Genomic DNA, 55,189 nt, shown 5'->3' on the forward strand with positions numbered 1-55,189 from the left:
CTCAACCCATCGCGGGTGCCCGGGCCCGCCCCCCCCGCGGGCGCCCCTCCGCCCCCGCCCGTCCTCACGCCCGGTCCGGATGCCGCGCCGGGCGTCCGGTGGCTCAGTCGTGCGTCATCGGGCGGACGGTGAGGATCTGTTCGGCGTGGCCGACGGGTCCGTCGACGTCGTGGAGGACGCTGCTGGTGCGCCCTTGTCCCGTCGGGCCGAAGGTGACGGTGGTGTCCAGGCCGGCCCAGGGGCCTCGCGGCCTGCGGTGCAGATGGATCGTCAGGTCGAGGTTCGGGAACATCCATTCCTCGGGGTCCTGCTGCACGGCTATGCCGTTCGCGGTGTCCACGAGCCCGATGTACGAGGCCAGGGCGCTGCTCGGTTCGCCCGCGACCAGGGCGAGGGGCGAGGAGATCCAGGCCGCCGCGCGGCCCCTGCGGGACGGGGGCAGCCGACGGACGTCGATGGAGGAGATGTAGCCGCCGTTCCACCTCTCGCCCATCGCCCATGGGGTGAGTTCCTCCGGGGCGGGGAGCCGATCGTGGGGGCTGTCGGCCACGGACGAGGTGTCCAGGGACGCCAGCAGCCAGGCGCGGGCGCGGACGACCGGGCGACCGCCGATGACCACGGTCGCTTCGAGGAGTTCGATGGTCCGGCCGGGGCGGACGGTCTCCACGGTGATCTCGCACTCGTCGAGGGCGATGCGGCCGAGGATGTCGTAGCCGATCCTCGCGAGCGCCGGGTTCCCGGGGCGGTCCGTGAGGTGCTGCTCGATCTCGTGCACGACGAGCCCCGCGAGCGGGCTGAAGTGCTGTTCGTCGGTGTTCCACGCCCCGCCCGCGTGGGCCGTGGGCTTGTAGCGGCCCGCGCCCGTCCGCTCGTAGTAGCTCTCGGGTCCGGCATCGCTGGTGCTCACGGAATCCGTCTCCTCGGGCAGGGCGGGGGTTCGCGGGGATAGGTGCATCAGTCACGCATCGTAGGAAGCCTCGAAGTGATCAGTCACCGTGATCTGCCGCACACCGGGCCGCGGGGTGCCGCCGGTGCCGCCCGGTCCGGGGCGCTGCCCCCGGCGCCCCGGCGTGGTCCGGTCTCCGGGGCGCCGGTGCCTCGCCGGACAGCCTCGCGCCCCGCCGGGCCCCGCCATTCGGCCGTGTCCCGCCGTTCGGCCTCAGCCCCGGTACGCCTCCAGCAGGCGCAGCCACACCTCGCTGATCGTCGGGTAGGCCGGGACGGCGTGCCACAGCCGGGCGAGGGGGACCTCGCCCGCGACCGCGATCGTCGCCGAATGCAGCAGTTCGCCGATGCCCGGTCCGACGAAGGTGACGCCGAGCAGGATCTCCCGGTCGAGGTCCACGACCATGCGGGCGCGACCCCGGTAGCCCTCCGCGTACAGACTCGATCCCGCCACCGCGGCGAGGTCGTGGTCGACGGCGCGGACCCGGTGGCCGGCCCGTTCGGCCTCGGCGAGGGTGAGACCGACCGAGGCGGCCTCCGGGTCGGTGAAGACGACCTGGGGAACGGCCGCACGGTCGGCGGTGGCGGCATGGGCGCCCCAGGGATCCGTCTCCAACGGCGGGGCGCCGGTGGTGCGGGCGGCGATCGCGGCGCCCGCGACGCGTGCCTGGTACTTGCCCTGATGGGTGAGGAGCGCCCGGTGGTTGACGTCGCCGACGGCGTAGAGCCAGGTGGTGCCGTCGACGCGGCAGCTGTCGTCGACGGTGAGCCAGGAGCCGGGTTCCAGGCCCACCGTCTCCAGGCCGAGGTCGTCGGTGCGCGGGGCCCGGCCGGTGGCGAAGAGGATCTCGTCGGCCTCGACGCTCGTGCCGTCGTCCAGTTCCACGGTGACCGGGCCGTCCGGCTCCGCACGCCGTGCGGAGGTCGCCGAGACTCCGGTGCGGATGTCGGCGCCCGCCTCCATCAGCGCGCGGGCGACCAGTTCGCCCGCGAAGGGTTCCATCCGCGGCAGGAGTCCGGTGCCGCGGACCAGCATCGTCACCCGGGCGCCGAGGGCCTGCCAGACGGTGGCCATCTCCGTCCCGACCACGCCGCCCCCGACGATCACGAGGCGGCCGGGCACCTTCCTGGCGCTCGTCGCCTCCCTGCTGGTCCAGGGACGGGCTCCGTCGATGCCGGGCAGGTCGGGGACGACGGCCCGGCTGCCGGTGCAGACGGCGACGGCGTGCCGGGCGGTGAGCCGGTGTTCCGTGCCGTCGGGGGCGGTGACGGTCACCGTCCTCTCGCCGGTCAGCCGGCCCCGTCCCCGGTGGAGGTCCGCGCCGATGCCCTCCAGCCAGGCGACCTGTCCGTCGTCCTTCCAGTGCGAGGCGTACGCGTCGCGGTGGGCGAGTACCGCCGCCGTGTCGAGCGGCCCCCGCACCGAGTCGGCGAGGCCCGGGACGCGGCGGGCGTCGGCACGGGCGACGACCGGACGCAGCAGGGCCTTGCTGGGCATGCAGGCCCAGTAGGAGCATTCGCCGCCGACGAGTTCCGACTCGACGACCGCCGTGCTCAGTCCGGCGGCACGGGTCCGGTCGGCGACGTTCTCGCCGACCGGGCCGGCTCCGATCACCACGACGTCGTACTCGGTGTTCAGGGAGGGATCAGTCATGGGGACAGTCTGGTGGCGGGTGTATCCGGCGGCCACACGGGCAGGCGGAATAGCGCATGCACGGGCACCGTTGTGCCGGACAGGTCCGAACGGGCACAGGAAGAGGTAGTGGAGTATGAGCACCATCGAGCTCACCAAGGAAAACTTCGACCAGGTCGTCAGTGAGAACGACTTCGTCCTGATCGACTTCTGGGCTTCCTGGTGCGGGCCGTGCCGACAGTTCGCGCCGGTCTACGACGCGGCGTCGGAGCGCCACGACGACCTGGTCTTCGCCAAGGTCGACACCGAGGCGCAGCAGGAGCTGGCGGCGGCCTTCGAGATCACCTCCATTCCCACGCTGATGATCGTCCGGGAGAACGTGGCGGTGTTCGCACAGCCCGGGGCGCTGCCCCCGGCGGCGCTGGAGGACGTGATCGGGCAGGCCCGGAAGCTGGACATGGACGAGGTCCGCAAGTCCATCGAGGAGCAGCAGAAGGGGAAGTAGCGGATTCCGCGCACCCCGGGTGAGGGGTCCGGCCGGTCGGCGGTTCGCGAGGGGCCGGACCCTTGCCGTGTCCGGGCCCCCGGCCCACGGCCCCGGGTGCTGTCCGCGTCCGGATCCGGTGGTCCGGGCGTCGGCCGGTTCGGGCTTCAGGCGTCGGCGGCCGTTTCGGCGTTCTTCTCCTCGACTCGCGCCGAGAGTCCGTAGGCCAGTTCGGCGCCGTCGACGAGCAGGGCCTCGACCGCGTGCGTGGCGGGGTCGATGTCCGCCACGATGCCTTCGCCCGAATACCGTGGGTAGCCCGACGCGCCCGTCTCCCCGGTCGCCGAGACGACCGCCGAGCGGATCGGACCGCCCGGCTCGGCGGCGTCGTCGGTCTCCTCGGCGAATCCGGGAACGAGCAGGATCTCGTAGCTCTGCGGATGACTCATGGTCAAGACGCTAGGCACGTGGTGCGCGGCCCGCATGTCGCGGCGGCCCCGCGCGCCGCGGACCGGCCGTCCCGGTGGTTCAGCTGGACTCGCGGGGAACCGCCCCGGCGCGCAGCAGGTCGTGGTGTTCGGGGGTTCCGCCGGGCTGCCGTACGAGCCGGTCGACGAGGTCCGCCAGCGGCTGTGCCGTGGCCAGTTCCAGGCGTACGGTGCTGAGGCGGGGCCGCAGCAGTCTGCCCAGCATCAGGTCGTCGGCGCCGACCACGGCGGCCTCGCCCGGCACGTCGATGCCCGTGTCCTGCAGGGCGCGCATCAGGAGCATCGCGTACTCGTCGTTGTAGGCGAACACGGCGTCCAGGTCCAGTGCGCGCCAGCGGGCCGCCAGCCGGGCGGCCGATTCCTCGTCGTACCGCAGCGGCAGCGGTTCGATCCGGGCGCCGCCGCCCCGTGCGGCCTGCCGGGCTCCGGTCAGCCGGGGTTCGGAGAACGGGGCGAGGGCCGCCTCCTCCGGCATGACCACGCCGATGCGCCGCCGGCCGCGCTCCAGCAGGTGTCCGACCGCGCAGTTGCCGACCCGCCGCTGGTCCATGACCAGCGCGTGGGCGCCCGGTACCGGCTGCGGGCCGAGGGTGATCACGGCTCTGGCCCCGGACCGTCCGAGCACGGATATGCCCTGCGGGGTGAGGGCGATCGTGCTGGGGGCTATGACGGCGACGGGACGGAGTTCGGCCCAGGCGCGGGGCACGTCCTCGGGGGCGAGTCCGGTGCTGCCGTACTGGACCACGGTGTAGTCGAGGCGGCGCAGTCCGGATTCCAGTTCGTGGAAGAAGCGGTGCTGGAGTCGGCCGGCCGGGAAGTTCACGGTGGGCAGCAGCACCATGCGGGTGTGTCCGGCGCGCAGGCTCCGGGCGGCGGCGTGCGGCACGTAGCCCAACTCGGTGGCTGCTTCCCTGACCCGGCGGCGGGTGGATTCGCTGATCCGTACGGTCGCGTTGTTGTTCAGCACGTACGAAACGGTGGCCCGGGAGACACCGGCGAGCCGTGCGACGTCGGCACTGGTGGGAACGGGGCGGGGGGTGGGTTGGTTCGGTAACTGGCTCATGGCGTCGGGCAGTCTTCCAGACCCGCGCGGCAGGCGTACGGTCGGGCCGTCGGCGCCGGCCGGCCCGCCGGGGCGGGAAGGCCGCGCACCGGGGCCGTCGTACGGCGCGCGACCCGGCCCACCGGCCCCGTTCCCCACGACGGGCCGCGCAGGTCCTACGGTGTGGGGATGACCATCCAGCACCGTGAGGACAGCATCGCCGGCCCGGACGACTTCCCCGGCCGCGCCGGCCCGGCCGCCACCCGTGAGGCCGACCCGCTCGACGTGGGCCCGGTCCGCACCTCGTACGCACCCGACCGGGACGGCGACCCCGATCCGGGGGAAATCGTCTGGACCTGGGTTCCGTTCGAGGAGGGCGACGGACGCGGCAAGGACCGCCCGGTCCTGGTGGTGGCCCGTGAGGAGACGGGCACCCTGCTCGCCGTGCAACTGTCCAGCAAGCAGCACGACCGGGACCGCGAGTGGGTGGCGCTGGGGGCCGGGCCGTGGGACGGCTCGGGCCGCCCCTCGTGGGTCGACCTGGACCGGGTCCTGCGGGTGCACGAGGACGGGATGCGGCGGGAGGCGTGCGCGCTGGACCGCAACAGGTTCGACCTGGTCGCCGATCGGCTGCGGGAGCGCTACGGCTGGAGCTGATCGCGAAACGTCCGGTCGAAGGCGGACCGGACGGCGGATTCGGGATTCCGGTCGAGGATGCCGAAGACGATCTGCTCGAAGTGCCCGGCGAATCTGCCGCCGTCCAGGAGCAGCGCCCGGAACGCCCCGGCCACCTCCGCCGGGTCGTTGCGGAACACGCCGCAGCCCCAGGCGCCCAGCACCAGCCTGCGGTATCCGCGCACCGCCGCCACCTCCAGCACCCGTTCGGCCCTGGAGGCGAGCACGGCGGGGATGCGGTGGGCCTCCTCGGGGGCCCGGCTGCGGACGACTCCGGCGTTGGGCGCCGGGGAGGTGAGGAAACCGACGGTGTACGGGGTGTCGAGCAGCGTGCCCCGGTCGTCGCGGAACACCGGCACGCCGGGCGAGTGGATCACCCGGTCGGTGTAAAGAGCGCTGCGTTCGGCGCGGTGGAAGGCGTAGTAGTCGGGGGCGCGCAGCAGGGTGGCGTACAGGGCGGAGCCGCGGCACAGGGCCTCCTCCTGGGCCTGCGCGCCGTTGAGGTAGCCGCCGCCGGGGTTGCGGGCGGAGGCGTAGTTCAGGACGGCGACCTTGCCGGGGCCCTCGGTGGTCATCCGGTGGGCCGCCCGCAGGCTGCTCTCGTCGGTCACCTCGACGACGGATGTGCGGTCGGAGTCGAGCGCCGCCACCGGCACCGGCTCCGGGCCGTACAGCCTGGTTCCCGAGAGCGCGGCGCCCAGGGCACGTTCGATGCTCACTTCCCGCCCGTCCCCGGTGCGGTAGCGGCCGGCCCGGACAATGGCCTCGGTCTCACGCGCGATACCGCGCAGACGGGCGCTCATCGGTACTCCCCCATGTGGTGCATACGGGGCATGCTCACCGCCGTGGCGGTACGGACGCAACCGGTTTTCCGGCGCCCGGGGGTGCCCTTGTGCGATCCATCCGCAGGGGTTTGGGTGGTACGGAGGCACCCGGAAAGGAGGCCCCGGCATGTCGTCCGACACGCCCGGAGAGCACGGTCCGCCCTGCCATTCCCCGCCCCTCGGCGAGGTCGAGGCGGAGGATTTACTGCGCTGCATCTGTTTCAAGACGGGACCGCCCCGCAGGGTCGGTGTCGAACTCGAATGGCTCATTCACGACCGTGATCGACCCCGCGTCCCCGTCTCCCCCGACCGTCTCGACGCGGCGGCCGCCGCGCTGCGGGCCCTGCCCCTGAGCGCGGCGCTCACCTTCGAACCCGGCGGCCAGCTGGAACTCAGTTCGCTCCCCGCCGATTCCCTGATGGCGTGCGTCGACGCCACCGCCGCCGATCTCACCGCGGTACGGGAGGCCCTGGACCGGGCGGGTCTCGCCCCGGTGGGTCTGGGCGTCGACCCGTGGCACCCCCCGCGCCGGCTGCTGCGCGAACCCCGTTACGACGCCATGGAGGCGGCTTTCGACCGGACGGGACCGGCGGGCCGCGCCATGATGTGCACCAGCGCGTCCGTCCAGGTCTGTCTGGACGCCGGGACGGAGGAGGCCGGGCCGCTCGGTCACGAACGGCGCTGGCGGCTCTCCCATCTGCTGGGCGCGGTCCTGGTGGCGGTGTTCGCGAATTCGTCCTACCGGCTCGGCCGTCCGACGCCGTGGCGGTCCGCCCGGCAGTCGCTCTGGACCGCTCTCGACCCCTGGCGCCCCCTGGCACCGCCCGACCGGCTGCCGCCGCGCGACGCCTGGGCCGCGCACGTCCTGGACACGCCGGTGATGTGCATCCGGGACGACACGGGCCCCTGGGCCGTGCCTGACGGGCTGACGTTCCGTGACTGGATCCGCACCGGCGCGCCGAGACCACCGGTGCGCGCCGATCTCGACTACCACCTCAGCACGCTCTTCCCGCCGGTGCGCCCGCGCGGACACCTGGAGTTCCGGATGATCGACGCCCAGCGCGGTGCGGACGGGTGGCTGGTGCCGCTCGCCGTCACCACTGCCCTGTTCGACGACCCGGAGGCCGCGGAGGCGGTGTACCGCGTCGTGGAACCGCTGGCCGGGACGGCCGGTGCGCAGCCCGCGCCGCGCAATCCGCTCTGGGTGGGCGCCGCCCGCGGCGGTCTGGCCGATCCCGCGCTGCGGGCGGCGGCCACCGCCTGTTTCGGGATCGCGCTGGAGGCGCTGCCCCGGCTGGGGGCCACGAAGGACGTGCTGGAGGCGGTGGCCGGGTTCCACGACCGGTTCACCGCACGGGGCCGGTGTCCGGCCGACGATCTTCCCGAACTGCTCGCACCGGGCTCGCCCGACGGTCCGGGCCACTGCTTCGAGGGACTGCGCTCATGACCGAATCCACCGCACCCGACGGGTCTGCTCCGCACGGAGCGGACACCGAATCGCTCCGGCGGCGCGCCCTGGCCGCGCTGCTCACCGCGCGGGAACGCACCGCGCTGCTCACCGACAGCGTGGACGACCGCGAACTGACCGCCCAGCACTCGCCGTTGATGTCCCCGCTGGTCTGGGACCTCGCCCACATCGGCAACCAGGAGGAGTTGTGGCTGCTGCGCGGGGTGGCCGGGCGGGAGGCGATGCGTCCGGAGATCGACGGGCTGTACGACGCCTTCGAGCACCCCCGGGCGACGCGTCCGTCGCTGCCGTTGCTGGCCCCCGCCGAGGCCCGTTCGTACGCCGCCGAGGTGCGCGGCCGGGCGCTGGACGTGCTCGACGGCACCGAGCTGGACGGCGCCCGTCCGCTGGTGCGGTCCGGCTTCGCCTTCGGCATGATCGCCCAGCACGAACAGCAGCACGACGAAACGATGCTGATCACCCATCAGCTCCGGTCGGGGCCCGCCGTGCTGACCGCCCCGGTCCCGCCCGCGCCCACCGACGCCGCGGATCTGCCGACGGAGGTCCTGGTCCCGGGCGGCCCGTTCACCATGGGCACCTCCACCGAGCCGTGGGCGCTGGACAACGAACGGCCGGCGCACGTGCGGGAGGTGCCGGACTTCTTCGTCGACACGACGCCGGTCACCTGCGGCGCGTACCGGGAGTTCGTCGAGGACGGCGGCTACACCGAACGGCGCTGGTGGGCGCCCGAGGGGTGGGCGATGGTCCGTGAGCACGAGCTGGCGGCCCCGCTGTTCTGGCACCGGGACGCCGGGCAGTGGCTGCGCCGCCGTTTCGGTGTCACCGAGGTGGTGCCCGGGGACGAGCCGGTGCTCCACGTCAGCTGGTACGAGGCGGATGCGTTCGCCCGCTGGGCGGGGCGCCGGCTGCCCTCGGAGGCGGAGTGGGAGAAGGCGGCGCGCCACGACCCGGTGTCGGGGCGTTCGCGGCGCTATCCCTGGGGAGACGAGGACCCGACACCCGAGCGGGCGAACCTGGGGCAGCGCCATCTGCGGCCCGCTGCCGCGGGGGCGTACGCCGCGGGCCGGTCGCCGCTCGGTGTGGGGCAGTTGATCGGTGACGTGTGGGAGTGGACATCGAGCGACTTCCTGCCCCACCCCGGGTTCGTGGCGTTCCCGTACCGCGAGTACTCCGAGGTGTTCTTCGGCCCGGTCCACAAGGTGCTGCGCGGCGGTTCGTTCGCCGTGGACCCGGTGGCGTGCCGGGGGACGTTCCGCAACTGGGACCTGCCGGTGCGGCGTCAGATCTTCTCCGGTTTCCGTACCGCGAGGGATGCGTGATGTGCCGTCACATCGCTTACCTGGGGCCGTCGGTGGCCCTGGGGGAACTGCTGACCCGGCCGCCCCATTCACTCGTGCGCCAGTCCTGGGCGCCGCGTCGGCAGCGGTACGGGACCGTCAACGCCGACGGTTTCGGCGTCGGTTGGTACGCGGAGGGCGATCCGGTGCCCGGCCGCTACCGGCGGCCGGGCCCGGTCTGGGGCGACCGCACGTTCGCCGATCTGGCCAGGGTGGTGCGCAGCACGGCGCTGCTCGCCGCCGTCCGTGACGCCACCGAGGCGGGCGACGACGGCGAGGCCGCGGCCGCCCCGTTCGCGGCGGGGCGGCTGTTGTTCAGCCACAACGGCGCGGTGCGGGGCTGGCCCCGCTCGATGGCCCCGCTCGCCGCCGCGCTGCCGTCGGCCGAACTGCTCACCCTCACCGCCCGCTGCGACTCGGCCCTGGTCTGGGCCCTCGTGCGGCACCGTCTGACCGACGGCGACGGCCTGCCGCAGGCCGTCGCCGACACGGTGCTCGACGTGGCCGCCGCGGCGCCGGAGTCCCGGCTGAACCTGCTGCTCACCGACGGCACCACGATCGTGGCGACGGCCTGGGGCGACACCCTGTCGTACCTCTGCGGGCCCGGCCCGCGCACGGTCGTGGCCTCGGAGCCGTACGACGACGATCCGCGCTGGCGCACCGTCGCCGACCGCACGCTGCTGACGGCGACCCGCACCGACGTCCTGCTGACCCCGCTCAAGGAGCCCCTTGCGTGAGTCCCTTCCTGTTGACCCGTACCCTGCCGGTGGACGCGACGGACGCGGCGCTGCGCGCCGATGTCCTGCACGGTCTGACCCGGTGTCCGAAGACCCTGCCGCCCAAGTGGTTCTACGACGCGCGCGGCAGCGAACTGTTCGAGGAGATCACCCGGCTCCCGGAGTACTACCCGACCCGTGCCGAACGCGAGATCCTGATCGGCCGCTCCGGGGAGATCGCCGGGGCGTCCGGGGCGCGGACCCTGATCGAGTTGGGGTCGGGGTCGTCGGAGAAGACCCGGCACCTGCTGGACGCGCTGCCCGGACTGCACAGTTACGTACCGGTCGACGTGAGCGAGAGCGCGCTGCGCGGCGCCGCCGGGGCCCTGCTCGTGGAGCGGCCGGAGCTGTCCGTGCACGCCCTGGTCGCCGATTTCACCGGGGGCCTCGCACTGCCGGGCACTCCGGGGCCGCGGCTGGTCGCGTTCCTGGGCGGCACGATCGGCAATCTGCTTCCCGAGGAACGCGCGGTGTTCCTGAGGTCGGTGCGATCGCTGCTCTCCCCCGGCGACGTGCTGCTGCTCGGCACTGACCTGGTGAAGGACGAGGAGGTGCTGGTGGCCGCGTACGACGACGCGGCGGGGGTGACGGCGGAGTTCAACCGGAACGTGCTGCGGGTCGTGAACCGCGAACTGGGCGCGGACTTCGATCCGGCCGGTTTCGACCATGTGGCGCGCTGGGATCCGGAGCAGGAGTGGATCGAGATGCGGCTGCGGGCCCGGGAGGCGCACAGTGTGAAGATTCCGGAACTGAATCTGGTCGTGTCCTTCGAGGCCGGTGAGGAGCTGCGCACGGAGGTGTCGGCCAAGTTCCGCCGGGAGGGTGTCCGGGCGGAACTCGCCGCGGCCGGTCTGCGCCTGGATCAGTGGTGGACGGATTCGGGTGACCGGTTCGCGCTCTCGTCGGCGACTGCGGTCTGAGCGAGACGGGTCAGGGTGCGGCGGTCGGCCGGGCCGCCCGCCGGGATCGGCGGCAGGACGCGGATCTCGGCGGTCAGACCGGCCGCCGTCACCACCCGCCACAGTGAGGCGACGAGCGGATCGTCGCCGACGAACGCGGCCGCGCCGGTGTGTTCCGGTGGGGCGGCGCCCGGGTGGCCGACCGGGTGTCCGTCCGCGGGGGGCCCGGTCCGGCCGGGCGGCCCGGGGCTCCCGGCCGGTGTGGCGCGGTAGGAGATGCGTACCGGGCGGACCGTGGCGCCCGCGTCGATCGCCGCCTGGAAGACGGCGGGCCCGAACCGGCCGCCCGGCCCGTGCCCGCACCGGGTGGTGCCCTCCGGGAAGACGACCACGCGTGCCCCGCGGCGCAGGGCCGCCGCGATGTCGCGCACGGTCGTGGGCAGGGCGCGCAACCGGTCCCGTTCCACGAAGAGCGTGCCGCCGAGGGCGGCGAGCGGGCCGAGCAGCGGCCAGTCGCGTATCTCGCGCTTGGCCAGCACCCGGCCGGGGAACACCGCCGCGACGAGCGGGATGTCCAGCCAGGAGATGTGGTTGGCGACGACGAGCGTGCCCGGTGGGGCAGGTGCCGTACCGGAGGCGGTGTCGGTGGGGCGTGGCGGGCCGGACGTCGGGGCGGTGGGGTGGGGTGGGACGGTGACCCGTACGCGTACCCCGAAGGCGCGTACGACGGCGTACGCCCAGTGCCGGATCAGCCACTGCCGCCGTGCCGGGCCGAGCACCATCACGAAGGGCGCGGCGAGTGCCCCGGCCAGGACGACGGCGCCCCCGGTGAGCAGCAGGCCCGCGGCGGCCGGACGGCCGCGCGTGCGGCCGTGGTGGGCGGCGCAGCCGTGCGGGGTGCAGGGCGCGGTGGGCAGCCAGGGATTCATCGCAGCGGGGCGAGGGCGAGGAAGTGGCGCAGGTAGCGCGGGTCGGTGCGGCGCAGCGACAGCAGCACGTACAGGTCGGCGACGTTGAATTCGGGGTCGTGGGCGGGTGCCCCGCACACCTGGGCGCCGAGGCGCAGATAGCCGCGGAGCAGCGGGGGAAGCGTGGCGAGCCCGGTGCGTACGGGGCTCTCCGTCCCGGTGGGCCGCCAGAGGCGGTGGGGGGTGACCCAGCGGTCCTCGGGTGCCAGGTACCTGGTCCGCACGGTCTCCCAGGCCCCGGCCGCCGTCGCGCCGCCGTCGGCGAGGGGGATGGAGCAGCAGCCCGCCAGCCAGTTGTGGCCGGTGCGTTGCATGTAGCGGGCGAGTCCGGCCCAGACCAGTGCGATGACGGCGCCGTCGCGGTGGGCCGGGTGGACGCAGGACCGGCCGACCTCCACCAGGTCGTCGCGGATCGGGGCGAGCCGGCCGAGGTCGAACTCGCCCTCCGCGTAGAGACGTCCGGCCGCACGTGCCCGGTCGGGCGGCAGCAGGCGATAGGTGGCGACGACCTCGCCGGTGGCTTCCTCCCGTACCAGCAGGTGATCGCAGTGGGCGTCGAACGCGTCGCCGTCCAGGCCGGGTTCGGGCCCTTCCAGCCTGGCGCCGAGCTCACCGGCGAAGACCAGGTGGCGCAGCCGCTGGGCGGCCCGGACCTCCTCCTGATCGGTCGCGAGGGACACCCGGTAACGGGGCCGGGCAGCGATGGGGACGGGAACGACGGTGGGGACGACGGGCTGCGCGGGAACGGTGGGGGTGGTGGGAAGCGGGGTGACGGGCAGCGCGTTCATGACGGTCTCCGGGTACGGATCGGCAAGGGCGGCCGCCGGGCTTCGCACTGCGGCGAAGGCCCGGCCCCCTACTTCTTCCGTGACCGGCTGGATTCGACGTGACCGCCATGGAGCGCCGGGATGTGCGACGTCTGAATCCCGGGGGTGTCCGGAAGCGGTCCGTGACGCCGCGCGGCGGCTCGCGGGATCAGCCGCCCGCGAGCCTGGAGGTGATCTTCTCCGAGGCGGCCCTGGCCTCCTGCTTCGGGTCGCCGCCCTCCAGCACGGCCGTCATGTACGGCTTGATCGGGTTGTCGGACTCGACATCCGCCCACTGCGGCGAGTTGGGGGTGGCGCGCCCCCTCGTGGCGCCCTCGGCCATGGCCGCGGTGCCTTCCTGGCCCACGATGACATGGGCGAGCTCGGGCTTGTTGGGCACGTAGCTCATGGTCCTGGCGAGCTCTTCCTGCCACTTGCGGCCCGCCAGCGCCTTGACCACCTCGATGCCCGCGGCCCGCTGGTCGGCGTTGGCCGGCACGATCAGGTCGGACCCGCCGATGAAGACCGAACCGGGCTCTTTCGCGGTCTTGCCCGGGATCGGGAAGTAGCCCAGTTTTCCCTTGAGTTCGGGGTTCTTCTTCTCGATCTGGGCGACGGTTCCGGGGACCGAAATGATCTGTGCGACATTGCCCTTGGCGAACACGTCGGCCTGCGGGGGCTTCTCCTCGTCCGCGTTCTTCGGTCCGTCGCCGAGTGCCTGGAGTTCCTTGTAGAAGCTCATCCCCCGCAGCGCTTCGGGGCTGTCCAGGCTGCCCGCCCAGGTCCCGCCCCGTTCGTCGGCGAGTTCGCCGCCCTCGTCCCAGATGAATCCGGCGAGAACGTACCAGTTCTGACCCGCGAGGTAGATTCCCTGATTTCCCTCGCGGTTGAGCCGTTCGCTGTCCTTGATCCACTCGTCCCTGGTCTTCGGCGGGTTCTTTATTCCGGCCTGCTCGAAGAGCTCCTTGTTGTAGATCACCACTCGATTGGCCGCGTACCAGGGAATCCCGTACTGGACGCCGTACATGTTGCCCGGTTCGGCGAGGCCGGGAAGCCAGTCCTCGCCGCCGAGGTCCCGCATGGACTCCAGGGTGAGGTTGCGCAGACCGCCGCTTTCCGCGTACTGGGCGACCTGGGTGTTTCCGACCTCGATGACGTCCGGGGCGTCCTTGCTCTTGAGGGCCGCGGTGACCTTCGGGACGATTCCGCTCCAGCTCTGGAACTTGAACTCCAGCTCGACGGAGGGGTGATCCTTCTGGTACGCCTCCGTGAAGCGCTTCAGGAAATCGGTGGAAACACTGTCCTTCATCAGCCAGATCGTGACCTTCTTGCTGCCGGACGCCTCCGTTCCCGAGAGGATTCCGCATCCGCCCAGCGCAAAGACAGAAACGAGCGCGACGGCTCCGACGAGTACGCGGTTCTTCACCAGGTTCACCTTCTGCGAAACGGCACGACAAAATTCGGGACCCGGTGTGGGGGACTGCGGGCTGCGCTCGCACGGGCGTGGCTGGATTTTGGTATGGACCAATACTTTGGTCAAGCTCCGTTCGCGAACATTACGTCCCCCGATCCCTCGCGCACCCGGCCCTCATGGGGCACCGTGGTAAGGATGAAAGGGGACATAAGATGTCGAACAACGTCTATCGGGTCACCGAAATCGTGGGAACCTCGCACGAGGGCGTCGACGACGCCATCCGCAGGGGCGTCGCAAGAGCTTCTGAAACGTTGCACAATCTCGACTGGTTCGAGATCACACAGGTACGCGGCGAGATCAGGGACGGCCGGATCGAGCACTACCAGGTGGGCCTGAAGGTCGGTTTCCGGCTCGACGAGACGAGCTGACCCCGCCGACACGCCTTCCGCCCCCTCACCCGCCGCGCACACCGGCCCGGCCGACGCCCCGTCACGCCGCTCGCCCCGGCCGCACCGACGCTCCGTCACGCCGGTCCGGCGCGGCCGGGTGCGGCCGGGCCGGTTCCGCCGCCGGGTTCAGGTGCGTCCCTCGCGCTCCTGTGCGTCCTTGAGCGAGGGCGACACCGTCGCCCACCGGGCCCGCACCACGGCGAAGCCGGCCCGCTCCGCCGCGTCGCAGACCAGTTCGTCGTCGTCGACCAGCATCCGCACCTCACGCTCCCGGCCCAGCCTCCGGAGCGTTTCCAGTTTGGTGTGCCGGGCCGGCCTGCGGTCGTCGTCGCGGCGCATGTACAGCCGCCCCTCGGGCAGCCCGTGCTCGGCCAGCCACGCCACCGTGTCCCGGCGGCACCGCTCGGGCCGGCCGGTGAGATACCTGACCTCGCACTCCTCGGCACTGCTCAGCGCCAGCCGCACGCCCTCGGCCAGCGGCGGGTCGTCGACCGCCGCGGAGAAGAAGCCGTTCCAGTCGCGCCGACGCCCCTCCAGGTAGTGCTGCCGGTGGCCGCTGTCCGCGAGCGTGCCGTCCAAGTCGAATACGGCCAGGGGCCGGTGGTCGCTTCTCACCTCCCCAGGAAATCAGACGAGCGCGACCGCCAGGAGCACCAGGACGACCACCCCGGCCACCGCCGCGGCGACCCGCAGCGACCGGCGCCGGGACCAGACCGGGAGCACCTGCGGGCCGTCGCGCCCGGGGAAGACGTAGAAGACGTGGTCGGGGTCGTCCGGGATCTCCACGACCGTCAGCGGCAGCCGGCCGATGTCGACGCGTCGGGCGACCTCCCGCCGGGCCGGCGCGAGGACCGCTTCGACGGCCGCCGCGTGGGCGGGGTCCAGGCCGGCGGGGAGCGGGGCGTCGGCCGAGGTCAGGGTGGCCCTCTCCCAGGCGCCGGCACGTCCGGTCCGCTGCCGCACGCGCAGTGGCGGTGCCGGGTCCGGGAGCTTCAGCTCATTCCACTCGGGGGCCTGCCGGACCGATCCCGCCGTCCACAGCGTGACCAGCCCCGTCCCCTCGCAGGGGGCGTGCTCCGTCGACCGCTCGCCCGCGCAGACCGGGCAGTCCCTGAAGCCGGTGTCGTCGCACTGCGGGCACGTACTGGTGCCCCGCCCCCGGCATTCGGGGCAGGCGGTGCGGGACTTGCCGCATTTCAGACAGGTGGTCCGCCCCCGGCCGTTCTTCTCCCGTACGGGGCCGGTCACGTTCTTCTCCCGCGCCGGGCCGACCGTCGTGCGGTCCTTGCGGCGTCCGCCCGTGCCGTCGCACCAGGTGCAGGGCTCCACTCCCTCGCAGGCCGGGCACATCGGGCCGGTCTCGCAGGGCAGTTTCCCCCTGGCCCGGCAGCGCGCGCACGGTCGGCGCCCCTCGTCGCAGCCGCAGGCCACCGTTCTCCCCGAGCCGCGGAGCACGAGTTCCACCGTCCGCGTGCGGGCCGGGTCCTTCGGCGGCTCGACCGGGTGGTCGTGCAGATCGCCCTCGTACGTGGGCCGCTTCGACAGGTCGTACCTGCCGGGCCTGGTCTCCGGCCGGGAGGTGCGGGTCTCCAGGGAACGGACGATGCGCAGATCGAGCATCGGGAGCCGGACGACGTCGGCACCGGTCCGGCGCAACTGCCGGCCCCCGCCGGGTGTGCCCAGGTGCCGGGCGACCGCTTCGAGGACGTCGTCCTCGGACAGTGAGTCGGCCATGACGGCGCTTCCACCTCCCCGGTAGGCACGCCCGTGCGCAGGACGCAGCGTACGGGCGGTGTCGCCGGGGGCTCAAGAGGGCCGTACGGTGGACCCGCACACCGTTCCGGGGCATCCGTACACATCACGCGCACCCGCGGAGGGAGCGACCTCGCCCTCGCGTTCCGCTCCCAGGGTAAAAAGTTGTGCAGGATGCGCATGGAAAGAGAAGCGTTTGCAAAGCTATATTCAGGTTTGTGGCATCCAACGTTAACGGTGTGAAGCGAATACTCCTGCGCTCGGGGAAGAGTCCTTACGACGTCGTCCCCGTCGAGCGCGCCCTCCATGAGGATGTATTCGCCACCAACTCGGGCAATCTGATCTTCAGCGACGCTGCTCACAAGATCCTGGAGACGCCACGTTCGGAGGTGGTGTCCAACGGCATCGCCACCAGAATCGCCGATGCCGCCCGGATCAACGACGAGTACGACGTCTTCGTCGTCCCGCTCGCCAACGCCTTCCGGCCGTCCTTCGAGCGCCAACTGGAGCGACTGACCCGGCTCATATCGAAGCTGAAGATACCCGTCGTCGTCCCCGGCGTCGGCGCCCAGACCGGCGTCGACTACTCCGCGGACCGGCTGAAGCCGATGCAGCCCACGGTCTACGCGTTCGTCTCCGCCGTACTCGAACACAGCGCCTCCATCGGCGTGCGCGGGGAGTTCACCGAGCGGTATCTGCGGGACATGGGCTTCAGGGACGTGGACGTCATCGGCTGCCCCTCGATGTTCCTGCGCGGCGCCAGCCTCACCGTCCGGGAGGGCGGCGAACCGCTCGGTCCCGGGTCGCGCATCGCCGTCAACGGCTCGCACGACGCGGTGCGCAGACACAAGCTCGGGCAGATCATCGACCGCACCCACGGGCGCTACCCCCACCTCCGGTTCATCGGCCAGAACCTCTCCGACGCGCGGCAGCTGCACTGGCGCGACCTGTCCCACCCGAACGCCGAGCTCACCACCATCCCCACCCACCCCGACCACCCCATGTACGGGGAGGACAAGGTCCGGGTGTACATCGACCCGACCACCTGGATGGAGGATCTGCGGGGCTTCGACTTCTCCTTCGGCTCCCGGATCCACGGCAACATCGCGGCGCTGCTGGCCGGCACACCGGCCACCGTGCTCTGCGGCGACTCCCGGACGCTGGAGCTGTGCCGCTACTTCGAGATCCCGCACCGGATGCTCTCCAAGGTCCCGGCCGACCTCGACCCCGCCGAGCTCCACGCCGAGGCGGACTTCGGCCCGCTGACGCGCAATCACCGGGAGCGGTTCGACCGGTTCGTGAACTTCCTCGACAAGAACGGCCTGGAGAACACCTTCACCCACGGCGACGGCGGCGCGGCCTTCGAGGCGAAGATGAGCAAGCTGGCCTTCCCGCCGGGCGTCCGGCCCTGGACCGGCACGGACGCCGCCGCGACGGCGACGCGGATGAACTGGCTCCAGTCCCAGCTGACGGAGCTCAGCACCGAGAACACCCAGCTCCGGCGGAAGCTCTCGAAGATCTCCCTGGTGCCCTCCCAGCGCTCCACGTACCAGCGCGCCCGCAGCGCCGTGGGAAGGCCCCTCAAGCGCGCACTGCGCCCCTCCCGCTGAGGATCCCGCGACGAGGCCGGTCCGGCAGGACCGGCCTCCGGCCGTACCGGGCCCCGCGGCACCCGGCTCCCCGCCGCGGGTGCCCGGCGCCACGAGCCGGGCGGTATTTTCCGGACACGGCCCAAGGGTTGTCCCGCAATACCCGGCGGGACAACCCTTGGCCCGGCCGGCCATGAAGCTGCACCGGCAGAAGAAACTCTCCCACCGCGCGTTCGACGCGATCCTGAGCGGTGACGCCCGGAGCGTGCAGACTCTGCTGCGCAGCGGAGCGCACCCCGAGAGAAGGAACGGCGACGGCGCCACGCCGCTGTACCTGGCCGCGGCGCAGCGAGGCCGAGGTGGCCCGGCTGCTCATGGAGGCCGGCGCTCTCCCTGACACGGAGAGCGCCGGCACCGGCCCCGCTCGGACATCGAGCACGCCTTGCACTGGTCCGACTGGCACCGCAGACAGCATCAGGCCCGCACCGGCCACTGCAAACGACGAGGCCACGCACCACCAGAAACCGACCCATCGTCACGCAAAAGACCATTGCGGTACTAGAATCTGGGTGTTTGTCCCGGGCTGCCGGGCCCGCATCCGATCCCCACGGAGAGCCGCGCGCATGTCCACTCCCCACGATCCGTACGTCCGGGTGCGCGGCGCCCGTGAGCACAACCTCCAGGACGTCTCGGTCGACATCCCGCGCGACACCCTCACCGTGTTCACCGGGGTCTCGGGGTCCGGCAAGTCCTCCCTCGCGTTCGGGACGATCTACGCCGAGGCCCAGCGCCGCTACTTCGAGTCCGTCGCCCCGTACGCCCGCCGGCTGATCCATCAGGTCGGCGCGCCCGCCGTCGGGGAGGTCACCGGGCTGCCGCCCGCCGTCTCGCTGGAGCAGCGGCGTTCGGCGCCCGGCGCCCGTTCGTCCGTGGGAACGGTCACGACGCTCTCCAACTCCCTGCGCATGCTGTTCTCCCGGGCCGGGAGCTACCCGGCCGGTGCCGAACGGCTCGACTCCGACGCCTTCTCGCCGAACACGGCGGCCGGGGCGTGCCCGGAGTGCCACGGCCTCGGCCGGGTCCACCGAACCACCCAGGAACTCCTCGTCCCCGACCCCTCGCTGTCGATCCGGGAAGGCGCGATCGCCGCCTGGCCCGGGGCGTGGCAGGGCAAGAACCTGCGCGACGTGCTGGACGCGCTGGGCCACGACATCGACCGCCCGTGGCGCGAACTCGACGCCCGGGAACGGGAGTGGATCCTGTTCACCGACGAGCAGCCGGTGGTGACGGTGCATCCGGTGCGGGAGGCCGGGCGCATCCAACGCCCGTACCAGGGCACGTACATGAGCGCCCGCCGCTATGTGATGCACACGTTCGCGGACTCCAGGAGCCGCACCCTGCGGGCCAGGGCCGAGCGGTTCCTGACCAGTGCCCGCTGTCCGGTGTGCGAAGGGGGCCGGCTGCGTCCGGAGGCGCTGGCCGTCACCTTCGCCGGCCGCTCGATCGCGGAACTGGCCGGGCTGCCCCTCACCTCGCTCGCCGGGCTGCTGCGCGCGGCGGGCGGCGACGACACGGCGCGGGTGCTGACGGCGGATCTGCTCGCCCGGATCGAGACGGTCACCGAGCTCGGCCTCGGCTATCTCAGCCTCGACCGCACGGCCCCGACCCTGTCGTCCGGCGAGCTGCAACGGCTGCGCCTCGCCACGCAGTTGCGTTCCGGACTGTTCGGCGTCGTCTACGTGCTGGACGAGCCGTCGGCCGGGCTGCACCCGGCGGACACCCGGTCGCTGCTCGGGGTGCTCGGCCGGCTGAAGGAGGCGGGGAACTCGGTCTTCGTCGTGGAGCACCAGATGGACGTGGTGCGCCGGGCGGACTGGCTGGTCGACGTGGGGCCGCTGGCCGGTGAGCACGGGGGCCGGGTGCTGCACAGCGGTCCCCCGGCCGGGCTGGCGAACGTGCCCGAGTCGGCCACCCGGCGCTTCCTCTTCGGCGAGGGGCCCGCCCCGGCGCGGGAGGTGCGCGAGCCCACCGGCTGGCTGCGGCTGAACGGGGTCGACCGGCACAACGTGCGGGGCGTGGACGCCGCGTTCCCGCTGGGGGTGTTCACCGCCGTCACGGGCGTCTCGGGGTCGGGGAAGTCGACCCTGGTCGGCCAGGTCCTGGCCGGCGCCCTCGCCGACCGGCAGGCACCCGGGGCCGCGGACGCCCCCGTGGAGCACCCCGTGGCCGGGTGCGTGTCGGCGCGGGGGCTGGAGGCGGTGGACCGCCTCGTCCAGGTCGACCAGAGGCCGATCGGCCGCACCCCGCGGTCCAACCTGGCCACGTACACCGGGCTCTTCGACGTGGTGCGGAAGCTGTTCGCCGGGACGGACACGGCCCGCGAGCGCGGGTACCGGGCCGGGCGGTTCTCCTTCAACGTGGCGGGCGGGCGGTGCGAGACCTGCCAGGGCGAGGGGTTCGTCTCCGTGGAGCTGCTCTTCCTGCCCAGTACGTACGCTCCCTGTCCGGACTGTCACGGCGCGCGGTACAACCCGCAGACCCTGGAGGTCACCCTGCGCGGCCTCGACATCGCGCAGGTGCTGGACCTGACGGTGGAGTCGGCGGCCGGTTTCTTCGCCGGGACGCCCGCCGCCGAACGCAGCCTGCGGACGCTGCTCGACGTCGGGCTCGGCTATCTGCGGCTCGGGCAGCCCGCGACGGAGCTGTCCGGCGGCGAGGCCCAGCGGATCAAGCTCGCCACCGAGCTCCAGCGCACCCGCCGGGGCCACACCCTGTACCTGCTGGACGAGCCGACGACCGGGCTGCATCCCGCCGATGTCGAGGTGCTGACCCGGCAGTTGCACGGTCTCGTCGACGCGGGCGACACGGTCGTGGTCGTGGAGCACGACATGGCGGTGGTGGCGGGCGCCGACTGGGTGATCGACCTCGGCCCCGGCGGCGGCGACCGGGGCGGCCGGATCGTGGCCGCGGGAACGCCCACTGAGGTGGCGCGGGCGGCGGAGAGCCGTACGGCCGCGTACCTCGGCGCACACCTCGGCCCGGCCTGACGATCCGCCCCGGCCATCTGCCCGCCCCCGACTCGCCTTCTTACACGCCGAGTTGCCGCATCGGGCAAGCAATGGGGAATGAAACGGCAAAGAACATTGACCACGGCCTGGTCCAGACCAATCATGGGCATGCCTCGCGGCCGCTGTTCGCCGTGCGGCATGTGACCCCGGCCGGGATTCACAGGAACGGGCCGCGCCCCTCCACCGGGCGCGGCAGAGCCGTGCGATCCGCCCTGTTGTCTCACCCCGCTGGGAGCACCCCCATGAGACGTCCAAGAACACTCGGCGCAGTCCTGAGTGTCCTGGCGACGACCGTCGCGTCCGCCGGCCTGGTCCTCGGATCGGGCACCGGCGCGCAGGCCGCCGCGACCGCCGCCACTCCCCTGCCGGCCCATGTCTTCGCCCCGTACTTCGAGTCGTGGAACGGCGACAGCCCGGCCGCGCTCTCGCAGGAGTCCGGCGCCAAGTACCTGACCATGGCCTTCCTCCAGACGGAGGCCCGCGGTTCCTGCACCCCCTACTGGAACGGCGATTCGAGCACGCCCGTCGCCCAGTCCGTGTTCGGCGCCGACTTCACGACCATCCGCTCCCGCGGCGGCGACGTGATCCCGTCGTTCGGCGGCTACACGGCCGACAACGGCGGCACCGAGATCGCCGACAGCTGCACGAGCGTCGACTCCATCGCGGCGGCGTACGAGAAGGTCGTCACGACCTACGACGTGTCCCGCCTCGACATGGACATCGAGGACAACTCGCTGGAGAACAGCGCCGGAATCGACCGCCGCAACAAGGCGATCAAGAAGGTGCAGGACTGGGCCGCCGCCAACGGCCGGCCGCTGCAGATCTCCTACACCCTGCCCACCACCACGAGCGGCCTCGCCGACAGCGGTCTGGCGGTGCTGGAGAACGCCGTGTCCAACGGCACGAAGGTCGACGTCGTGAACCTGATGACGTTCGACTACTACGACGGCGCCCCGCACAACATGGCGCAGGACACCAAGACGGCGATCAGCGGCCTCAAGGACCAGCTCGCCGAGCTGTACCCGTCGAAGACCGACGCACAGCTGTGGGGCATGGCCGGCATCATCGAGATGCCGGGCATCGACGACTACGGTCCCGCCGAGACGTTCACCACGGCCGACGCCCCGGTGGTCCACGACTGGGCCGTTTCCAAGGGCCTCAGCACCCTGTCGTTCTGGGCGCTCCAGCGCGACAACGGCGGCTGCCCCGGCACCGGCGGCAACGACACCTGTTCCGGCATCGCCCAGGACACGTGGTACTTCAGCCACACCTTCGCGCCCTTCACCGGCGGCTCCGGTCCGGTGACGGACGACTACTCGGTGGCCGTCGCGCCCCCTTCGGCCACGGTCGCGCCGGGCGGTTCCACCACGGCGGGCGTGAACACCGCGGTGACCTCCGGCAGTGCGAAGACCGTGGCGCTGACGGTGAGCGGGGCGCCCGCCGGTGTGACGGCGACGCTCGATCCCACCTCGGTCACCGCCGGGGGCGCGTCGAAGCTGACGGTGTCCGCGTCGGACTCCGCCGCGCCGGGAACGTACCGGCTCACGGTGACGGGCGCCTCGGGGGCGCTCAGCCACTCGGCGCTCCTCACCCTGACGGTGTCGGGGCCGGGCGGCGGCACCGGCTCCCTGGTGAACGGGGACTTCGAGTCGGGTGCGCCGGGCCCCTGGAGCTGTCAGCCGGGCGGCTCGGTGGTGTCCACGCCGGTGCACGGCGGTTCGCACGCGCTGGCCCTCGCGGCCACCGCCTCGCAGACGGGCGAGTGCGCACAGGATCTGGTCCTGGCCCCGAACACCACGTACACGCTGAGCGGTTGGCTGCGGGGCGGCTACGGCTACCTCGGGGTGCGGGGCGGCGCCTCGGCCGACACCTGGGGTTCGTCGGGCGATTACACGAAGCGGTCGGTGACCTTCACCACCGGCTCGACCGGCGCGGTGACCGTCTATCTGCACGGCTGGTACGGGCAGGGCACGGTCTACGCCGACGACCTCTCCGTGACGTCCTGATCCTTCCGGACGAGACGTCCCGGCCCCGGGGGTGGGCGGCCCCCGGGACCGGGAACCCGTGCTCCGCGCCGGTCAGCGGCGCACCTTGCGGGTCGCCCGCAGCCACTCCTTGTTCATGGCCGAGATCGAGGGCAGCGGGATGCCCTTCGGGCAGGCCGTGGCGCACTCCCCGGTGAGGGTGCAGCCGCCGAAGCCCTCGCTGTCCATCTGGCCGACCATGTCGAGGACCCGGGTCTCGCGCTCCGGGGCGCCCTGCGGCAGCACGTTGAGATGGTTGATCTTCGCCGAGGTGAAGAGCATCGCCGAGCCGTTGGGGCAGGCGGCGACGCAGGCACCGCAGCCGATGCACTCGGCGTGCTCGAAGGCGAAGTCGGCGTCCGGCTTGGGCACCGGGGTGGCGTGCGCCTCGGGGGCGGTGCCGGTCGGGGCGGAGATGTAGCCGCCCGCCTGGATGATCCGGTCGAAGGCCGAGCGGTCCACGACCAGGTCCTTGACGACCGGGAAGGCGGAGGCGCGCCACGGTTCGACGTCGATCGTGTCTCCGTCCTCGAAGGAGCGCATGTGGAGCTGGCAGGTGGTGGTGCGCTCGGGTCCGTGGGCGTCGCCGTTGATGACGAGGCTGCAGGCTCCGCAGATGCCCTCGCGGCAGTCGTGGTCGAAGGCGACCGGGTCGTCGCCGGCGAGGATGAGTTCCTCGTTGAGGGTGTCGAGCATTTCCAGGAACGACATGTCCTGCGAGATGCCGTCCACCTCGTAGGTGGACATGGCGCCGGGGGCGTCGGCGTTCTTCTGGCGCCAGACGCGCAGGGTGAGCCTCATGCGTAGCTCCGCTGGGTGGGGTGGACGTACTCGAAGACGAGGTCTTCCCTGTGCAGGACGGGGGCCTCGCCGGTGCCGGAGAACTCCCAGGCGGCGGCGTAGGAGAACTCCTCGTCCCGGCGGGCGGCCTCGCCGTCCGGGGTCTGCGACTCCTCGCGGAAGTGGCCTCCGCAGGACTCGGCGCGGTGCAGTGCGTCGAGACACATGAGTTCGGCCAGTTCCAGGTAGTCGACGATGCGGTTGGCCTTCTCCAGGGACTGGTTGAACTCGTCGCCGGTGCCGGGGACCTTGATGCGACGCCAGAACTCCTCGCGGATCCGCGGGATGCGGTCGAGCGCCTTGCGCAGCCCCTCCTCGGTGCGGGCCATTCCGCAGTACTCCCACATGAGTTCGCCGATCTCCCGGTGGAAGGAGTCGGGGGTGCGGTCGCCGTCGACGGAGAGCAGCAGGTTGAGCCGGTCCTCGGTGTCGGCGACGGCCTCCTCCACGGCGGGGTGCGAGGCGTCGATCTCGTCGTGGTGCGGATTGCGGGCCAGGTAGTCGTTGATGGTGGAGGGCAGGACGAAGTAGCCGTCGGCGAGGCCCTGCATCAGCGCGGAGGCACCGAGCCGGTTGGCGCCGTGGTCGGAGAAGTTGGCCTCGCCGATCGCGAAGAGGCCGGGGACGGTGGTCTGGAGGTCGTAGTCGACCCAGAGGCCGCCCATCGTGTAGTGCACGGCGGGGTAGATCCGCATCGGGGTCTCGTACGGGTTCTCCGCGGTGATCCGCGCGTACATGTCGAAGAGGTTGCCGTACTTCTCCTCGACCCCGCTCCGGCCCATCCGCCGGATGGCCTCGGCGAAGTCCAGGTAGACGCCCTGCCCGCCGGGGCCGACGCCGCGGCCCTCGTCGCAGACGTTCTTCGCGGCGCGGGAGGCGATGTCCCGGGGCACGAGGTTGCCGAAGGAGGGGTAGAGGCGCTCCAGGTAGTAGTCGCGCTCGTCCTCGGGGATGTCGTTCGCGGGGCGGTCGTCGCCCTTGGCCTTCGGGACCCAGATCCGGCCGTCGTTGCGCAGCGACTCGCTCATCAGCGTCAGCTTGGACTGGTGGTCGCCGGTGCGCGGGATGCAGGTGGGGTGGATCTGGGTGAAGCAGGGGTTGGCGAACCAGGCGCCCCTGCGGTGGGCCCGCCAGACGGCGGTGGCGTTGGAGTTCATGGCGTTCGTCGACAGGTAGAAGACGTTGCCGTAGCCGCCGCTGGCCAGGACGACCGCGTCGGCGAAGTAGGTGTCGATCTTCCCGGTGACCAGGTCGCGGGCGACGATGCCGCGGGCCTTTCCGTCGACGACGATCAGGTCGAGCATCTCGGTGCGGGCGTGGAGTTCGACGTTGCCCGCGGCAATCTGCCTCGACAGCGCCTGGTAGGCGCCGAGGAGCAGTTGCTGTCCGGTCTGGCCGCGGGCGTAGAAGGTGCGGGAGACCTGGACGCCGCCGAAGGAGCGGTTGTCGAGGAGGCCGCCGTACTCACGGGCGAAGGGGACGCCCTGGGCGACGCACTGGTCGATGATCTCGACGGAGATCTGGGCGAGCCGGTGGACGTTGGACTCGCGGGCGCGGAAGTCGCCGCCCTTGACCGTGTCGTAGAAGAGGCGGTGGATGGAGTCGCCGTCGTTGCGGTAGTTCTTCGCGGCGTTGATGCCGCCCTGGGCGGCGACGGAGTGGGCGCGGCGGGGCGAGTCCTGGAAGCAGAACTGGACGACGTGGTAGCCCTGTTCGGCGAGGGTCGCGCCAGCCGATCCACCGGCGAGGCCGGTGCCGACGACGATGACGGTGTGCTTGCGGCGGTTGGCCGGGTTGACCAGTCTGGCCTGGAAGCGGCGGGTGTCCCAGCGTTCGGCCACGGGGCCCGCGGGGGCCTTGGTGTCGACGACGGGCGCGCCCGTCTCGTAGTGCGTGTAGTCGGTCATGTCAGCTCACGACTCCGGTCATGACGGCGACGGGTACGGAGATGAAGCCCAGCGTCAGTACCAGGGCGAGGGCGTCGGCGAGGGCCTTGAGGGCCCGGTCCCGGGTCGCGTTGCCCGCGCCGAGGGTCTGGGCGGCGCTCCAGAAGCCGTGCCGGACGTGGAACCCGAGGGCGAGCACGGCGGCGATGTAGACCGTGTTGCCGTACCAGGTGGAGAAGGTGTCGACGACGTTCTGGTAGGGGTGTCCGGGCTGGAAGCCGCCGGGGTGCGCGGTGCCCGTCGTCAGGTCGAGGATGTGCCAGACGATGAACAGGCCGAGGATGATCCCGCCCCAGCGCATGGTGCGGGTGGCGTAGCCGGCGCGCGGTCTGCGGTGCACGTACTTGGTGGGGCGCGCCCTGATGTCGCGACGGCTCAGCTGGTACGCGGAGACGGCGTGCAGCACCACGGCGGCGACGAGCACGAGGCGGACGATCCACAGGGCCCACTCGTAGTGCAGGAAGGGCTCCCCCAGGGTCCGCAGCCAGTGCGCGTAGTGGTTGAACTCGCCGGCCCCGAAGAAGATCTTCAGGTTGCCGAGCATGTGGACAACCAGGTAGAGGAGCATGATCAGGCCGCTCACGGCCATGACCGTCTTCTTGCCGACGGACGAGTCCCAGATCGTGCGTGCCATGGACGGCCGTCGGTCCGTCCGCGTTGCCAATGCCATGAGCACGACGCTAGGGCCGAAGGGCCCCATCAGTCCAAGACATGGAATGGCTCATCTTCATAGGATGGGGCTATCGTGATCGGTCGAGGTGAGCCTATGCAATTCCAGCAGCTGATGTACTTCGTCGCCGTGGCCGAGACCCGGCACTTCACCCGGGCCGCCGAGGCGGTGCACGTCTCGCAGCCCTCGCTCTCCCAGCAGATCAGGGCCTTGGAGAACGAGCTGGGGGCGGAGCTGTTCAGCCGGGCCCGGGGCAACATCGCGCTCACCGACGCGGGCGAGGCGCTGCTGCCACTGGCCCGCCGGATCCTCGCGGACGCCGACACCGCCCGCCACGAGGTGCAGGAGCTGGCGCAGCTGCGCCGCGGGCGGGTCCGGCTCGGGGCGACGCCCAGCCTCTGCACGGGCCTGCTCCCCGACGTGCTGCGCGCCTTCCACGACCGGCATCCGGGGATCCGGCTGCTGCTGGAGGAGGGCGGCTCGCTCGACCTCGTACGGGGGCTGGCGCGCGGTGCGCTCGATCTCGCCCTGGTGGTGCTGCCGCTGCCCGCCGCCTCCCCCGCGCTCACCACGGTCGAGCTGCTCCGGGAGGACCTGGTCGTGGTGTCGTCCGCCCGGGGGCCGCGGCCCGGACGGGGCGGGCGCGTGCGGATCGCCGACCTCCAGGGGGAGCCCCTGGTGATGTTCCGGCACGGCTACGACCTGCGGGAACTGACGGTCGCCGCCTGCCGGGCGGAGGGCTTCGAGCCGTCGTTCACGGTGGAGGGCGGCGAGATGGACGCGGTGCTCGGGTTCGTCCGGGCCGGGCTCGGCATCGCGGTGGTGCCCAGCATGGTCGCCGGGCGGTTCGGCCACGAGCTGCGGACCACGCCGCTGGCCCGCCCCGGACTGCGGCGCACGATCGCGCTCGCGCACCGCAGCGACGTGGCTCCGCCGCGTGCGGCACGCGAACTGCAGCGGGTGCTGCTCGCCACCCGGAAGGACTGACCCGGCGTCGCCGGCCGACGGGGGCGCCGTTCCGCTCCCCGCCGACCGATGGGGCCCGCGCGGTCGGAGTGCCCGGCCGTGGGGAGCCCCGGGGCCTCACACCGCGTCGGCCAGCACCAGCGAGTGGATCCGGTCGGGCGCTCCGGGCCTGGCGTAGTACCAGCCCTGGGCCGTGTCGCACCCCAGCTTGCGCAGCTGCTCGGCCTGCGCCCCGGTCTCCACCCCCTCCACCGTGACGGCGAGGTCCAGGCTGTGCGCCAGCGAGACGATCCCCTCGACGATCTTCAGGTCGACCGGATCCGCCGGCTGCTGCTGCATGCCCATCGTGAAGGAGCGGTCCAGCTTGAGCACGCTCACCGGAAGCCTGCGCAGATTCGCCAGGTTCGAGTACCCGGTGCCGAAGTCGTCGAGCGCTATGTCGACGCCCATCTCGGCCAGCTGCCGCAGCGGCTTGAGCAGGTCCTCGTCCGCGCCGATGAGCGCGGACTCGGTGACCTCCAGGCACAGCGCCCCGGGTTCGAGCCCCGAGCGCTCCAGTACGTCGACGGTCTCGGCGACCAGCCGCGGATGGTGCAGCTGGGTCGGTGAGAGGTTGACGTTGATGCGCAGCGGTCCGCCGTCGGTGTGCCGCTCCTGCCAGAAGTTGGCCTGCCGGACGGACTCCTCCAGCACCCAGCGGCCCAGCGGCACGATCAGGCCGGTGTGCTCGGCGAGCGGGATGAACTTGTCCGGGCCGAGCACCCCGTGCTGCGGGTGGCACCAGCGCACCAGCGCCTCCGCGCCGTGCACCGTGCCGTCGTCGAGGTGCACGAGCGGCTGGTACTCGATGAAGAACTCGCCGCGCTCCAGTGCGGCGGGCAGCGCGGTGGTCAGCCCGTGCCGCGTGATGGCGCGGGCGTCCGCCTCCGCGTCGGCGAACTCGAACCGGTTGCCGCCCGCCCCCTTGGCCCGGTACATGGTGATGTCGGCGCTGCGCAGCACCTCGGCGGCGCCGCGTTCGCCCGCCAGTCCCTCGACGACGCCGATGGAGCCACGTACGGTCAGCTCGCGGCCTTCGAGCCGGACGGGGGTGCCGAGCGCGTTGAGGATGCGGCAGGCCAGTTCGGTGACCTCCGTCTCGGTCTCGTGGCCGGTGATCAGGGCCACGAACTCGTCGCCGCCGAGCCTGGCGACCATCTCGCCGGGCGCGGTCGCGCAGCTCTGCAGCCGGTCGGCCACCTCGACCAGCAGCCGGTCGCCCGACGCGTGCCCGAGGCTGTCGTTGATCGCCTTGAAGCCGTCCAGGTCGAGATAGCACAGACCGAAGCGGCTGCCGTCGTCGGCGGAGAGCGCCTTCTCCAGCCGCTCGAAGAACAGCGTCCGGTTGGGCAGTCCGGTGAGCGCGTCGTGGGTGGCCTCGTACCGCAGCCGCAGGTTCAGCAGCCTGCGTTCCGTGGTGTCCTCCATCAGCGCCAGCTGGTACTCCGGATTCCCCTCGGCGTCGCGCAGCAACGACACCGTCAGATTGGTCCACAGCACGGTGCCGTCGTTGCGGTAGTACGGCTTCTCGACCCGGTAGTGCTCGCGTTCGCCGCGCACCAGCTCGTTGTAGTACTTCCAGACGTACGGCGCGTCCTCGGGGTGGACCCATTCGGTGACCTTGCGGCTGCGCACGTGGTTGTCGAGGCCGCCGAACATCCGGGTGAGGGTCTCGTTGACCTCCAGCAGGTTGCCGTCCAGGTCGGCGATGCTGATCCCGATGGCGGCGTCCTTGAAGACGGCGCGGAACCGCGCCTCCGTCGCGTGCAGCGCCTGTTCGGCGTCGGAGCGGGCGGTGAGCGCCGAACGCGCGATGGCCTCCTGCTCGGCGAGGGTGCGCTGGCGCAGCGCGTCGGTGAAACCGCCGGCCAGAGCGTGCTGCATCCGGGCGCAGCGGGCCCTGCCGTCCTCGGTGGGCAGTGCCGTCGGGCCGTTGCCGCCGCAGTACAGCACCAGGTACGAGTCGATGACGCCGAGTGTGCTGCTGAGCGCGTCCGGGTCCGTGCAGTGCGCGGCGACGAGGGCGGCGCCCACCTCGCCCGCGGGAGCCGGGTCGAAGGACCGTTCGTGCAGGATGTCGCTGAGCCTGCGGGCCAGGGGCAGCAGATGCCGCTCGAACTCCGGGCGCGTCAGGGAGGTGGCCGTCGAGGGGAAGATGGCCCGGCTCCAGATGGTGGCGAATCTTCGGAGCCGGCCCTCGGGCCCGTCGGGCTCCGTGTCCGGTACGCCGGACGGCTGGGCGGGAATGCTCACGCCTTGCGTCCCACTCCCGCGAAGCCCGAGAAGGCGAACGGATTCTCCTGTTCCGCCACCACCGGGGTCTCCGGCCGCCAGTACGGCATCGGCACGAGTCCGGGCTCGACCATCTCGTACCCCTCGAAGAAGCGCGTGACCTCGTCACGGGACCGCATGACGAGGGGGTTGCGGATGTCCTCGTAGACCCCGACCACGCCGCCCGCCTCCTCCCGGCTGAGCGGAACCCCCTCGTACGAGGCGTGCGTGATGACGACGAGACTGCCGGGGGCGAGTGCCTCGCGCAACTCGGCGACCGCGGCCTGCGGCCCGTCGGCGTCCTCGAGGAAGTGGAGCACGGCGACGAGCAGCAGGGCCACCGGGCGGTCCAGGTCGAGCAGTCCGGAGACCTCCGGGCTCTTCACGATCTCCTGGGGGCTGCGCAGGTCCGCGGCGGCGATCACCGCCCGGTCGTTGCCCTCCAGCACGGCCTTGCTGTGTGCGACCGCGACCGGGTCGTGGTCGACGTACGCCACCCGTGCCCCGGGGTCGGCCGCCTGGGCGATTTCGTGAACATTGCCGAAGGTCGGTATTCCGGAGCCGATGTCCAGGAACTGGCTGATGCCCTCGCCGACCGCGTAATGGACGGCTCTGCGCATGAAGGCGCGGTTCGCCTGCATGATCTTGGGGAGTCCCGGCATGAACTCCATGGCCTTGCGCGCCGCTTCCCGGTCCACCTCGAAATTGTGCGATCCGCCCAGATAGAAGTCGTACATGCGGGACACGCTCGGCACTGTGATGTCTATGCCTTGCGGTGCCCAGGCGGGACGCTCCATCGATGTCTCCAACAAGTCGCCACGGCGATCCGGCCATGTTCATGGTCAGTGTTGTCCAGAGGCTACTGATCGTCCGCCAGGAGAGCGAGTGGAAACGGAAATTACCCGTCCGTTATTGGTCACACATCAGTGGCATGTGCAACCGGTCAGTCGCTACCCGTGACATTCGGCGGCGAACACCCCTTCCGGGAAGGCTTTGCCCACTGCGGGAGGAGTCCGCCACATCGACACCGGAGGGCCCCTCGTGACATGTGCCCGCGGCGCCCGCATCATTGCCATCCCGGTTTCACGTTACCGCCCCCGTTTCGGTTCACCGAAAAAGGTCCGGACCAGTCGACCGTCATCGGCCCGCACCCGAGTTCACCGGGGGCGTCGCGGATGCCGAACCCTTTGCCGGTGGCGATGCGACGGCATTCTCCGCCGCCGGGGCAACCTCCTTTCCTCACGGGCGATTTGACCGGTGGGACGGAGGCGCCCGTGAAATCGCCGGTCACCCGGATCCGACGCCGGAGGGCGGAGCGCCCCCGCGCGCGGGAGCCGTCCGCCGGAGCCCCGCCCCGACCGCCTTCGGCCCGGCACTCCGGACGGCCGCCTTCGCTCGATCGCCTTCGCAATCCACCCCGGGCGGGCACCGGCCGTTCCCGCCGCCGGAGGGCCGGGTTCCGCCACCCGCTTCCACTCCGTCGACGAGGTCGGCAGCGGCGGTGCGAGCGAGGCGCACCCCGGCGTTTCGCGTCAACTTACGTACGCGCCTGCTCAGTTGTTCCGACCACTCCCATCACCCCGGCACCGCACCGGAGCACCGCCTCCCACGTCGCACAACGCGGTCAAAAGCCCTTCCCCCGGCCGCAAACCCGGGCCGTGCGATGTCCCCACCATCAGGCGAACCCGACGCTTTCCCGGCGTGTCCCGCGAGCGGCCGGAACATGCTCGCCGTCGTGTACGGATCACTCATAGGACGGCTCACGGCAGCCGTCGCACTGCTGTGGCTGCTGAGCACCCCGGCACCGGCAGCGGCGGACAGCTGCGCGTACGCCCACACCGGTGAGGACGGCGGGAGTTGGGCGGTCTCCGTGTCCGGCACCGGCCCCTGCCGGACGGGCCCGGTGACCGAGTCGCCCCCACCTCCGACACCGCGTCCACCAACTCCTTCCCCGCCCCCGCCCGAGCCCTCACCACCGCCACCACCGCCTCCTTTGCCCCCGCCCGCTCCACGGCCCGCCCCGCCCGCGCCGTCCCTGACCCCACGACCGGAACCGGAGCCCGTGGCACCGTCCCCCGTCCTCCCGTCCCCGCCCCCTCCTCCGTCCTCCCCGCCGCCCTCGCCCTCCGCGCGTCCCACGCCCGCCTCGTCCCGCCCCGTGGCACTTCCCACCTATCGCAAGCCACCGCGCAAGGTCCCCAGGCGCGGCACCTCCCTGGTCGCTCTCACCCTGCTGATCACGGCGCCCGCGGTGTTCGCCGTCGCCGTCCTGCGTCCCCGCTCCCGCTGACCTCCGGAGAAGACTCGTGTCGGAATGGCTTGTTCTCGCCCTCGCCATGGCCGCGGCCAGTGCCGTCGTCCTGACCATCGCCGTGCTCAACAACCGTCGGGTCGGGGAGGACGACGACCCGTCCGAGACCCCCGACGTCATCGAGTACATGACGATGATGATCGGCGTGGTCTACGCAATCGTGCTGGGCCTCGCCATCGCGGGCGTCTGGGAGGGGCGCGGCGCCGCCCAGGAGTACGTGCGCCAGGAGGCCCAGGCGCTGCACGAGGTGAAGGCCCGCTCCGCCGTCTACCCGGCCGAGGTGCGCACCCGCATCCGCGCCGATGTCGACGCCTACGTCCGCCATGTCGTGGACGACGAATGGCGGTCGATGAGCGAGCACGGCACGCTCACCGCCGAAGGAGCCCGGCTCCTGGACCGGGTGCGCACCGACGTCACCCGGTACCGGCCCGCGAACGACCACGAGGGGCAGGCGTACCAGCCGTTGGTCGACGAGGTGGCCGCGGCCGACGACGCGCGCAGCGCACGCGGCCAGAGCGCGGGGGCGACCATGCCGGGCGTGGTCTGGTTCGGCCTGGTCATCGGGGCTCTGGTGACCGTTGGCATGATCTTCACGTTGCAGATCCGCAGAAGTTTCCGCGAACTGCTGCTGGCCGGTTTCTTCAGCGTTCTGATCGCCTTTCTGCTCTTCCTGATCTGGGATTTCGACACCCCCTTCGGACGGGGTCTCTCGGCCACCGCCGCACCGTTCCTCGATCTGTTCCCGGAAGCGGCGGGCGGGCGATGACACGGCGTGCGCCGCTCGGGCGAAACCGGTGCCCCGGGCGGCGCACCCCGATCGCGAGCGGAATGCGCGACTCCTAGCGTTCGGCAAGTCGAGGCGCATTTCTGATGCTTTGTGGAAAACCGTTCCGCACATGCACCTCGGGGAACCGGAGGATTCACCCATGCCCGCAATACCTGTCGCACCCGTCGCCCTGCTCGGCGCCGCCGCTCTCGTTCTGACCGCTCCGGCCGCAATCGCGTACGCAGCGTCGTCGGGGGGCGCGGCCTCCGCGACCGGATACACCGTCACTTCGTCGGTGATCGCGCCGGAAGGCCAGGTCGCCCTGGCTGCCCGGGGGTGCTCCACAATCGCAACCGCCGGCTCGGGCGTTTTCGACACCGTCACCATTCCCGGAGGTGGATCCGTGGCGGCCACGGTCGACTGGGACGCGAGATCCGGCGCCTCCCACGAGGTGACGTTCAACTGCAACGCGCCACCCGGCTCCACGGCGAAGGCCCGCCTCACGATCGCCGCGGCCTCCGGCGCGCCGAGTACCGGTTCCACAGTCGCCCCGGCCGGTGTACGGGGCGGTATCGGCGACGGCATCCCGAGCACCGCGGAACTCGCCGCCGGAACGGTGCTGGCGGTGGCCGCGGCCACCGGTGCCGTCCACCTGGCGCGCCGCCACCGGGAGGGCCGCTCGCACTGACGGCAGGGGCAGTGCGAGCGAAAGTCGCCCCGGGTCCTGGACGACAGGACCCGGGGCGACGGGCGTGCCGGGCCGGGGAGGCGTCGTTCCGGGCCCGGAACCGGCACGCGTTCAGCGGCGCTGCGGCACCGTGATCCGGTAGCCCTCGTCGAGCAGTTCGGGAAGGTACCGGCGCAGCGCCGCCACGCTCTGCGAACGATCGCCTCCCGCGTCGTGCGAGAGCACGACGACGCCGGGCGCCGCCCCCTCCCGGACCCTGCGGACGATGGTGCCGGTACCGGGTTCGGTCCAGTCCAGGGTGTCGACGGTCCAGGCCATGGGCTCCATCCCCAGGGCGGCGCCGATCTCGAAGGAGTCGCGGTTCCACGCCCCGTACGGCGCCCGGTACCAGAGCGGCGCGGCGCCGGTGAGCTTCTCGATCACCTCGCTGGTGGGGCCGAGTTCGTCCCGGACGCCCGCCCGGGAGAGCCCGGTGACCAGGGGGTGGGTCCAGGAGTGGTTGCCGATGGTGTGGCCGTCCTCGGCGATGGCCCGCACCAGGTCCCGGTTGTCGTTGGCCATTTCCCCGCAGAGGAAGAACATCGCGCGGACGTCGTACTCGCGCAGCGTGGCGAGGATGTGCGGGGTGTGGAGCGGGTCCGGGCCGTCGTCGAAGGTGAGGACCATGGCGTGCCCGATCTCGGGCAGCTCCTCGAAGGGCCGGGTGCGGACCGGGGGCGCCGAGGGCCGGAAACGGGGCGGGGTGCCCGCGGTCATGGGCCGGAGCCGGTACGAGGCGGGCCGGGGCCGGAGGGCCGCCGACGGTCCGGCCGCCCCGGCCCGTGCCGGTGCGGATTCCCGGAACGGCGCCCCGGCCGGATCCGCGGCGATCATGTGCACGGCGGCGGCCGTGCCGAGTCCGGTGGCCAGGCGCAGCAGCGCTCTGCGCCCCGGAAGCCTCTGATCATTTTTCATGACCAACAGCTCGCACGATGGGCGGGCGTGTCCCGGCCGACGACACCGGGGGCGGAGGTTTTTGCACCCAATGGAGGGATCGCCGGTGGGGCAACCGGCAGCTTTGCCCCCCTGGCCGTGCCGCAGCCCGGTCGGGGGGCGGGGCCCCACAGCGGATAGCCTCACTGCCGTGACAGAACCGCAGCCTCATGAGTTCGAACGTGGCACGGACGGACCGAAAGTGATCGTCGCCGGCATCGACGGGTCCGAGTCCTCCATGCGTGCCGCGGCCTACGCGGCAGGGCTGGCCCGCCGCCAGGGAGCCATGCTCGCCCTCGTCTACGTCCAGCCCGTGCTGCCCGCCGGGGCGGCGCTCGGCGCACCGGTCGCCGATACGACCGGCGAGGTCGCGGAGGGGCTGGTGAGCGAGATCCGGGAGGCGACCCGGCGGATGAAGGACGTGTGGAACGTGCGCTGGGAGTTCCACACCTCCCGCGGTGACCCCTACAACGGGCTCGTGACCGCGGCGAACGAGCTGAAGGCGGACGCCGTCGTGGTGGGCGCGTCGGAGTCGGCCGGGCACCGGTTCGTCGGCTCGGTGGCGATCCGGCTGGTGAAGGCGGGACGTTGGCCCGTAACGGTGGTCCCCTGAATCTTGCGGAATCCTTCCTTCCGCCAAACGGCACGCCTTCTTTCGCAGCAGCTCCCCCTGAGTCATCATGAGCGCCCGTCAGAGACGGCCGTCAGTGAACGAGGTGACTCATGGCAAGGCTCCGAGTGGGCGAGGGTGTACTGCGCCGCAAGCCGATCGAGCAGATCGACGAACGGGGCCCGGCCGGGGAAGCCACTGCGCAGCTCGCCAGAACGCTCGGGCTGTGGCAACTCACCGCCATCGGTGTGGGCGGCATCATCGGGGCGGGCATCTTCACCCTCGCCGGCACGGTGGCCAACGGCACCGCCGGTCCCGCCGTCCTGCTCTCGTTCCTCATCGCGGGTGTGGCGAGCGCGGCCGCCGCGTTCAGCTACGCGGAGTTCGCGGGGCTGATCCCGAAGGCCGGGTCCGCGTACACCTACGGATACGCGGTGCTCGGCGAGCTGGTGGGCTGGTTCATCGGCTGGGACCTGCTGCTGGAGTACACCGCGATCGTGGCGGTGGTCGCGATCGGCATCTCCGGCTACTTCAGCTTCCTGCTCGGGGAGCTGGGAGTCGACGTGCCGAAGTGGATGCTGGGCGCGCCCGGCACCGGTGACGGCCACAAGGTGGACCTGTTCGCCGCGCTGCTCTGTCTGCTGGTCGCGTATCTGCTGACCCTCGGCATCAAGAACGCGGCCCGCTTCGAGACGGTCGTGGTGGTCCTGAAGGTCCTGGTCGTCCTGCTGGTCATCGGCGTGGGCGTCTTCCACATCAACACCGCCAATTACCACCCGTTCTTCCCGTTCGGGGTGAGCGGCGCCTTCACGGGTGCGGCCACGGTGTTCTTCGCGGTGTTCGGGTACGACGCCATGTCGACGGCCGCCGAGGAGTCCAAGGACGCCCAGCGCCACATGCCGAAGGCGATCCTGTACTCCCTCGCCGTCTCCATGGTTCTCTACGTGGCGGCGTGCCTGGTGCTGACGGGGATGCAGAGCTACGAGGACATCGACCCGGAGTCCGGTTTCTCCACGGCCTTCAAGGCGGTGGGCCTCAGCGGGATCGCCGATGTGATCGCGGTGGGCGCCATCATCGGCATCCTCACCGTCATGTTCACCTTCATGCTCGGGGTGACCCGGGTCTGGTTCTCGATGAGCCGTGACGGGCTGCTGCCGAAGTGGTTCGCCAAGACCCACCCCACCCGGCACGTCCCGACCCGGGTGACCTGGATCGTCGGCGCGGCCTCGGCGGTGATCGCCGGGTTCCTGCCGATCGGCGAGGCCGCCGAGCTGACGAACATCGGCATCCTGCTGGCGTTCGTGGTGGTGTGCATCGCCGTGATCGTGCTGCGTTACAAGCAGCCCGACCTGCCGCGTACGTTCCGCACCCCCGGAATGCCGTTCGTCCCGGCCCTCGGGGTGGTGTTCTCGATCTGGCTGATCACCTTCCTCCAGTGGCAGACCTGGGCGCGGTTCGCGGTGTGGTTCCTGGTCGGCATGGTCGTCTACTTCGGCTACTCGTACCGGAAGTCGGAGATGGCGGGGACGACCGGGAGGGACGCGGGGACGGGGAAGTCCTGAGCGCGGCCCGGCCGCCCGTGACGACACCCGACGACGGTGCGGCCCCCGGGCGCACCGGCCGGGGCCGGGGCCGTCACCCGTACACACATCGCACCGTCCGACCGTTCACCGCACCATTCGCCGCACTGTGCGACCGCTCGTCGCACGACGGGGCCCATCGCCTGTTGCTCGGCGCCCCGATGCGTTCGTATACGCCCGTCGGCAGCGAAGCGGCAGGGCCTCGGCGGGAAGGGCGTTCACGATGACCACCACGACGGATGAGCGGGCCCTCGCGGACCTCCAGCGGGAGCACGGTGCCGCGCTCTTCCGCTTCCTGCTGGGGCTGACCTTCGGCGACCGGCAGCGGGCCGAGGACCTGCTCCAGGAGACGCTGGTGCGCGCCTGGCAGCATCCGGAGGCCTTCGACGCCCCGTACGAGTCGATGCGGCCCTGGCTCTTCACCGTGGCGCGGCGGCTCGCGATCGACGCGCGCCGCTCCCGGCAGGCCCGCCCGGCCGAGATCGGCGACGTGGTGCTGGAGACGGCCGCGGACGGGGAGGACACCGCAGAGGCCACGGTCTCGGCCCTCGACGTGCGCGAGGCGGTGCGCGCCCTGGGCCCGGAACACCGCGCGGTCCTCGTCCAGATGTACTTCCGCGGGCTCACCGTGAACGAGACGGCCCAGGTGCTCGGCATTCCGGCGGGCACGGTCAAGTCCCGGTCCTACTACGCGCTGCGCCAGCTCGCCCGCAACCTTCCGGGCTACTCCAGCAGTTCCTCCTCACCGAGCAGGGCGAGCAGCGAGACGGCCTCCGCGACCTGCACGTAGTCGGCGGCGCAGCCGTCGCAGGTCTGCAGATGGCGGCAGACCTCGCGGGTCTCGCCGGGCGCGAGCGCGTCGAGAACATAGGCACCGAGCAACTGCCGCACGTGCGGGTCCTTCCCGGGATCGGCGGTCATCGCATCCTCGTGTCGGGTACGGACCCGGTCGTGACGGATCCTGTCCTTCTGGCCACGCGGTGCACGCTCCCCCGGTTCAATGCTGCGTGGAGCCCGGTAGCGAAAACGGAAAGAGGCGAGACGGGATGCGCCCGGAACGTCAGGACGGAACCGGTGGGGGCGGGCTGCTGGTCCCGATGGCCTGGATGTACGCCGAGTACGTCGCCGACGGGATACTGCGGACCGGTGATCTGATGGAGCCGTCCACGCTGGAGTACCGCGCGGGGCGGGACGCGCTCGCGCTCACCATCTTCCTCTGCGACGAGGCGGTGGCCGACGCCCTGCCCGCCGCCCGGATGGACGAGCTGCGGCTGCTGACGGCGTACGGGGGTGCCTGGCGCGGCTGGGTCTGCGAACGGCTCGACGCGCTCGGCGAGGACCCGGGCCCCGGGGCGGACGGCGGGAATCCCGATCTGGCGCTGGCCCGTGCGGCCTGGCGGTGGCTGGAGGAGACCGAGCTGCTCGCGGCCGACCTGGACGCGATCGGTGCGCCGCCCCGGGGACCGCTGGGCGAGGGGCCGGACGCGGAGGAGGCCGCCCAGGTGTGGACGCCGGCCTGGCAGCTGGGGCTGCCGCTCGGGCACCTGGCGGTCCATCTCCACTGAGCGCTCCGTCCGCCGGTCAGGAGCCGTGCACGCCGGCACGGTACTTCGGCAGCCGCACCGTGATCTTCATCCCGGCGCCGATGCCCGTCTCGATGACGAGCCCGTAGTCGTCCCCGTAGACCTGGCGCAGCCGCTCGTCGACGTTGAGCAGTCCGATTCCGGCGGAGGGGCCGCCCTCGCCGCGCAGGATCTGGCGCAACCGTTGCGGGTCCATGCCGGCGCCGTCGTCCTCGATGACGACCTCGGCCTCGGAACCGGCGTCGAAGGCGCTGATGGTGATGCGGGTCGGGGTCTCCTCCGTCCGGTCGGTGCCGAGCGGACGGGGCGGTGCGGCTCCTTCGAGGCCGTGCTTGACGGCGTTCTCGACCAGTGGCTGGAGGCAGAGGAACGGCAGGGCGACGGGCAGCACCTCGGGGGCGATCTGGAGGGTGACCGCGAGCCGTTCGCCGAAGCGGGCCCGTACGAGCGCCAGGTACTGGTCGATGGAGTGGAGCTCCTCGGCGAGGGTGGTGAAGTCGCCGTGGCTGCGGAACGAGTAGCGGGTGAAGTCGGCGAACTCCAGCAGGAGCTCGCGGGCCCGTTCCGGGTCGGTGCGGACGAACGAGGCGATGGCGGCCAGTGAGTTGAAGATGAAGTGCGGGGAGATCTGGGCCCGCAGCGCCCTGATCTCGGCCTCGATGAGCTGGGTGCGGGAGCGGTCCAGTTCGGCGAGTTCCAGCTGTACGCAGACCCAGCGGGCCACCTCCCCGGCGGCCCTGGCCAGCACCGCGGACTCGCGCGGGGCGTAGGCGACGAGGGTGCCGAGCACCCGGTGGTCGACGGTGAGCGGTACGGCCACGGCCCAGCGCAGCGGGCAGTCCAGGTCGTCGCAGTCGCTGTGGAAGGCGGTGTCCCGGCCGCTGTCGAGAAGGCCGCGCACCTGCTCCATGACGTGCCGGCCGTGGTGCTCGCCCGTGCCGTCCCAGACGAGCACCCGGTCGCGGTCGGTGAGGCAGAGCGCATCGGTGCCCAGCAGCGAACGCAGCCCGCGGGCGGACTTGCGGGCGCTCTCCTCGGTGAGTCCGGTGCGCAGCGGCGGCGCGGCGAGCGAGGCGGTGTGCAGGGTCTCGAAGGTGGCGTGCTCGACGGGGGTCCCGACGTCGCTGGTGCGGACGGGCCGGGCGGTGCGGCGGCCGAGCAGGAACGCCGCCCCGAGCAGCAGGAGCACGAGCAGGACGAGTACGGCGTGTCCGGCTCCGGTCATCGGTGTCTCCCCGCGGTCAGCGTTTCCGGGAGGTGGAAGCGGGTCATGGCGGCGTTGGTGCCGGGAGGGATGCGGCCGGGGGTGGCGAGGGAGACCAGGACCATGGCGAGGAAGCCGACCGGCACCGACCAGACGGCGGGCCAGGCGAGCAGGGCGTGCGCCCAGCCCGGCGGGCGCACCGCGCCGCTGACGGTGATGGTGACGGACAGGAACGCGGAGCCGCCGCCGAGCAGCAGTCCGGCGATCGCCCCGGGCGGGGTGAGCCGCCGCCACCAGATGCCGAGGACCAGCAGCGGGCAGAAGGAGGACGCCGAGACGGCGAAGGCCATCGCCACCGAGTCGGCCACCGGTACCCGGCTGACCAGCAGCGAACCGGCCAGCGGGACGCACATGGCGAGCACGGTGGCGAGCCGGAAGTGCCGTACCCCGCGCGAGGGGAGCACGTCCTGGGTGATGACTCCGGCGACGGCCATCGTGAGGCCGGAGGCGGTCGACAGGAACGCGGCGAAGGCGCCGCCCGCGACGAGCGCGCCGAGCAGGTCCCCGCCGAGGCCGCCGACGACCCGGCCGGGCAGCAGCAGTACGGCCGCGTCCGCGTCCCCGCCCCGGATCAGCTCGGGGGCGTACAGCCTGCCCAGGGCGCCGTAGACCGGGGGCAGCAGGTAGAACGCCCCGATGAGGGCGAGGACGACGACCGTCGTGCGGCGGGCGTCGCGTCCGTTGGGGCTGGTGTAGAAGCGGACGACGACGTGCGGCAGGCCCATGGTGCCCAGGAACGTCGCGATGATCAGTCCGTACGTGGCGTACATCGGGTGTTCGGCGCGGAAGACGGAGAGCTGTTCGTCGAAGGTGGCGCGGGGGCGTCCGTCGCCCTGCCAGGCGAGCACCAGGAAGAGCGCGGGGACGAGCAGGGCGGTCAGCTTCAGCCAGTACTGGAAGACCTGTACGAAGGTGATGGACCGCATGCCGCCCGCGGCGACGGCGAGGACGACGACCGCCGCCACGAGCACGTCGCCGAGCCAGCCGGGGGCCCCGGTGAGGATCTTCAGTGTCAGTCCGGCGCCCTGGAGCTGCGGTACGAGGTAGAGCCAGCCCGCCGCGACCACGAAGACGCTCACCAGTCTGCGCACCTGCCGCGATTCCAGCCTCCCCTCGGCGAAGTCGGGCAGGGTGTACGCCCCCGAGCGTCGCAGCGGCGCGGCGACGAAGACCAGCAGCACCAGGTAGCCGGCGGTGTATCCGACCGGGTACCAGAGCATGTCCGGTCCGTGCACGAGGACCAGCCCCGCGATGCCGAGGAAGGAGGCGGCGGAGAGGTACTCGCCGCTGATGGCGGCGGCGTTGAGGCGGGGCCGCACGGTGCGCGAGGCGACGTAGAAGTCGGAGGTGGTCCGGGAGATCCGGAGTCCGAAACCGCCGACGAGGACGGTGGCGAGGACGACGACGGCGACGGCCGCCACCGCGTACGTACGGCTCACTGCGCGGAGCGGCCTTCCACGAGCCGGGCGAAGTCGTGTTCGTTGCGCTCGGCCCGGCGCACGTACCACCAGGCGGTCAGGGTGAGCGGCGGGTAGGCGGCGAAGCCGAGGACGGCCCAGACGAGTGCGGAGCTGTGCAGGGCCTCGAAGACCAGCGGCAGCGTCCCGACGACCACGGCGAGGACGCCGAAGGCGGTGAGTCCGGCGCGCAGCTGGCCGCGCATCAGTGAACGGACGTACGCGCCGCCGAGCGCGGTCTGCTCGTCGATCTCCGACTGGGTGCGGTAGCGCGGCAGCGGGCGCACTCGTCGGGGCTCCCCCGTCACCACTTCGCGCCGGGGTGTTGGCTCTGCGGACATGGGCCCGGAGTGTACGCAGCCCCGGTCCTTCGTGGGAAGGGGAACCAATCGTGGTAGGGCCTGGTCAGCGGCCGGTGCGGCGCATCAGCAGATCGCGCAGCGCGCGGGTGTGGCGGCGGCTGACGACGAGTTCCGCGGTGCCGATGCGCACGCTCATGCTGCCCGCGTCCAGACGGAGTTCGTCGATCCGGCCCAGCGCGACGAGGTGGCGGCGGTGGATGCGGACGAAGCCGCGCGAGCGCCAGCGCTCCTCCAGCGTGGTGAGGGGGACGCGGACCAGGTGGCTGCCGGTCGCGGTGTGCAGCCGGGCGTAGTCGCCCTGGGCCTCGGCGTAGGCGATGTCGTCGATCGGGATGAACCGGATCACTCCTCCGAGTTCCACCGGTATCTGGTCGCCCGCGGTGTCGAGGACGGGCGCGGACCGGTCGCCGACCTGTTCGGCCGCCCGGCGCACCGCCTCGGCCAGGCGTTCCCGGCGTACGGGCTTGAGTACGTAGTCGACGGCCTTCAGGTCGAACGCCTGGACGGCGAAGCCCTCGTGGGCGGTGACGAAGACGATGAGGGGAGGCGTGGCGAAGCCGGCCAGCAGCTGGGCGACGTCGAGACCGGTGAGGCCCGCCATGTGGATGTCCAGGAACACCACGTCGATGGCCGCCGGGTCGTCCGGGCCCGCCTCCACGGCGCTGCCGATGCGGCGCAGCGCCTCGGTGGCCCCGGTGGCCCCTTCGGCGCTGCGGATGCGGGGATCGGCGCGCAGGAGGTAGAGGAGTTCTTCCAGGGCTGGTTCTTCGTCGTCGACGGCCAGTACGCGCAGCATGGGCCGGAGTGTAGACCGACCGCCGGAAGGACCGGTGAACACCCGCTCAGATGCCGTAGACGCGTTCGGCCGTGGTGGCGAGGACGCGGGCGCGCTCGTCCTTCCCGAGGCCGTCGATCAGGGCGCGGGCCGTGTCGACGACCTCCGGGTACGTCGCCGCGAGCCGGCACACCGGCCAGTCCGAGCCGAACATCAGCCGGTCGGGCCCGAAGGCGTCGAGGACGGTGTCGGCGTAGGGGCGCAGGTCGTGCACGGTCCAGGAGCGCACATCGGCCTCGGTGACCAGGCCGGAGAGTTTGCACACGGTGTTGGGGCGGGCGGCGAGGGCCCGCAGGTCGTCGGCCCAGGGGCGCAGTTCGCCGGTGGCGACGGGCGGTTTGCCCGCGTGGTCGAGCACGAAGGTCAGCTCGGGCAGCAGGGCGGCGGCCCGGACGGCGGCGGGGAGCTGGGGGGCCCGGACGACGAGGTCGTAGACGAGCCCGGCGTCGGCGACGGCGCGCAGTCCGCGCCGTACGTCGGGGCGCAGCAGCCAGCCGGGGTCGGGTTCGCCCTGGACCTGGTGGCGGATGCCGACGAGGCGGTCGCCGCCGGGCAGTTCGCGCAGCGCGGCCAGGGTGTCGGCGACGTCCGGCGCCGTGAGGTCGCACCAGCCGACGACGCCCGCGACGAGGTCGCTGCCGTGGGCGAGGGCCAGGAACTCGGGCGTCTCCTCGGGGACGGTGACGGTCTGGACGAGGACGGTGGCCCGCACCCCGGCGGCGCGCGCCTCGGGCTCCAGGTCGTCGAGGGTGAAGTCGCGCCGGAGCGGGGCGAGTTCGTCGCCGGTGATCCAGTCCTGGTCGCGCACCGACAGGTCCCACACGTGGTGGTGGGCGTCGACGATCCCTTCCCGGCCGGTCATGTCAGAGCTCCCAGGCCACGGGGAGGCCGGCTTCGGCGCCGTCCGAGGAGTAGTCGTGCGCGACGTCGAGCAGCCGGTCCATCCGGGCCTGCCAGGCCACGTTGACGGGGAGCTTCTCCAGCCGGGCGATGAGGGCGGCGTAGTCCTCGCAGTCGATGACGTGGAAGAGGTCGGTGCCGCTGCGCCAGATCGTCCAGGAGGTGGCTCCCGCCGCGCGGATCGCCTCGGTCAGCTCCGCGGGGACTTCGCGGTGCGCGGCCTCGTACTCCTCGACACGGTCGGCGCGGACCTTGGTGTGCAGGGCGATTCTCATGTCAGTGTCCGTTCTCGGTCAGCAGGCCCTCGGCGCGCAGTTCGTCCCAGAGGCCGTCCGGGATCTCGCGGCGGAGCAGGGCGGCGGCGTCGCGCACCTCGTCCGGGGAGCGGGTGCCGACGAGCACCCCGGCGACGGCCGGGTGGGCGAGCGGGTAGCGGAGGGCGGCGGCCCGCAGCGGGACGCCGTGGTTCTCGGTGACGGCCTTGATGCGCAGCGCCCGGTCCAGGAGTGCCTGGGGCGCGGCCGTGTAGTCGTACGTGGCGCCGGGGCGCGGGTCGGCGAGCAGCCCGGAGTTGAAGACCCCGCCGACGACCACGCTGCGGCCCCGGGCGGTCGCCTCGGGCAGCAGTCCGGTCAGGGCGGACTGGTCGAGGAGGGTGTGGCGTCCGGCGCACAGCACCACGTCCACGTCGGTGTCGCGCAGGAACCGGGTCAGCATCTCCGTCTGGTTCATCCCGGCGCCGATGGCCCCGACGAGGCCCTGCGCGCGCAGCTTCTCCAGCGCGGGGTAAGCCTCGCGGAAGGCGGGCTCGGCGTGGTCGTCCGGGTCGTGCAGGTACACGATGTCGATGCGGTCGAGGCCGAGCCGTTCCAGGCTGTCCTCGATGCTGCGGCGCACTCCGTCGGCGCTGAAGTCCCAGCGGCGGCGGTGGGTGGCGGGGACGGCGAAGCCCTCGGAGAGGCCGTCGTCCGCGGCCTTCGCGACGGCGCCCGGGGGCAGCGGGTCGAGCACCCGCCCCACCTTCGTGGACAGGACGAACGCGTCGCGGGGCCGGTCGCGCAGGGCCTCGCCCAACCGCCGTTCGGAGAGGCCGAGTCCGTAGTGCGGAGCGGTGTCGAAGTAGCGGACGCCCTCGTCCCAGGCGGCGTCGACGGCTGCGGCGGCCCGTGCGGGATCGACCGCGGTGAAGAGGTTGCCGATGGCAGCCGCCCCGAAGGACAGCTCGGTGACCTCGACCGCGCTGTTCCCCAGCCTGTTGCGCCGCATGCTTCCGCCGCCCTCCCCGATGATCGCTTCGTGCACACAGCGAATATTCATCGGATCACTTGGCCGCGTCAACACCTCCGATGCCATGGATCGCAGCCCTTGCTCGGGAATCTGTCCGATCTATAACAGTCGCGCGGTCGAGAACCGACGGTCGGCAGCCGGCGGTCGAGAAGCAACGTCGGGGGGCGGCAGGCGACGGATGCGGGCCCCCGGCCCCGAGGGCGCGGGAGCCCTGCGGGTCCGCAGACAGGGGCCCGTTCACTCCCGCGGCAGCAGGGCGAGCAGCTCGGCCACCTCCTCGTCGGCGCAGTGCGCCAGCCGCTCCAGATCGGGCAGCGCCTTGCCGTCCGCCACCAGCCCGACCCGCACCCGGCCGCCGTACGTGGACAGCGCGACGGCGAGGGACTGCCCGCGGGCCAGCGGCGCCATCGGGTAGACGGCGCGCAGTGGGCAGCCGCCGAGCGAGAGGGCCGAGCGCGGCAGGGGCACGCTGGTGACCAGGACGTCGAAGAGCATCCTGGCCGCGTTCCCGGCAATGGGCGCCCCGAAGCGGTGGGCCAGCAGGGGCAGCTGGTCGGCGAGCACGGCGACCGCTCCGGCGCCCTTGAGGGGGCCCGCGGCCTTGTTGCGGTCCATGGCCGTGCGGACCTCGTGGAGCCGCTGCCACGGGTCGGGCTCGCGGACCGGGAGTTCGAGCAGATAGCCGGAGAGCTTGTTCCCGGTCGCGGCGGCCTGCCCCGGACGGCGGCGGGAGACCGGCACCAGGGCGCGCGGGTCCTCCTCGGGCGGTTGCTCGCCGCGCTCCCGCATCCAGCGGCGGAGCGCACCGGCGACGACCGCGAGCAGGACGTCGTTGGTCGTGCCGCCGGCGGCGCGGCGGACGCGCCGGACGGCATCGAGGTCCAGATCCGCGGTGGCCAGTCGCCGGGTGCCGCTGGAGCTCGCGGTGAGCGCGGGCGCCCCGCGCGGGTCGAGACGGCTGGCCCGCACCATGGAGGCGCCCACCCCGAACGCCCGTCCGAGGTCCTCGATCCGGCCCAGCGCGAGCCCGGCGACCTGGCGCGGGCCCGGCATCCAGGAGCGGGGCGGGACGGCACGTGCCCGGCGGGCGGGCATGCCGCCGCGCGGGCGGCCGGCCGCGGAGGCGATCTCGTCGAAGATCCCGGCGCCGATGGCGACCGCGCGCATTCCGTCGGCCAGCGCGTGGTGGAGCTTGACGAGGACCGCGAAGGGGCCGTCGCCGCAGCCGCCGATCACATACATCTGCCAGGGCGGCAGTCCCCGTTCGAGCGGGCGCTCCATCAGCTCGCCGGCGAGCCGGGTGGCGGCCGCCATGAAACCGCCGCCCTCGTCCCGCGCCTCCGCCCCGGCCAGCCGGACCCGTTCGACGTGCCGGCGCACGTCGAAGTCCTTGTCCACGAACCAGGCGGCACCGCCGACGGGCAGCAGCACGTCCCGCACCCGCATCCGCAGCCGGGGAATGGCGGCGGCGCGGGCGCCCAGCAGTTCCAGCACCCCGTCCGCACCGGCGCCGTGCGCCGGGCCGGGCGCCGGGGAGAAGACGGCGAGCGCGCCGAGGTGCATCGGGTGGGCATCGGATTCGAGGTGCCAGAAGGCCAGATCGAGGGGTGCCAGCAGCTCAGTTCCCACGGGTCCTCATGTCATCGAAGACAAATACTGACAAAGCCGCAGTCAATCGCTCGCACATGGTCACGGTCAAGCACAGACATGTCACTTTCCGTTACCGCCGAGTAGGGATCGGTCTCTTTCCGACAACCGCCGACGAGGTCCGGGCCGGGCGGCCCGCCGCCCTCCCCGTCACTCCTGCACCGGCATGACGAATTCGCACCAGACGCACTTGCCGCTCCCCCGCGACTCCACGCCCCACAGGTCCGCCAGCCGGTCCACCAGCATCAGCCCCCGCCCGGACACCCCGGCCTCCCCCGCATCCCGGCGCCTGGGCAACGCGCTGGACCGGTCCTCGACATCGACCCGCAGACGCCGCTCGGGGCCGGTGAGCACCCGGATCGTGACGATCGCCCCGCCGTCGGTGTGCATCAGCGCGTTGGTGATCAGCTCGTCGGCGGCCAGTTCGACGTCGTCGGCCCGCTCCTTGGCGCCCCAGGCCCGTACCGCGGCCCGGATCATGTGCCGTGCCGAGCTCAGCGCCTCCGGGTCGCTCTGCGCGACGTGCTGCTGGAGCCGGCCGCCCGGCTGGGGCGCGTGGGCCACCTTGCGGCGCAGCAGCAGCACCGCCACGTCGTCCTCGCCCCGGCGCTCGTCGACCTCCTCGCAGAGCCGGTCGGCCAGCTTCTGGAGGTCCTGCGGGCCGTTGCGCACCAGGGCGGTCAGCAGCTGCATGCCCTCGTCGAGATCGGCGCCGGGCAGCTCCACCAGGCCGTCGGTGAACATCACCAGGGTCTGTCCGGGGTCCAGATCCACCGTGCTCACCGGGTATTCGAGCCGCCCGAACTCGGCGGAGAGCCCCAGCGGCAGCCCGCCCTCCACGGGCAGCCGGCGGCAGGACCCGTCGCTCTCGCGCACCAGCGGATCGACGTGGCCGGCCCGGACCAGCTGCACCACTCCGGTCGTCAGGTCGGCCTCGGCGTAGGTGCAGGTCGCGAAGCGGTCCGTGTCCAGCTCGTGGAGGAAGACGGAGGCACGGGCCATCACCGTGGCGGGGCTGTGTCCCTCGGCCGCGTAGGCGCGCAGCACGATGCGCAGCTGCCCCATGACGGCCGCGGCGTGGGTGTCGTGGCCCTGCACGTCTCCGATGACGGCCCCGACCCGGCCGCCGGGGAGCTGGATGACGTCGTACCAGTCGCCCCCGATGTCCCGGCCCATCCGGGCCGAGCGGTACCGGACGGCGACCTGTGCGCCCGGCACCTCCGGGATGCGGCGCGGCAGCATGGCCTGCTGGAGGCCCTCGGCGAGGTCGTGCTCCTGCTCGTAGAGCATGGCCCGCTGCAGGCTCTGCGCGATGGAGCTGCCGAGCGCGACCAGCAGATTGCGTTCGTCACCGGTGAAGCCGGCCTTGTCACTGTAGAGCAGGCCGAGCGCACCGATGGGCCGGGCCTGGGCGATCAGCGGCAGATAGGCGGCGGAGGTGATGCCGAGGTGACTGATGTGGGGCCACAGGATCGGGTACGAGGTGGCGAAGTCGGTGGCGGACTCGATGAAGCGGGGCGAGAGCGTGCGCACGACCTCGCTCATCGGGTACTGCTCGTCCGTCCGGGTGTAACGGGTGCCGGGCACGAACGAGTCCTCCGGCCCGTCGGCCACCAGATGGATGCGCCCGGCCTCGATCAGCCCCATGACCAGGCTGGTCGCCCCGAGGTGCGCCAGGCCCTGGGAGTTCTTCAGTACGGCGATGACGTCCCGGACGGTGCGGGCGTGGGCCAGCGCGGCCGTGGCGCCGTCCACCAGGCTGGTGCGGCGTCGGCGCTCCAGGTCCAGTCCGCGGCGGGCCGTGGAGTCGGCCAGTTCCTGCGTGGCATCGCGGACGATGCCGATGATGCGCCGGGGGCGACCGGTCTCGTCGCGCCGGATGAAGCCCTGGGTGTGGGTCCAGCGCAGACTGCCGTCGCGCCTGCGCAGCCTGAAGTAGGCACCGTAGTTGGTCTGCCCGCTCTTGAGGGCCTGCGAGACCATGGCGTCGAGCCGGACGCCCTCGTCCGCCGGCACCCGGAGCCCGAGCGACTCCGGCCGGTCGTCGTACTCCTCGGCCCGCAGGTCGAACACGTCGAGGGCGGGCCGGTCCATGTGCATCAGGCCACTGTCGAGGTCCCAGTCGAAGCTGCCCATACGGTTCAGGGCGAGGCTGAGATCCGGGTGGGCGGGCCAGTCGTCCGGGAGTGACAGGGCACCCGCTACCCGATCATCCATGTGGGTCACTCTGCCATCATTTGCCCGATTCTTCGAGCGAACTGCACGCAGGAGAGCGAGTCCGGCGCCCCGGGAAAGCCCCGGAGCCCGAGTGACCGACGCCACGAGACCGGACGTCTCGCAGAACGAACCACGCCGGGGTGACGGACGGGTAACGGATACGGTGTCCGTGAAGCGCGGTAAGTCCAGCCTTACCTTTACCCTGCGCCTCACCGTCCGCATCGGCTCGTTCTAAGGACCAGCACCTCCATGACCCGCCCCGTCCGCGTCGCCATAGTCGGAGCCGGCCCCGCCGGCATCTACGCAGCGGACGCGCTGCTGAAATCCGAGGCCGCCCAGGACCCGGGTGTTTCGATCGACCTGTTCGAGCGGATGCCCGCCCCCTTCGGCCTGATCCGCTACGGAGTGGCCCCGGACCACCCCCGGATCAAGGGCATCGTCCAGGCACTCCACCAGGTCCTCGACAAGCCGCAGCTGCGGCTCTTCGGCAATGTCGACTACCCCAACGACATCGGCCTGGACGACCTGCGGTCGTTCTACGACGCGGTGATCTTCTCCACCGGCGCCGACGCGGACCGTGCGCTCGACATCCCCGGCCACACCCTGGAGGGCTCCCACGGCGCCGCCGACTTCGTCTCCTGGTACGACGGCCACCCCGACGTGGCGCGCACCTGGCCCCTGGAGGCCGAGAAGGTCGCCGTGCTCGGTGTGGGCAACGTGGCCCTGGACGTGGCGCGCATCCTCGCCAAGACGGCGGACGAGCTGCTGCCGACCGAGATCCCCGCCAACGTCTACGAGGGCCTCAAGGCCAACAAGGCCCTGGAGGTGCACGTCTTCGGGCGCCGCGGTCCGGCGCAGGCCAAGTTCAGCCCGATGGAGCTGCGGGAGCTGGACCACTCGCCGAACATCGAGGTCATCGTCAACCCCGAGGACATCGACTACGACGCGGGCTCGATCGAGACCCGGCGGGGCAACAAGCAGGCCAACATGGTCGCCTCCACGCTGGAGAACTGGGCCATCCGCGACGTCGGCGACCGGCCGCACAAGCTGTTCCTGCACTTCTTCGAGTCCCCGGTGGAGATCCTCGGCGAGGACGGCCGGGTCGTCGGCCTGCGCACCGAGCGGACCGAGCTGGACGGCACCGGCAACGTCAAGGGCACCGGCACCTTCACCGACTGGGACGTGCAGAGCGTCTACCGCGCGGTCGGCTACTACTCGCAGGAACTGCCGAAGCTCCCGTTCGACGTGGTCTCCGGCACCGTCCCGCACGCCGCCGGACGGGTCGTGACCGGCGGGGAGCACATGACCTCGGTGTACGTCACGGGCTGGATCAAGCGCGGTCCGGTCGGCCTCATCGGCCACACCAAGGGCGACGCCAACGAGACGGTGGCCTGCCTCCTGGAGGACCGGGCCGAGGGCCGGCTGCCCGCCCCCGTCCGGCCCGAGCCGGAGGCCGTCACCGCCTTCCTGGAGGAGCGCGGCATCCGCTACACCACCCGTGAGGGCTGGCACCGCCTGGACGCGCACGAGCAGGCCCTGGGCGCGGAGCAGGGCCGCGAACGGATCAAGGTCGTGGAGCGCGAGGCCATGCTGGACGCCTCCGAGCCCCGCGACTGACCCGCGCGCCGCACCGCAGGTCAATTCCGCCCCGCCCCCGGGAGACTCTCCCGGGGGCGGGGCGGTTTCGCCGTCTCAGCGCCCCTGGAGCGACCTGACGTTGTCCCCGAAGGTCCAGCCCTTCGAGCCGTCCCAGTTGAGCGACCAGGTCATCAGGCCCTTGAGGCCGTTGCCGTAGTGGTTCCAGGCCTGTGAGACCTGACCGGTCGTCATGTGGCCGCCACCCGCACCCGGTTGGGCCGGCAGCCCCGGCACCTGCTTGTCGTACGGGACCCTGATCGTGGTGCCCTGGACGACGAGGCCCTTGTCCAGGCAGTCCGTCTGCTTCGTGAATCCCTCGACCGTACCGGCGGAGTACGAGTCGCCGGAGCAGCCGTACATGCTGCCGTTGTAGTACTGCATGTTCAGCCACCACAGACGGCCGTTGTCCGCGTACTTCTTCACGATGGGCAGGTACGCGCCCCAGATCGAGCCGTACACGATGCTCCCGCCGGTGACGTAGGCCGTCTCCGGAGCCATCGTCAGGCCGAAGTTCGACGGCATCCGTTCGAGCACGCCGTCGATGATGCGGATCAGGTTGGCCTGCGAGGCCGACAGCTGGTTGATGTTGCCGCTGCCGCTCAGGCCGGTCTCGATGTCGATGTCGATGCCGTCGAAGTTGTACTTCTTGAGGATCGGCACGATCGTCTCGACGAACCGGTCGGCGACGGCGGTGGAGTTGAGGTCGATGCCGGCGGTCGCACCGCCGATGGACATCAGGGTGGTGAGCCCGGACTCCTTCGCCCGGCACATCTCGGCCGGGGTCGGGACCTTCACCGTGGAGTCCATCCCGTCCTCCCACAGGACGGTGCCGTCCGACAGGATGACCGGGAAGGCCGCGTTGATCACGTTGTAGCCGTGCTGCGTGATCCGGCTGTCGGTGATCGGGATCCAGCCGAGCGGCGGGTGCACGCCGTTCGACGCGCCGTCCCAGTTCTCCCAGTACCCCTGGAGGACCTTGCCCGCGGGCTTCGACTTGACGGCGCAGGTGTCGTCCTGCGCCGCGCTCGGCGTCGCGCCCACCAGCAGTTGTACGACGCATGCCGCCGCGAGGCCGACCCCCAGCAGACGCGATGTCCGTCCCCACATGTCCAGTTCCCTTCCTGTCGCCGCCGGACGGCACCGGGGTGGCACCCGCCCCCGGGAACGGTCCGGCACGGGGCGCGCCGGGCACATGAAAGTCATGCCCCTGACAACGCTGTACGGATTGAAGCCCTGCACCTCACGGCGCGTCACACGCTAAAGAGGTCCAGACCTTCCGTCAATAGGTCTGGACCAAAGAGGGCATCCCTCGGCCCCCGCCGGCACCCCCGAGCGCCACCGGGGGCCGGTTGTCGTCACCCAAAGACTTAGCTTAGGCTTACCTAACTACTCGCGATCCGCATCGGACGTGCCCTGCGCGTTCCGGCTGTGGTCGCCGTGCCGACGACCCCGCTCGCCGGCACGGGGAGCTGTCGTTCCATCCGCCAAACCTGAGGAACCTCCATGTCCCGGTTCACCCGCGCGCGTCGCCGGACGTTCGCCGCAACTGCCGTCGCCACGGCCCTCGTTCTCGCCCTCGGTGGCTGCTCGTCGGGCGACGGGGACAAGAAGGACTCCGGCACGGCCGGGAAGAGCGGCGGAGCGTTCCCCGTCTCCATCAAGAGCGCGCTCGGCACGGCGGAGATCGAGGAGCGGCCCGAACGGGTCGTCACCCTCGGCCAGGGATCGGCCGAGACCGCCATCGCGCTCGGCCACACCCCGGTGGGCATCGAGAAGTACGAGTGGGGAAGCGACAAGACGGGCTACCTGCCCTGGATCCACGAGGCGGTGAAGAAGTCCGGCGACAAGCTGCCGACCCAGTTCACGGGCGGTGAGGACATCGACTTCGAGGCCATCACCGAGCTGGAGCCGGACGTCATCCTCGCTCCGTGGTCCGGGATCACGCAGAAGGACTACGACATCCTCAAGGACATCGCCCCCACCGTCGCCTACCCGGACCTGCCGTGGAGCACGGACTGGGACCAGCAGATCGAGATCGTCGCCAAGGCGCTGGGGCAGCCCGACGAGGGGAAGAACCTCACCTCGAAGGTCGAGAAGCAGCTGGCCGACGCGGCGGCGACCCGGCCGAACTACAAGAAGCACACGTTCTCGTACATCTACAACACCGGCCCCGGCACCCTCGGGGTGTTCAAGCCCGACGAGCAGCGCGTCAAGATGGTCTCCTCGCTCGGCCTCACCGTCGACCCGGTGGTGAACACCTTCGAGGAGACCAAGGGCACCGACTCCGCGCTCATCGGCCTGGAGAACGCCGAGAAGCTGAAGAACAGCGATCTGGTCTTCACCTTCTACACGGACGACAAGTCCCGCAAGGAGATCGAGGCGCAGCCGCTGTACGCGGCGATCCCCGCGGTCAGGAGCGGCGCCGTGGTGGCCGGCAAGGACAACTCCTTCGTCACCGCCTCCTCGATCATCAACCCGCTCACCGTGCCGTGGGTGATCGACCGTTACCTGCCGCTGATCGACAAGGCCGTCGCGGCCGCCGACAAGGGCTGAGGCCGAATCCCGCACCCATGGCCACCACCACCACGCACGCACCGCCGGGCGGTGCCGGCACCACCCGGCGGGTGTTCTCCGTCCTCCTCGCAGCCGTCCTCCTCGCGCTCGCCGTGCTCGCGAGCGTCGTGTTCGGCAGCCGCACCACCTCGTTCGGCGATGTGCTGGACGTCCTGTCCGGCGCCGCCGACCCGGATGTCACCACCGTCGTCGAGAGCCGCTGTCCACGGACCGCGCTCGGTGTGCTGGCCGGTCTCTGCCTCGCCGTCGCGGGCACCCTCATGCAGGGGGTGTCCCGCAATCCGCTGGCCGATCCCGGTCTCCTCGGGATCAACGCGGGCGCGTCCGCGAGCATCGTCGCCGCGACGGCGTTCCTGGGGGCCTCGGGCAGTACGGAGACCATGTGGTGGGCGCTGCCCGGCGCGCTGCTCGCGGGTCTGCTCGTCCATGCGATCGGCTCCGCGGGCTCGGGCGGCGGCCTCGTCCGGCTCGTGCTCGCCGGCGCGGTGCTCTCCGCCGTGCTCACCGCGTTCGTCCAGGCCGTGACGCTGAGCCGGCCGCAGGTCTTCGACAGCTACCGGTACTGGGTCGTCGGGGCGCTCGGCGGCCGGGACTTCGACGTCCTGTGGTCGGTCCTGCCGTTCGCGGTGACCGGTCTGGTGACCGCCGCCGTGCTGGGGCCCGGCCTCAACGCGCTCGCGCTCGGCGACTCGACGGCGGCGTCCCTGGGCGCGAATCCGGCACTGGTGCGGGCGGTCGGGCTGCTCGCGGCCACCCTGCTGAGCGCGGCGGCGACGGCGGCGGTCGGTCCGGTCGCCTTCGTCGGCCTGGCCGTGCCGCACGTGGTGCGGGCCGTGGTCGGCGTCGACTTCCGCATGCAGATCCTTCTCTCGGCGCTGGTGGGTCCGGCGCTGCTGCTCCTCGCGGATGTCGTGGGCCGGGTGGCCATGCGCCCGCAGGAACTGATGGTCGGTGTCGTGACCGCGTTCATCGGGGCGCCCGCACTGCTCGTCGCCGTACGCAGGATGAGGGGCAGCACATGACGTCGCATCAGGCCGCGGTCCGCACCGCATCGCCCAGGAAGATCCTGCGGGTCGGCGGGAGGGTGGCCCTGCCGGTCCGGCGGGTGTCCGTGCTGACGGCGCTCGCGCTGCTGGTGCTGCTGGTGGCGGGCGCCGTCGCCACGCTGTCGCTCGGGCGGCTCGGCATTCCGCTCGCCGAGCTGGCCGGGGCGGTGACCGGTGGGGCCGAGGGCAAGAACGCGTTCGTCATCGAGCGGCTGCGCGGCCCCCGGCTGACGGTGGCCACGGGCACCGGTGCGGCGCTCGGGCTCTCCGGCGCCCTGTTCCAGTCCGTCACCCGAAATCCGCTCGGCAGCCCCGATGTGATCGGGCTGGCGTCCGGCGCCGGCGCGGGCGCCGCGATCACCGCGCTGCTGTTCCCGGACACGGTGCCGGTGGCGCTCGGCTCGCTGCTCGGCGCCGTCCTCGCCATGGCACTGGTCCACGTGTCGACCGGGACCGGATTCCGCAACCCGGCCCGGCTCGTCGTCGCGGGCATCGGGGTCGCCGCGATCGGCACCGCGATCACCCAGTACGTCGTCTACGCCATGGAGCGGGACCGGGCCGCCGTCCTCACCGCCTACGTCAACGGCAGCCTGTCGGCGCGGTCGTGGGAGGACGCCACCACGATCTGGCTGGTGCTGCTGGTCGTGGCACCGCTCACCGCGCTGCTCTCGCGGCGGCTGGACATCGGGGAGATGGGCGACGACATCGCGGGCGCGCTCGGCGCCGATCCCCGCCGCACGAAGACGGCCGGCGTCGTGCTGGCGATCGTGCTCTCGGCAGCCGCCGTCGGTGTCGCCGGTCCCATCGCGTTCATCGCGCTGACGGCCCCGCAGGTCGCCAAGCGGATCACCCGGCTCTCCGGCCCGCACCTGGCGCTTTCGGCCCTGACCGGCGCGCTGCTGCTGGTGCTCGCGGACCTGTGCGCCCAGCAGCTGCCGCTCTTCGACAACCTCCCCGTCGGCATCTACACCATGGCCGTCGGCGGCGGCTACCTCGGTTGTCTGCTGGTACGGGAGTGGCGCCGGGGAGCCCTGTGAGGTCCGGCGCCGGACGCCACCCGTCGCCGGAACAGCCGTACGGCGCCACGGCCCCCTCCGACGCCACCCCTCGGATCGCCCTCCCCCTCCCCTGCCCTCCGCGCGACCCGTTCCCGCCCCACCCCCTTCTTGAACACGTTCAAGAAAGCTCGTAGAGTCGGCGCCGAGCAGAGTTGAACACGTTCAAGTCAGGGGGTGGCCGTGTCGGTGCTGGTCGGTTCGATCGTGATGCTGGGCATGCTGGTGGTGGTCCCCGTGGGGCTGCGGCTGACCGCCGCGCCCGAGCTGGACCGGATGCGGCGGCTGTGGCCGCTCTTCGCCGTCCCCGGCGCCGTCGCCCTGTGGCTGCCGCGCGGCACGGCCGCCACCGTCCTGGCGGTCTGTTACGCGCTCGGCACCGTGCTCCTCGCCCTGCACGCCCCGCCCCGACTGCTCCGCAATCTCTCGACGTCCGGAGCCTCTGCCGTGGCGCCCGCCGAGATCGCCCTGCTCACCGCGCTGGTCACCCCGTCGATCGCCGCCACCGCCCTGGTCGCCGAACGCTCGGGACACACGCTCTTCGGCTTCGGGCTCGACATCCTCGCGCTGACCGTGCCGCACTTCCACTTCGCCGGGTTCGCCGCCGCGCTGGTCGCGGGGCTGGTCTGCCGGACCGCCGACGGCCCCGCGGGGAGGTTCGCCGCGCTGAGCGTTCCGCTGGGCACCCTGCTCGTCCTGATCGGGTACTTCATCGGGGACCGGGCCGAGCTGGCCGGCGCCGTCGTCCTGACCGCGGGGATGTGGGCCGTCGCCCTCCTCACCTGGCGGTCGGTCCGCACCGGGCAGCGGGACCGGACCACCCGGGCGCTGCTCGCCGTCTCGTCCGCCGTACTCGCCGTCACCATGGTGCTCGCCCTGAGCTGGGCGCTCGGCGAGGCCACCGGGCTCCCGCACCCCACGCTGACCTGGATGGCCGCCACCCACGGCCTCGGCAACGCCCTGGGCTTCGCACTCTGCTCGCTGCTGGCCTGGCAGCGGCTCCGTACCGGCACCGACCACGAAA

50 protein-coding genes (1 of these 50 cut by a window edge) are annotated in these 55,189 nt (G+C 72.0%); 23 read left to right on the top strand and 27 right to left on the bottom strand.

Going from position 1 to position 55,189, the window contains the following annotated elements; all coding sequences use genetic code 11:
* Positions 1 to 103 precede the first annotated feature (103 nt).
* Positions 104 to 907 (bottom strand): thioesterase family protein, encoded by an 804-nt coding sequence (locus ACWCXX_RS25810; RefSeq protein WP_451131127.1) that lies wholly within the window; start codon positions 905 to 907, stop codon positions 104 to 106.
* A 252-nt stretch (positions 908 to 1,159) separates the two neighbouring features.
* Positions 1,160 to 2,599: a dihydrolipoyl dehydrogenase family protein gene (locus ACWCXX_RS25815; RefSeq protein ID WP_451131129.1), complete on the bottom strand. Its 1,440-nt coding sequence runs from the start codon at positions 2,597 to 2,599 to the stop codon at positions 1,160 to 1,162.
* Positions 2,600 to 2,714: 115 nt separating this feature from the next.
* Between ACWCXX_RS25815 and trxA the strand changes: the two genes are divergently transcribed.
* Positions 2,715 to 3,083 (top strand): thioredoxin, encoded by a 369-nt coding sequence (trxA, locus tag ACWCXX_RS25820; RefSeq protein ID WP_451131131.1) that lies wholly within the window; start codon positions 2,715 to 2,717, stop codon positions 3,081 to 3,083.
* 146 nt (positions 3,084 to 3,229) lie between these two features.
* Here trxA and ACWCXX_RS25825 read toward each other — a convergent pair whose 3' ends face one another.
* Together ACWCXX_RS25825 and ACWCXX_RS25830 are read right to left on the bottom strand one after the other, a co-directional pair.
* A complete protein-coding gene (locus tag ACWCXX_RS25825) occupies positions 3,230 to 3,511 on the bottom strand; it encodes a hypothetical protein (RefSeq protein ID WP_451131133.1) in 282 nt (93 codons plus the stop codon).
* A 79-nt stretch (positions 3,512 to 3,590) separates the two neighbouring features.
* Entirely contained in the window at positions 3,591 to 4,613 is a 1,023-nt protein-coding gene (locus tag ACWCXX_RS25830; RefSeq protein WP_451131135.1) for a LacI family DNA-binding transcriptional regulator, read from the bottom strand.
* Positions 4,614 to 4,781: 168 nt separating this feature from the next.
* Between ACWCXX_RS25830 and ACWCXX_RS25835 the strand changes: the two genes are divergently transcribed.
* Entirely contained in the window at positions 4,782 to 5,249 is a 468-nt protein-coding gene (locus tag ACWCXX_RS25835) for a type II toxin-antitoxin system PemK/MazF family toxin (RefSeq protein WP_451131137.1), read from the top strand.
* Here ACWCXX_RS25835 and ACWCXX_RS25840 read toward each other — a convergent pair.
* The gene (locus ACWCXX_RS25840) at positions 5,234 to 6,070 is read right to left on the bottom strand and encodes a TIGR02452 family protein (RefSeq protein ID WP_451131139.1); all 837 of its coding nucleotides are present in this window, start codon (positions 6,068 to 6,070) and stop codon (positions 5,234 to 5,236) included. The genes ACWCXX_RS25835 and ACWCXX_RS25840 overlap by 16 nt on opposite strands.
* 148 nt (positions 6,071 to 6,218) lie before the next feature.
* Between ACWCXX_RS25840 and egtA the strand changes: the two genes are divergently transcribed.
* Genes egtA through egtD form a run of 4 tightly spaced genes read left to right on the top strand, consistent with a single transcriptional unit; the run spans position 6,219 to position 10,592 of the window.
* On the top strand, positions 6,219 to 7,538 hold the full coding sequence (gene egtA, locus ACWCXX_RS25845) for an ergothioneine biosynthesis glutamate--cysteine ligase EgtA (protein WP_451131141.1): 1,320 nt from the start codon (positions 6,219 to 6,221) through the stop codon (positions 7,536 to 7,538).
* Positions 7,535 to 8,878 (top strand): ergothioneine biosynthesis protein EgtB, encoded by a 1,344-nt coding sequence (gene egtB / locus ACWCXX_RS25850; protein ID WP_451131143.1) that lies wholly within the window; start codon positions 7,535 to 7,537, stop codon positions 8,876 to 8,878. The genes egtA and egtB overlap by 4 nt, the downstream gene beginning before the upstream one ends.
* Positions 8,878 to 9,633, top strand: coding sequence for an ergothioneine biosynthesis protein EgtC (egtC, locus tag ACWCXX_RS25855; protein WP_451131145.1), 756 nt, complete (start codon positions 8,878 to 8,880; stop codon positions 9,631 to 9,633). Before egtB ends, egtC begins: the two co-directional genes overlap by 1 nt.
* On the top strand, positions 9,630 to 10,592 hold the full coding sequence (gene egtD, locus ACWCXX_RS25860; protein ID WP_451131147.1) for an L-histidine N(alpha)-methyltransferase: 963 nt from the start codon (positions 9,630 to 9,632) through the stop codon (positions 10,590 to 10,592). The genes egtC and egtD overlap by 4 nt, the downstream gene beginning before the upstream one ends.
* On the opposite strand, the gene ACWCXX_RS25865 is transcribed toward egtD, so the two are convergent.
* The 3 genes from ACWCXX_RS25865 to ACWCXX_RS25875 all read right to left on the bottom strand — a co-directional run bounded on the left by ACWCXX_RS25865 (position 10,535) and on the right by ACWCXX_RS25875 (position 13,771).
* A complete protein-coding gene (locus tag ACWCXX_RS25865) occupies positions 10,535 to 11,500 on the bottom strand; it encodes a lysophospholipid acyltransferase family protein (protein WP_451131149.1) in 966 nt (321 codons plus the stop codon). The two genes, egtD and ACWCXX_RS25865, sit on opposite strands and share 58 nt — an antisense overlap.
* A complete protein-coding gene (locus tag ACWCXX_RS25870; protein ID WP_451131151.1) occupies positions 11,497 to 12,327 on the bottom strand; it encodes a GNAT family N-acetyltransferase in 831 nt (276 codons plus the stop codon). The genes ACWCXX_RS25865 and ACWCXX_RS25870 overlap by 4 nt, the downstream gene beginning before the upstream one ends.
* Before the next feature lie 187 nt (positions 12,328 to 12,514).
* Positions 12,515 to 13,771: an extracellular solute-binding protein gene (locus ACWCXX_RS25875; protein ID WP_451131153.1), complete on the bottom strand. Its 1,257-nt coding sequence runs from the start codon at positions 13,769 to 13,771 to the stop codon at positions 12,515 to 12,517.
* A gap of 200 nt (positions 13,772 to 13,971) precedes the next feature.
* On the opposite strand from ACWCXX_RS25875, the gene ACWCXX_RS25880 reads away from it, so the two are divergent.
* Positions 13,972 to 14,187, top strand: coding sequence for a dodecin (locus ACWCXX_RS25880; protein ID WP_451131154.1), 216 nt, complete (start codon positions 13,972 to 13,974; stop codon positions 14,185 to 14,187).
* A 147-nt stretch (positions 14,188 to 14,334) separates the two neighbouring features.
* Here ACWCXX_RS25880 and ACWCXX_RS25885 read toward each other — a convergent pair whose 3' ends face one another.
* Positions 14,335 to 14,823 carry a phosphatase domain-containing protein gene (locus ACWCXX_RS25885; protein WP_451131156.1) on the bottom strand — a complete coding sequence of 163 codons (489 nt, stop codon included), beginning with the start codon at positions 14,821 to 14,823 and terminating at the stop codon, positions 14,335 to 14,337.
* Positions 14,824 to 14,835: 12 nt separating this feature from the next.
* On the bottom strand, positions 14,836 to 15,942 hold the full coding sequence (locus ACWCXX_RS25890; RefSeq protein WP_451131158.1) for a hypothetical protein: 1,107 nt from the start codon (positions 15,940 to 15,942) through the stop codon (positions 14,836 to 14,838).
* A gap of 257 nt (positions 15,943 to 16,199) precedes the next feature.
* Here ACWCXX_RS25890 and ACWCXX_RS25895 point away from each other — a divergent pair, with 257 nt between their 5' ends.
* From ACWCXX_RS25895 to ACWCXX_RS25905, 3 genes are all read left to right on the top strand, one after another.
* Positions 16,200 to 17,570: a polysaccharide pyruvyl transferase family protein gene (locus ACWCXX_RS25895; protein ID WP_451131160.1), complete on the top strand. Its 1,371-nt coding sequence runs from the start codon at positions 16,200 to 16,202 to the stop codon at positions 17,568 to 17,570.
* A 602-nt stretch (positions 17,571 to 18,172) separates the two neighbouring features.
* A complete protein-coding gene (locus tag ACWCXX_RS25900) occupies positions 18,173 to 20,596 on the top strand; it encodes an ABC transporter (RefSeq protein ID WP_451131162.1) in 2,424 nt (807 codons plus the stop codon).
* A gap of 263 nt (positions 20,597 to 20,859) precedes the next feature.
* The gene (locus ACWCXX_RS25905) at positions 20,860 to 22,623 is read left to right on the top strand and encodes a glycosyl hydrolase family 18 protein (protein WP_451131164.1); all 1,764 of its coding nucleotides are present in this window, start codon (positions 20,860 to 20,862) and stop codon (positions 22,621 to 22,623) included.
* 72 nt (positions 22,624 to 22,695) lie between these two features.
* Here the strand turns inward: ACWCXX_RS25905 and ACWCXX_RS25910 are convergent, their stop codons facing one another.
* Genes ACWCXX_RS25910 through ACWCXX_RS25920 form a run of 3 tightly spaced genes read right to left on the bottom strand, consistent with a single transcriptional unit; the run spans position 22,696 to position 26,097 of the window.
* Entirely contained in the window at positions 22,696 to 23,442 is a 747-nt protein-coding gene (locus ACWCXX_RS25910) for a succinate dehydrogenase/fumarate reductase iron-sulfur subunit (protein WP_451131166.1), read from the bottom strand.
* Positions 23,439 to 25,388 carry a fumarate reductase/succinate dehydrogenase flavoprotein subunit gene (locus tag ACWCXX_RS25915; RefSeq protein WP_451131168.1) on the bottom strand — a complete coding sequence of 650 codons (1,950 nt, stop codon included), beginning with the start codon at positions 25,386 to 25,388 and terminating at the stop codon, positions 23,439 to 23,441. Before ACWCXX_RS25915 ends, ACWCXX_RS25910 begins: the two co-directional genes overlap by 4 nt.
* Position 25,389: 1 nt before the next feature.
* Positions 25,390 to 26,097, bottom strand: a complete 708-nt coding sequence (locus ACWCXX_RS25920) for a succinate dehydrogenase (protein ID WP_451131170.1) — start codon at positions 26,095 to 26,097, stop codon at positions 25,390 to 25,392.
* Positions 26,098 to 26,193: 96 nt separating this feature from the next.
* On the opposite strand from ACWCXX_RS25920, the gene ACWCXX_RS25925 reads away from it, so the two are divergent.
* A complete protein-coding gene (locus ACWCXX_RS25925) occupies positions 26,194 to 27,084 on the top strand; it encodes a LysR family transcriptional regulator (protein ID WP_451131172.1) in 891 nt (296 codons plus the stop codon).
* Between the two features lie 96 nt (positions 27,085 to 27,180).
* Here ACWCXX_RS25925 and ACWCXX_RS25930 read toward each other — a convergent pair whose 3' ends face one another.
* Positions 27,181 to 29,355 (bottom strand): putative bifunctional diguanylate cyclase/phosphodiesterase, encoded by a 2,175-nt coding sequence (locus tag ACWCXX_RS25930; protein ID WP_451131174.1) that lies wholly within the window; start codon positions 29,353 to 29,355, stop codon positions 27,181 to 27,183.
* A complete protein-coding gene (locus ACWCXX_RS25935) occupies positions 29,352 to 30,170 on the bottom strand; it encodes an SAM-dependent methyltransferase (RefSeq protein WP_451131176.1) in 819 nt (272 codons plus the stop codon). Before ACWCXX_RS25935 ends, ACWCXX_RS25930 begins: the two co-directional genes overlap by 4 nt.
* A gap of 1,361 nt (positions 30,171 to 31,531) precedes the next feature.
* Here ACWCXX_RS25935 and ACWCXX_RS25940 point away from each other — a divergent pair.
* The 3 genes from ACWCXX_RS25940 (at position 31,532) to ACWCXX_RS25950 (ending at position 33,138) form a co-directional block, all read left to right on the top strand.
* Positions 31,532 to 31,663: a hypothetical protein gene (locus ACWCXX_RS25940; protein WP_451131178.1), complete on the top strand. Its 132-nt coding sequence runs from the start codon at positions 31,532 to 31,534 to the stop codon at positions 31,661 to 31,663.
* Positions 31,664 to 31,679: 16 nt separating this feature from the next.
* A complete protein-coding gene (locus ACWCXX_RS25945; RefSeq protein ID WP_451131180.1) occupies positions 31,680 to 32,450 on the top strand; it encodes a bestrophin-like domain in 771 nt (256 codons plus the stop codon).
* A gap of 160 nt (positions 32,451 to 32,610) precedes the next feature.
* Complete coding sequence (locus tag ACWCXX_RS25950; RefSeq protein ID WP_451131182.1) at positions 32,611 to 33,138, top strand: hypothetical protein; 528 nt, start codon at positions 32,611 to 32,613, stop codon at positions 33,136 to 33,138.
* A gap of 111 nt (positions 33,139 to 33,249) precedes the next feature.
* On the opposite strand, the gene ACWCXX_RS25955 is transcribed toward ACWCXX_RS25950, so the two are convergent.
* Entirely contained in the window at positions 33,250 to 34,092 is an 843-nt protein-coding gene (locus ACWCXX_RS25955; protein WP_451131184.1) for a polysaccharide deacetylase family protein, read from the bottom strand.
* Between the two features lie 169 nt (positions 34,093 to 34,261).
* Between ACWCXX_RS25955 and ACWCXX_RS25960 the strand changes: the two genes are divergently transcribed.
* The 3 genes from ACWCXX_RS25960 to ACWCXX_RS25970 all read left to right on the top strand — a co-directional run bounded on the left by ACWCXX_RS25960 (position 34,262) and on the right by ACWCXX_RS25970 (position 37,090).
* Entirely contained in the window at positions 34,262 to 34,723 is a 462-nt protein-coding gene (locus ACWCXX_RS25960) for a universal stress protein (RefSeq protein ID WP_451131186.1), read from the top strand.
* Between the two features lie 110 nt (positions 34,724 to 34,833).
* The gene (locus ACWCXX_RS25965; protein WP_451131188.1) at positions 34,834 to 36,282 is read left to right on the top strand and encodes an amino acid permease; all 1,449 of its coding nucleotides are present in this window, start codon (positions 34,834 to 34,836) and stop codon (positions 36,280 to 36,282) included.
* Positions 36,283 to 36,523: 241 nt separating this feature from the next.
* Positions 36,524 to 37,090, top strand: coding sequence for a sigma-70 family RNA polymerase sigma factor (locus ACWCXX_RS25970; protein WP_451131190.1), 567 nt, complete (start codon positions 36,524 to 36,526; stop codon positions 37,088 to 37,090).
* Here ACWCXX_RS25970 and ACWCXX_RS25975 read toward each other — a convergent pair.
* The gene (locus tag ACWCXX_RS25975) at positions 37,024 to 37,221 is read right to left on the bottom strand and encodes a zf-HC2 domain-containing protein (RefSeq protein ID WP_451131192.1); all 198 of its coding nucleotides are present in this window, start codon (positions 37,219 to 37,221) and stop codon (positions 37,024 to 37,026) included. The two genes, ACWCXX_RS25970 and ACWCXX_RS25975, sit on opposite strands and share 67 nt — an antisense overlap.
* A 125-nt stretch (positions 37,222 to 37,346) precedes the next feature.
* On the opposite strand from ACWCXX_RS25975, the gene ACWCXX_RS25980 reads away from it, so the two are divergent.
* Positions 37,347 to 37,865, top strand: coding sequence for a hypothetical protein (locus tag ACWCXX_RS25980; protein ID WP_451131194.1), 519 nt, complete (start codon positions 37,347 to 37,349; stop codon positions 37,863 to 37,865).
* Positions 37,866 to 37,881: 16 nt separating this feature from the next.
* On the opposite strand, the gene ACWCXX_RS25985 is transcribed toward ACWCXX_RS25980, so the two are convergent.
* The 9 genes from ACWCXX_RS25985 to ACWCXX_RS26025 all read right to left on the bottom strand — a co-directional run bounded on the left by ACWCXX_RS25985 (position 37,882) and on the right by ACWCXX_RS26025 (position 47,852).
* Entirely contained in the window at positions 37,882 to 39,108 is a 1,227-nt protein-coding gene (locus ACWCXX_RS25985) for a sensor histidine kinase (RefSeq protein ID WP_451131196.1), read from the bottom strand.
* The gene (locus tag ACWCXX_RS25990; RefSeq protein WP_451131198.1) at positions 39,105 to 40,586 is read right to left on the bottom strand and encodes a sodium/solute symporter; all 1,482 of its coding nucleotides are present in this window, start codon (positions 40,584 to 40,586) and stop codon (positions 39,105 to 39,107) included. Before ACWCXX_RS25990 ends, ACWCXX_RS25985 begins: the two co-directional genes overlap by 4 nt.
* The gene (locus ACWCXX_RS25995) at positions 40,583 to 40,945 is read right to left on the bottom strand and encodes a hypothetical protein (RefSeq protein ID WP_451131200.1); all 363 of its coding nucleotides are present in this window, start codon (positions 40,943 to 40,945) and stop codon (positions 40,583 to 40,585) included. Before ACWCXX_RS25995 ends, ACWCXX_RS25990 begins: the two co-directional genes overlap by 4 nt.
* Positions 40,946 to 41,009: 64 nt before the next feature.
* Positions 41,010 to 41,762, bottom strand: coding sequence for a LytR/AlgR family response regulator transcription factor (locus ACWCXX_RS26000; RefSeq protein ID WP_451131202.1), 753 nt, complete (start codon positions 41,760 to 41,762; stop codon positions 41,010 to 41,012).
* Positions 41,763 to 41,808: 46 nt separating this feature from the next.
* Positions 41,809 to 42,663, bottom strand: a complete 855-nt coding sequence (locus tag ACWCXX_RS26005) for an amidohydrolase family protein (protein ID WP_451131204.1) — start codon at positions 42,661 to 42,663, stop codon at positions 41,809 to 41,811.
* A 1-nt stretch (position 42,664) separates the two neighbouring features.
* On the bottom strand, positions 42,665 to 42,976 hold the full coding sequence (locus ACWCXX_RS26010) for an L-rhamnose mutarotase (RefSeq protein ID WP_451131206.1): 312 nt from the start codon (positions 42,974 to 42,976) through the stop codon (positions 42,665 to 42,667).
* Position 42,977: 1 nt separating this feature from the next.
* Positions 42,978 to 43,967, bottom strand: coding sequence for an aldo/keto reductase (locus tag ACWCXX_RS26015; RefSeq protein ID WP_451131268.1), 990 nt, complete (start codon positions 43,965 to 43,967; stop codon positions 42,978 to 42,980).
* Between the two features lie 258 nt (positions 43,968 to 44,225).
* Positions 44,226 to 45,617, bottom strand: coding sequence for a wax ester/triacylglycerol synthase family O-acyltransferase (locus tag ACWCXX_RS26020; protein WP_451131208.1), 1,392 nt, complete (start codon positions 45,615 to 45,617; stop codon positions 44,226 to 44,228).
* A 168-nt stretch (positions 45,618 to 45,785) separates the two neighbouring features.
* Positions 45,786 to 47,852 carry a SpoIIE family protein phosphatase gene (locus ACWCXX_RS26025; protein ID WP_451131210.1) on the bottom strand — a complete coding sequence of 689 codons (2,067 nt, stop codon included), beginning with the start codon at positions 47,850 to 47,852 and terminating at the stop codon, positions 45,786 to 45,788.
* Between the two features lie 249 nt (positions 47,853 to 48,101).
* Here ACWCXX_RS26025 and ACWCXX_RS26030 point away from each other — a divergent pair, with 249 nt between their 5' ends.
* A complete protein-coding gene (locus ACWCXX_RS26030; protein ID WP_451131212.1) occupies positions 48,102 to 49,469 on the top strand; it encodes an FAD-dependent oxidoreductase in 1,368 nt (455 codons plus the stop codon).
* Positions 49,470 to 49,544: 75 nt separating this feature from the next.
* On the opposite strand, the gene ACWCXX_RS26035 is transcribed toward ACWCXX_RS26030, so the two are convergent.
* On the bottom strand, positions 49,545 to 50,597 hold the full coding sequence (locus ACWCXX_RS26035) for a chitinase (RefSeq protein WP_451131214.1): 1,053 nt from the start codon (positions 50,595 to 50,597) through the stop codon (positions 49,545 to 49,547).
* 396 nt (positions 50,598 to 50,993) lie between these two features.
* On the opposite strand from ACWCXX_RS26035, the gene ACWCXX_RS26040 reads away from it, so the two are divergent.
* The 4 genes from ACWCXX_RS26040 to ACWCXX_RS26055 all read left to right on the top strand — a co-directional run.
* Positions 50,994 to 52,043 carry an iron-siderophore ABC transporter substrate-binding protein gene (locus ACWCXX_RS26040; protein WP_451131216.1) on the top strand — a complete coding sequence of 350 codons (1,050 nt, stop codon included), beginning with the start codon at positions 50,994 to 50,996 and terminating at the stop codon, positions 52,041 to 52,043.
* Positions 52,044 to 52,060: 17 nt separating this feature from the next.
* Positions 52,061 to 53,086 carry a FecCD family ABC transporter permease gene (locus ACWCXX_RS26045; protein WP_451131218.1) on the top strand — a complete coding sequence of 342 codons (1,026 nt, stop codon included), beginning with the start codon at positions 52,061 to 52,063 and terminating at the stop codon, positions 53,084 to 53,086.
* Positions 53,083 to 54,147 carry a FecCD family ABC transporter permease gene (locus ACWCXX_RS26050; RefSeq protein ID WP_451131220.1) on the top strand — a complete coding sequence of 355 codons (1,065 nt, stop codon included), beginning with the start codon at positions 53,083 to 53,085 and terminating at the stop codon, positions 54,145 to 54,147. Before ACWCXX_RS26045 ends, ACWCXX_RS26050 begins: the two co-directional genes overlap by 4 nt.
* A gap of 201 nt (positions 54,148 to 54,348) precedes the next feature.
* Positions 54,349 to 55,189, top strand: the 5' portion of a protein-coding gene (locus ACWCXX_RS26055) for a YndJ family protein (protein ID WP_451131270.1). 14 nt of this gene lie beyond the right edge of the window; the window shows 841 of its 855 coding nt (coding positions 1–841); it begins with the start codon at positions 54,349 to 54,351; its stop codon lies beyond the right edge, outside the window.

This window comes from Streptomyces sp. NPDC001732, assembly GCF_053596315.1.

What these genes read in the sequence shown, in the direction of transcription:
- ACWCXX_RS25985 (WP_451131196.1), bottom strand. Translation starts at nt 39,108, where the DNA reads ATGACCGGAGCCGGACACGCCGTACTCGTCCTGCTCGTGCTCCTGCTG.
- ACWCXX_RS26030 (WP_451131212.1), top strand. Translation starts at nt 48,102, where the DNA reads ATGACCCGCCCCGTCCGCGTCGCCATAGTCGGAGCCGGCCCCGCCGGC.
- ACWCXX_RS26000 (WP_451131202.1), bottom strand. Translation starts at nt 41,762, where the DNA reads ATGCTGCGCGTACTGGCCGTCGACGACGAAGAACCAGCCCTGGAAGAA.
- ACWCXX_RS25910 (WP_451131166.1), bottom strand. Translation starts at nt 23,442, where the DNA reads ATGAGGCTCACCCTGCGCGTCTGGCGCCAGAAGAACGCCGACGCCCCC.
- ACWCXX_RS25835 (WP_451131137.1), top strand. Translation starts at nt 4,782, where the DNA reads ATGACCATCCAGCACCGTGAGGACAGCATCGCCGGCCCGGACGACTTC.
- trxA (WP_451131131.1), top strand. Translation starts at nt 2,715, where the DNA reads ATGAGCACCATCGAGCTCACCAAGGAAAACTTCGACCAGGTCGTCAGT.
- egtA (WP_451131141.1), top strand. Translation starts at nt 6,219, where the DNA reads ATGTCGTCCGACACGCCCGGAGAGCACGGTCCGCCCTGCCATTCCCCG.
- ACWCXX_RS25975 (WP_451131192.1), bottom strand. Translation starts at nt 37,221, where the DNA reads ATGACCGCCGATCCCGGGAAGGACCCGCACGTGCGGCAGTTGCTCGGT.
- ACWCXX_RS25825 (WP_451131133.1), bottom strand. Translation starts at nt 3,511, where the DNA reads ATGAGTCATCCGCAGAGCTACGAGATCCTGCTCGTTCCCGGATTCGCC.
- ACWCXX_RS25920 (WP_451131170.1), bottom strand. Translation starts at nt 26,097, where the DNA reads ATGGCATTGGCAACGCGGACGGACCGACGGCCGTCCATGGCACGCACG.
- ACWCXX_RS25840 (WP_451131139.1), bottom strand. Translation starts at nt 6,070, where the DNA reads ATGAGCGCCCGTCTGCGCGGTATCGCGCGTGAGACCGAGGCCATTGTC.
- ACWCXX_RS26010 (WP_451131206.1), bottom strand. Translation starts at nt 42,976, where the DNA reads ATGAGAATCGCCCTGCACACCAAGGTCCGCGCCGACCGTGTCGAGGAG.
- ACWCXX_RS25865 (WP_451131149.1), bottom strand. Translation starts at nt 11,500, where the DNA reads ATGAATCCCTGGCTGCCCACCGCGCCCTGCACCCCGCACGGCTGCGCC.
- ACWCXX_RS25880 (WP_451131154.1), top strand. Translation starts at nt 13,972, where the DNA reads ATGTCGAACAACGTCTATCGGGTCACCGAAATCGTGGGAACCTCGCAC.
- ACWCXX_RS26040 (WP_451131216.1), top strand. Translation starts at nt 50,994, where the DNA reads ATGTCCCGGTTCACCCGCGCGCGTCGCCGGACGTTCGCCGCAACTGCC.
- ACWCXX_RS25830 (WP_451131135.1), bottom strand. Translation starts at nt 4,613, where the DNA reads ATGAGCCAGTTACCGAACCAACCCACCCCCCGCCCCGTTCCCACCAGT.
- ACWCXX_RS25950 (WP_451131182.1), top strand. Translation starts at nt 32,611, where the DNA reads ATGCCCGCAATACCTGTCGCACCCGTCGCCCTGCTCGGCGCCGCCGCT.
- egtB (WP_451131143.1), top strand. Translation starts at nt 7,535, where the DNA reads ATGACCGAATCCACCGCACCCGACGGGTCTGCTCCGCACGGAGCGGAC.
- ACWCXX_RS25915 (WP_451131168.1), bottom strand. Translation starts at nt 25,388, where the DNA reads ATGACCGACTACACGCACTACGAGACGGGCGCGCCCGTCGTCGACACC.
- ACWCXX_RS26025 (WP_451131210.1), bottom strand. Translation starts at nt 47,852, where the DNA reads ATGGATGATCGGGTAGCGGGTGCCCTGTCACTCCCGGACGACTGGCCC.
- ACWCXX_RS25890 (WP_451131158.1), bottom strand. Translation starts at nt 15,942, where the DNA reads ATGGCCGACTCACTGTCCGAGGACGACGTCCTCGAAGCGGTCGCCCGG.
- ACWCXX_RS26005 (WP_451131204.1), bottom strand. Translation starts at nt 42,663, where the DNA reads ATGACCGGCCGGGAAGGGATCGTCGACGCCCACCACCACGTGTGGGAC.
- ACWCXX_RS25970 (WP_451131190.1), top strand. Translation starts at nt 36,524, where the DNA reads ATGACCACCACGACGGATGAGCGGGCCCTCGCGGACCTCCAGCGGGAG.
- ACWCXX_RS25905 (WP_451131164.1), top strand. Translation starts at nt 20,860, where the DNA reads ATGAGACGTCCAAGAACACTCGGCGCAGTCCTGAGTGTCCTGGCGACG.
- ACWCXX_RS25995 (WP_451131200.1), bottom strand. Translation starts at nt 40,945, where the DNA reads ATGTCCGCAGAGCCAACACCCCGGCGCGAAGTGGTGACGGGGGAGCCC.
- ACWCXX_RS25965 (WP_451131188.1), top strand. Translation starts at nt 34,834, where the DNA reads ATGGCAAGGCTCCGAGTGGGCGAGGGTGTACTGCGCCGCAAGCCGATC.
- ACWCXX_RS25980 (WP_451131194.1), top strand. Translation starts at nt 37,347, where the DNA reads ATGCGCCCGGAACGTCAGGACGGAACCGGTGGGGGCGGGCTGCTGGTC.
- ACWCXX_RS25815 (WP_451131129.1), bottom strand. Translation starts at nt 2,599, where the DNA reads ATGACTGATCCCTCCCTGAACACCGAGTACGACGTCGTGGTGATCGGA.
- ACWCXX_RS25900 (WP_451131162.1), top strand. Translation starts at nt 18,173, where the DNA reads ATGTCCACTCCCCACGATCCGTACGTCCGGGTGCGCGGCGCCCGTGAG.
- ACWCXX_RS25870 (WP_451131151.1), bottom strand. Translation starts at nt 12,327, where the DNA reads ATGAACGCGCTGCCCGTCACCCCGCTTCCCACCACCCCCACCGTTCCC.
- ACWCXX_RS26050 (WP_451131220.1), top strand. Translation starts at nt 53,083, where the DNA reads ATGACGTCGCATCAGGCCGCGGTCCGCACCGCATCGCCCAGGAAGATC.
- ACWCXX_RS25925 (WP_451131172.1), top strand. Translation starts at nt 26,194, where the DNA reads ATGCAATTCCAGCAGCTGATGTACTTCGTCGCCGTGGCCGAGACCCGG.
- ACWCXX_RS26035 (WP_451131214.1), bottom strand. Translation starts at nt 50,597, where the DNA reads ATGTGGGGACGGACATCGCGTCTGCTGGGGGTCGGCCTCGCGGCGGCA.
- ACWCXX_RS26015 (WP_451131268.1), bottom strand. Translation starts at nt 43,967, where the DNA reads ATGCGGCGCAACAGGCTGGGGAACAGCGCGGTCGAGGTCACCGAGCTG.
- egtC (WP_451131145.1), top strand. Translation starts at nt 8,878, where the DNA reads ATGTGCCGTCACATCGCTTACCTGGGGCCGTCGGTGGCCCTGGGGGAA.
- ACWCXX_RS25935 (WP_451131176.1), bottom strand. Translation starts at nt 30,170, where the DNA reads ATGGAGCGTCCCGCCTGGGCACCGCAAGGCATAGACATCACAGTGCCG.
- ACWCXX_RS26045 (WP_451131218.1), top strand. Translation starts at nt 52,061, where the DNA reads ATGGCCACCACCACCACGCACGCACCGCCGGGCGGTGCCGGCACCACC.
- ACWCXX_RS25955 (WP_451131184.1), bottom strand. Translation starts at nt 34,092, where the DNA reads ATGAAAAATGATCAGAGGCTTCCGGGGCGCAGAGCGCTGCTGCGCCTG.